We start from the raw sequence: 57,671 nt of genomic DNA, 5'->3' as shown, positions 1-57,671 counted from the left end.
CGGCCGCGGTGTCCGTGGGGATATCCCGTACGTTGTTGGCCATGAGCAAGGCGCAGGCGATGAGGCCGGTACCTATTGCGCCGATGACTGCGGCCAGGCTCACCTGGCCGGCCTGCGTGTAGGTGGTACCCAGGGTGGCCACCAGTCCGAAGAACACAAACACGAACACATCACCCAGGCCCATGTAGCCGTAGGGGTTCTTGCCACCCGTGTAACCCCACGCTGCCAGGACGCAACCGATGCCCACCAGGATGAGCCACCACGTTTGGGTAATGATCACCAGGATGAGGCCGCACAGCATGGCAGCGCCGAACAGGGCGAAGGCCGCCCACTTCACCTGTTCCGGCTTCGCTGCCCCGGAACCGACCAAGCGCAGCGGGCCGACCCGGTCCTCATCGGTTCCGCGGATGCCGTCGGAGTAGTCGTTGGCGTAGTTGACGCCGATCTGCAGCAGAAGCGCGACAAGCGCCGCGAGGATCGCGTTCGGCAGCCGGAAAGCATGGAGCTCGTACGCCGCTGCCGAACCGATCAGGACCGGCGCTATTGCCGCGGGCAGGGTGCGGAGCCGGGCTCCTTGGATCCATTGTGCAGCTGTCGCCACGTGTAGTACCTCGTGTGTTTCGCGTTTGATCTCAGTTGGGGGAAGAACTTGTCTATTGTCCCTGATGCAGATTGGAAAGCTGTTCAATCATGGCCAGCCTGTCCGGTTTTCCGTTCGGCAGCATCAGCAATTCCTTGTCGGCCAACACTGTTTTCGGGGCCAGGACGCCCAGGGCGGCTTCCCGCCGGGCCGTGAAACCCTTGATTCCTTCAGGGCTGGGATCCTCGACGGCCACGTAGGCCGCAACAGCCTGGCCCCATTCCCGCGAGGGGACGCCTGCGACGAAAGCCGCGGTGACGCCGTCGAGCTCTTCCAGCTTGCTCTGGATATACGTGGCGGAGGCCTTGACGCCCCCGGTGATGATGACGTCGTCGGCGCGTCCCAGCACGGTGAGTTTGCCTTCCGGGGACAGTTCACCAAGGTCGCCGGTGACGTACCAGCGCGTACCGTCCTCTTCGAAGAACGCAGCCTTTGACGCGCGGGCAGCATCCAGGTAACCCGCGGCCACCGTGTCGCCGCCCAGCAGGACCCGGCCTTCCAGGTCGCCGTCGCCGATCCGGATTTCGACGCCGTCCAGCGGCTCGCCGTCGTACACGCACCCGCCGCACGTTTCGGCGGAACCGTAGGTGGTGACCACCTTCAGGCCCGCGGCCTGGGCGGCTGCCAGGAGGCCGGGCGACGCCGGTGCGCCGCCCAGCAAGATGGCGTTGAAGCGGCGCAGTACGGCGAGGGTTTCGGGCGCGGGGGAGTCCAGGAGCCGTTGCAGCTGCGTGGGCACCAGGGAGGTGAACCGGATCTTGTCCGTCAGTTCCTCGGCTGCGGCAGTGAAGGCCTCCGGAGTGAAGCCGTTGGTCTGGTCCATCACCCACGGCCGGGTTCCCGCATAAAGGGAGCGGACCAGCACCTGCACGCCGGCCACGTACTGCAGGGGCAGCGCGAGCAGCCACTGGCCTTCGCCGCGCAGTGCCATGGCGGTCGCCACCGACGACGCCGCGAGGGCATCGACGGTCAGGATAGTTGCCTTGGGTGTTCCCGTGGAACCGGAGGTGCGGACCACCACTGCGGCATCCTCGACGCCGGTCTCCACCGGCACCGCCCGGGGTTCGCCGTTTTCATCCAAGACGATTTCGACGGCGGGACCCTCACCGTGGAGGGCAGCCATCAGGGCTTTGAGGACAGGATCGACGTTCACGGAGGAGTCCTAGAAGTAGTAGGGGAAGCTGGACCAGTCGGGATCCCGCTTTTGGAGGAACGCTTCCTTGCCTTCCACAGCCTCGTCCGTCATGTACGCCAGGCGGGTGGCTTCGCCCGCGAAGACCTGCTGCCCGGCCAGTCCGTCGTCGGCCAGGTTGAACGCGAATTTGAGCATGCGGATGGCCTGCGGGGATTGGCGGGCGATGTCGGCGGCGTACTCGAGGGCGACTTCTTCGAGGCGTTCGTGGTCCACGGCCTCGTTGACGGCACCCATCCGGACCATGTCCTCGGCGGAGTATTCGCGGGCGAGGAAGAAGATTTCCCGCGCGGCTTTCTGCCCGATCTGGCGCGCCAGCAGCGCAGAGCCGTATCCGGCGTCGAAACTTCCTACCGTGGCGTCCGTCTGCTTGAACTTGCCGTGTTGGCGGGAGGCGATGGTGAGGTCGCTGACCACGTGCAGGGAGTGCCCGCCGCCGGCCGCCCAGCCGTTGACGACGGCGATGACCACCTTGGGCATGGTCCGCATGAGCCGCTGGACTTCCAGGATGTGGAGGCGGCCTGCACGGGCGGGGTCTATGAATTCAGCAGAGTCTCCTGGGGCGTCTTCTACTGCGTACCTGTAACCGTCGCGGCCACGGATCCGCTGGTCGCCACCGGAACAGAACGAATGTCCGCCGTCCTTTTCGGACGGCCCGTTCCCGGTGAGCAGCACGGTGGCGACGTCCGGTGTCATCCGGGCGTGGTCCATGGCCCGGTAGAGCTCATCGACTGTGCCGGGACGGAACGCGTTGCGGACCTCGGGACGGTTGAACGCGATACGGACTGTGGGGAGATCCTTGACCGTGCCGTCCGCGGACCGTTCGACCTGCCGGTGGTACGTCATGTCCTTGAAGTCGTCGAAACCCGAAACCGTGCGCCAGCGCGAGGGGTCAAAGATGTCGGAAACCTTGGCAGGGAGATCGTTGTTCACAGTCCGAGTCTAGTAATGGCCTTAGCTGATGCAGAACTCGTTGCCTTCGGGGTCGGCCATGGTGTGCCATTCCTGGGGTCCCTGGCGGGCGGTCCAGAGGTGTTTGGCGCCGCGGGCTTCCAGCTCCTTGCGCACGACGTCCTTGTCCCGGCCGTCCAGGCGGACGTCCCAGTGCACCCGGTTCTTGACGGTCTTGGGGTTGGGATCGGTCTGGAAGAGGATACGGCGGCCTGTTTTGGGATCGGTGTCTTCGGCGGGCACGATCGCACACCCTTCGGCCCAGACGAGTTTGCCGTTGTGGGTGATGGTCTGGTCTTCGGTGGCGAATCCCTGCTCGATCATGGACCGGATGAACGCCTCGTCCTGGGGTTCGACGGTCCATTCGAGGGTCTCGGCCCACCAATCGGCGAGTTCGTGGGGCTTCCTGCAGTCGACGGCTACCTGGATGTTGAGTGTCATGCCCACCAAGCTATTCCGACGGCGGGTGGCTGGGTAGCGCAATGCGGTCAACTTCCGTCCGGGTTACCCGAGCGGGGGGACAGTGCGCGTAGAGATTTGCTGTCCCTTAGTTGGACAGGAGCTCGGGCGGGACCGCGTAGATCAGCACCACCGCCATGAGGTTCTTGGCCGCGTGCACGAAGTAGGAAAACATCAGGTTCTTGCCTGTCCAGACATAGACGGCCACCAGCACCGCGGCCATTCCCAGATAGGGCGCCAAGGCTGAAAGCACCAGTCCTTCGCGGCCCACCACATGGATGGACGCGAAAACCACCACGGAGATCACGCAGCAGATCCAGATGTTCACATGCTGCGACAACTTGCCGATCAGGAGATGGCGGAATAGGTACTCCTCAACAAACGGCCCCAGAACCACCAGCAGGGGCACCATCAACCAGGCCGGAACGTGCTGCAGCAATCCCTGGATACCCAGTTGGTTCTCGGAGCTTTGGGCAGTCCCGAACGCGGCGACGAGCAGAGCCGTCAGGATAAGCATCACCACGATCGCGAGGGGAATCATGCCCAAGGTGAACCACGGACGCGTCCCCAGGATCTTCAGGTCACGTCCCGCCACACGCCAGGCTGACGCCACGGCAAATATTCCGACGCCGGCATAGAAGACCGCGTTGACGGCATAGGACGCTGTGGCCGGGTCGGGAAACAGCTGAAGCATCAGCCGTTCGACTGCTTCCCCGCTGACCGTGAAGTAGACGGTGAACCCGAGATAGACGGCTACGGCCAAGGCATCCAGGGCAGTGAATCTGTACAAAGGTGCCTTGGTGTGAAGAGTGCCCATGGCTCCAGCCTAGCTTTGCTGCCTGATGCTCCGGATCAGGCCAGGCCGGATATCAGGACTGCCCTGTGAGGGTGAGCGTGATGAGGACACAGTTCAAACCGACGATCAGCACGGCACTTGTCCAACCCGCGATCTTCAGCGGCATGCCGTCGGTGTGGAGGCCCATGACATCCTTCTTGCCGGTGAGCCGGATCAGGGGAATCAAGGCGAAAGGAATACCGAAGCTGAGCAACACCTGGCTCAGCACCAGGGCGAGTGTCGGCTCAATCCCGGCACCCAGCACGATCAGTGCGGGAATCAGGGTGATGACGCGGCGGGTGAGCAGGGGAATACGGACTTTGAGGAGGCCGCCCATGATGGTCGCGCCGGCATAGCAACCAACCGAAGTGGACGCCAGTCCGGATGCCAGCAAGCCGATGGCAAAGATCACGCCGATGGCCGGGCCCAGGGCGGACGTCACCGCGGCGTGGGCTCCGGCGATAGTGTCCGTGCCTTCTATGCCGCGCAGGCTGGAGGCGGCAAGAAGGAGCATCGAGATGTTGACGACCCCGGCCAGGAGCAGGGCGCCGACGACGTCCGTGCGGGTGGCGCGGATCAGCTTTGTCCGGATGACGGGGTCCGGGGAGAAACCGTGCCGGTCGCGGGCAAGGGCCGAGTGGAGGTAGATCGCGTGGGGCATCACGGTGGCGCCCAGCATGCTCGCTGCCAGAAGGATGGTGTCCGTACCTTCAAAACGCGGAACCAGCCCGCCAAGGGCGCTCCCCGCATCCGGGGGATTGACGAACAGCCCGGACACGAAGCCCACGGCGATGATCCCCAGGAGAACCAGGATGGCGTACTCGAAGGAGCGCTGGCCCCGCCGCGACTGCAAGGCCAAAAGCAGCATGGAGGCGATGCCGACGATCACGCCACCGGCAAGCAGCGGAATTCCGAACAGCAGGTTCAAGGCCACGGCTCCACCGATGACTTCCGCCATATCCGTGGCTCCGGCAACAACTTCAGCTTGCAGCCAATAGAGGCGCCGGCGCTTGTTGCCGAGCCGCTTGCCAAGAATCTCAGGGAGGCTCATTCCTGTGGCGAGGCCGAGTTTGGCTGACTGGTACTGGACCAGGACTGCCATGGCGTTCGCTACAACCAGGACCCAGACCAGCAGGTAGCCGTAGTTGGCACCGGCCGTGAGGTTGGCTGCGACGTTTCCCGGATCCACGTAGGCGATCGCAGCAACGAAGGCAGGTCCCAGGAGCAGGAGCCGGGACCATACTTTGCCGGGGGTGGCACGTGTTTCCAGGGTGGGTGCAGCCATTGGGGTTCCTCATCGTTGGGGGTACTCACTACGAGGATAGCGAAATTTAGGCATACCGAAAAGTTTTATTTAGGCAATCCATTGGAGAACCGAAATCCGGGGTCGGAGATGGCCCATCCAGCGGATAAATATGGGCCATATCCGACCCCGCGTGGCTTCCGGAGAAAGGGGTGCTGTTGCCTGCGTCACGGGCATTCCGGTTAATCCCGTAAGATAGACGGGTTGCGCGAAGCTTCGGCGTTCTGCGTTCTTTGTCACACTTCGGGATCCTCAAAGCGGGAAAGCTCGAATTATGTGTGCCAAAGCCGCCCGTGTCCCGGCACTGGGCGAAACCCCTACAGCAATACCCCAACCCACAAGGAACAGCTGTGCCGCAAAGTACTCCCACAGATCTCCAGAGCCCCAAGGCCTCATCCACAGCCGCAGGCTCTACCCTCAGCGCCGAGGGATACAAAAAGACCCTGAGCCGCCGCCACGTCACCATGATCGCCATGGGTGGCGCCATCGGCGTCGGCCTCTTCATGGGTGCCGGTGGCCGCCTGGCCTCCACGGGCCCGGCCCTCATCTTCTCCTACGCCATCGCCGGCGTCATCGCCTACCTGCTGATGCGCGCACTCGGTGAGCTCATCATGTACCGCCAGACATCTGGCTCCTTTGTGAGCTACGCCGGCGAAATGTTCGGCAAGAAGGGCGCCTTCCTCTCCGGTTGGATGTACTTCATCAACTGGGCCATGACGGGCATTGCCGAACTCATCGCGATCGGACTGTACTTCCAGTTCTTCTTCCCCAACGTTCCGATTGAACTGTCCGCCATTGCCGCATTGGTGCTGTTGGTGGCTGTGAACCTGTTCAGCGTCAAGGCGTTCGGCGAGTTCGAATTCTGGGCGTCCTGCCTCAAGGTCGCAGCAATCGTGATCTTCCTGGCCGTTGGCACGTTCATGGTTGTCACCAACGCCAAGGTGGGCGACGGCCATGCGTCAGTTGCCAACCTCTTCCACGAAGACGGCGGCATGTTCCCCAAGGGCGGCCTGGTGATGATCCTGGTCCTCAACGCCGTGATCTTCGCTTACAACGCCATTGAACTCGTCGGCATCACCGCAGGTGAGATGGAGAACCCGGAACGCGAAGTTCCCAAGGCGATCCGCGCCGTCGTATTCCGCATCGTTGTCTTCTACGTCGGTTCGGTGACGCTGCTTGCCATGCTGCTGCCGTCCGACCAGTACGTCGCCGGCACCTCGCCGTTCGTTACCGTGTTCGGCCAGATGGGACTTGGCTGGATGGGCGATGTCATGAACATGATCGTCATCACCGCCGCGCTGTCCTCCTGCAACTCCGGTCTCTACTCGATCGGCCGTATCTTCCGCACCATGGCCAACAACGGCCACGCCCCGCAGTGGCTCACCAAGATGTCCACCCGCCATGTGCCGTACGCGGCCATCCTCGCGATCGGCGGCGTGTACCTCGTTGGCATCCTGCTCAACATCTGGCTGGGTGGCTCGCACGCCTTCGACCTCGCACTGAACACGGCCTCCATCGGCGTGATCTTCACGTGGGGTTCCATCTTCGCCAGCCAGATCGCGCTTCGTAAGAAGCATGGCAAGGTCTCCAGCCTCCCCATGCCCGGTTCGCCGTGGACCAGCTGGCTGGGTTTGGTCGCCCTGCTTGCCATCACTGTGCTGATCGGTTTCGACACCATGACCGACAAGGCAACAGGCGAGGTCTTCCTGCTGGGCCTGTGGACCCTTGCCACCATTCCGTTCTTCGCCCTGGTGCTGTGGCTCGGCTGGCAGAAGGTCAAGAACAACCAGCCGAAGAGCGAGCTTTTCAGCTGACGCTTATGAGCTGACAGAGGCTCGACGACGGGCGCCCCCTCCAGTGATTGGTTCACCGGAAGGGGCGCCCGCCGTCGTTTCGGCCCGCTTTTGCCCGAATCAGCTTTTGCCCGGGTCAGCCTGCCAAGTGCTTCGCGAAATGCTCTTCGATGCGCCGCCATGCTTCCGGGGCGGAGGCTGGATCGGGTTTGATGCCCATGACCCGCGTCAGGGGGCGGAGCAGCTTCGGTCCCACCGGGGCGTCGTTCATGAAGGCGTGGCCCGCCGTCGGAAATTCCTTGACGTCATGCTCAATGCCGAGGCTGTTGAGGGCCTGATCCAGCTTTGCGGCGGCTCCGGGCAGGGTGCGGTCCTTACCGCCGTAATTGGCAACCACCGGACACGCGCCTTGGAGGGCGTTATGCAGGTCCCGCGGGAGTTGGCCGTAGTTCACGGCCGCGGCGTCAAAACCATCGTTTGCGGCGAGTAACGCGAAAGCGCCGCCCATGCAGAAGCCGATGACGCCCACCTTGCCGGTGCACCTGTCATCGTTGCGCAACCACTCTTTGGCGGTGGCCACATCGGTGAAAGCCCGGCCCTCGCCCGAGAGCATAGAGCGCATGGTGGCGACGAGGCAGCGCCTTGCACCGCCGTCGCTGTACAGATCCACCGCGAGTGTCAGGTAGCCCGCCGTCGCCAGCCGGTCAGCCTGGCGACGCATCACATCATCCAATCCAAAGGCTTCGTGGATCATCACCACCCCGGGAAACGGACCCTCGCCCGGGGGCTCGGCCAGGTATCCCTTGAGGGACACTGAGCCTCCCGCTGCTTTGCTCTGTCCGCTCAAATCGATGGTGACCATGGGGTGGCCTTTCGGTGTGGTTTCCAGCGCCGGCGGTGGTTTGGCAGGGTTGCTGATCCCCGGGGACGGTTTTGTCGGCGCCCGGGGATAGGCTCGAAGCATGGAACCAGCCACCACTTTGACGCAGCATATCAACGCCGGACCGGAGCAGGCCCGGGCCGGCTTGCCGGATCTTCCGCCGGACATCGGGACCACCGCTCCAGCGGCGATTGCAAGAAAAGCGGAGGCGCTCTGATGGCGGCTGCGAAGGTGGCGGCCCCCAAGATCTCCCCGGTGCGGTTGGATGAACTGCGCGACGACGACGCCCCGGACTTCCAACGCGGCGAACGGTACGACGGCGTCCGGCTCACCCGGGTCTCGGCGGACGGGGAGGAACTGAGCGGCGCGGATTTCATTGAGTGTGAATTCAACGGTGTGTCCTTCAACGAGGCACAACTGCGGGGAGCGACGTTCCGTGAGTGCATCCTGGCTGAGCCGTACGCGCCCGTGTTCATGGCTGCGCGTACGTCCTGGCAGGATGTCGAGATCACCAATCCCCGATGGGGTTCGGCCGAACTTTATGAGGGCAACTGGCGCTCGGTCCGAATCGACGGCGGCAAGCTGGACTACGTGAATCTCCGTGGTTCCAAGCTCATGGATGTCCAGATCTCCGATTGCATCATCAACGAACTCGATCTCGGTGGATGCACGGGAACGCGGGTGGCGTTGAAGAACTGCACCATCGGAACCCTTGATGTGACGGGCGCCAAGCTCAAGGACGTGGATCTGCGGACATCGGAGTTTCGGGGAATCAATGGTTTGGCCGGGCTGGCGGGGGCGGTTATCGACGATTACCAGTTGAGCTTGATGGCGCCGTTGTTGGCCGGTCATCTCGGAATCCGGGTGGTCTGAGCGGGGTGGTAGGCGGTCCAGCGGGCAGCTTCATCTGTTGACCCTCCCGCTGGGCCGTGTAATCTTTATAGAACGAACGGTCGGTATATTATTCGAGGCCGGTCCCTTTCACTTTCGCGAAGGATGTTCTCATGGTCGAGGCTTTTCTTGTTGGCGGCGCACGGACGCCTGTGGGTCGCTATGGTGGGGCGCTGTCCTCAGTCCGCCCCGATGATCTCGCCGCATTGGTGGTCCGGGAAGCTGTGGCGCGTGCCGGCGTCGACCCTGACTCGATTGATGAGGTGATCCTCGGCAACGCCAACGGCGCCGGGGAGGAAAACCGCAATGTTGCCCGAATGGCAACCCTCCTTGCCGGGCTTCCCCTCCACATCCCGGGCATTACGGTCAACCGGCTCTGCGCTTCCGGATTGAGCGCCATCATCATGGCCAGTCAGATGATCAAATCCGGTGCCGCGGACATCGTGGTTGCCGGCGGCGTCGAGTCCATGAGCCGTGCGCCGTGGGTCCAGGAGAAGCCGACCACGGCCTTCGCCAAGCCTGGCCAGATTTTTGATACCTCCATCGGCTGGCGCTTCGCCAACCCGCTCTTCACCAAGGGCGAGCTGTCGCGCGACGGCAAGATGACCTACTCAATGCCGGAAACTGCCGAGGAAGTCGGCCGTGTGGACAATATCTCCCGCGAAGACGCCGACGCGTTTGCCGTTCGGTCGCACGAGCGTGCGCTGGCAGCCATCGCCGGCGGACGGTTCAAAGATGAGATCGTTCCCGTCACCGTGAAAACGCGGAAGTCCGTGGCCGTGGTGGACACGGACGAAGGCCCCCGGGAAGGAACCACCATGGACGTCCTTGCCGGATTGCGCCCCGTGGTTCCCGGTGGATCGGTGGTCACCGCCGGGAACTCCTCCACCCTCAACGACGGCGCTTCGGCCATCATCGTCGCCTCCGAAGCCGCCATCAAGAAGTTCGGCCTCACACCACGCGCCCGCATCATCGACGGCGCCTCAGCCGGCTGCGAGCCCGAGATCATGGGCATCGGTCCCGTCCCTGCCACCCAAAAGGTGCTGGCCCGCACCGGGCTCAGCGTCGACCAGCTCGGTGCCGTGGAACTCAACGAGGCTTTCGCCACCCAGTCCCTCGCCAGCATGCGTCGCCTAGGACTTGACCCTGAAATCGTCAACAACGACGGCGGTGCCATCAGTTTGGGACACCCCCTCGGTTCCAGCGGCTCAAGGATCGCCATCACACTGCTGGGCCGGATGGAACGCGAATTGGCCTCGGCGACGGGACCGAAACTCGGCCTGGCCACCATGTGCATCGGCGTGGGCCAAGGCACGGCAATGCTGCTGGAAGGCGTGTAATGGCACTGAATCCTAAAGACTTCACTACGCTCCTGCTCGAAGAACGCGACGACCGCCTGACCGTTCTGCTGAACCGCCCCGAGGTCCGCAACGCGATCGACCAGAAAATGGTGGACGAGCTTCATGCGGTGTGTGCCGAGCTGGAGCGGAACCCCAGAATACTGATCATTGCCGGTACCGACGGTGTGTTCGCCTCCGGTGCCGATATCGGCCAGTTGCGTGAGCGGCGCAGGGACGACGCTTTGCAGGGCATCAACTCCACGATCTTTGTCCGCATCGCCAAGCTGCCCATGCCCGTCATCGCTGCGTTGGATGGTTACTGCCTGGGCGGCGGCGCTGAGTTGGCATACGCTGCCGATTTCCGGATCGGCACCCCGAGCGTGCGTATCGGCAACCCGGAAACCGGATTGGGCATCATGGCCGCTGCCGGCGCCACCTGGCGTCTCAAGGAACTCGTCGGGGAACCGAAAGCCAAGGAGATCCTCCTGGCCGGGGCGGTACTGCGGGCTGAAGAGGCGCTGCGGATCAACCTCATTACCGGGATCTACGAAGCTCCCGAGCTGATGGATGCGGCCCATGCCCTGGCAGACCGGATCGCCCGCCAGGATCCGATGGCCGTGCGCATCACCAAGTCGGTGTTCCACGCGCCGGCGGAGGCCCATCCCGTGATCGACACCCTCGCCCAGGGGATCCTCTTTGAGTCCCAGGCGAAGTTCGACCGCATGCAGGCATTCCTCGACAAGAAGTCGGCCAAAGCTTCGCAAGACTCCGACGCTTCCACGCAGGACAGGACGCAGAAATGACCACAGTATCCGCAATCCCGCACGTCATAGGTGTCCTCGGCGGAGGCCGGATGGGCGCCGGCATCGCGCACGCCTTCCTCACCAAAGGTGCCACGGTCATTGTGGTGGAACGCGACCATGAGGCTGCAGCCGGTGCGCACTCCCGGGTAGCCGACGCCGTGGCCAAATCCGCAGCGCGTGGCACCCTCACTGAAACAACCGACGAGGCAATGTCGCGCTTCAGTACCTCCACGGACTATGAATCCTTCGTCCACTGCGGCCTGGTGGTGGAAGCCGTCCCAGAGGACTACGACCTCAAGGTCACGGCGCTCAAGGCCGTGGAGGACCACCTGTCTGCCGATGCTTTCCTGGCCTCCAACACGTCGTCGCTGTCTGTCACAGGACTCGCCAACGAACTTCGCCGGCCTGCAAACTTCGTCGGGCTGCACTTCTTCAACCCTGTTCCCGCATCCACCCTCATCGAGGTGGTGCTGGCCAAGGAGACGTCTCCCGAACTCGCTGAAGCGGCAAAAAGCTGGACGGAGGCACTCGGCAAGACCGCCGTCGTCGTCAATGACGCTCCGGGCTTTGCATCCTCACGGCTGGGGGTGGCCATAGCCCTGGAAGCGATGCGCATGGTGGAAGAGGGCGTGGCGTCCGCGGAGGACATCGATGCCGCGATGGTTCTCGGCTACAAGCACCCCACGGGCCCGTTGAAGACCACGGACATTGTCGGGTTGGACGTGCGGCTTGGCATTGCCGAGTACCTGCAGTCCACGCTGGGCGACCGTTTTGCTCCGCCACAGATCCTTCGGGACAAAGTGGCGCGGGGCGAGCTGGGCCGCAAAACGGGCAAGGGCTTCTTCGACTGGAACGACTAAGCGCTGGGTCCGGTTAGGCTATCCGGGTGACTTTCATTGAACCCATTACCCTGACCGGAAAGTTCGTGACCCTTGAGCCGTTGAGCCAGGAACACCACGATGGCCTGGTGGATGCGGCCCGCGACGGAGATCTGTGGAAGCTTTGGTACACCTCCGTTCCGACGCCGGAGGGCATGGCTGCGGACATCGAGCGTCGCCTTTCATTGCAGGAGGCCGGCTCCATGCTGCCGTTCGCCACGCGCTCCAAAGCCACGGGCAAACTGATCGGCATGACCACGTACATGAACATCGACGCCGCGACCCCTCGCGTGGAGATCGGTTCCACCTGGAACGCGGCGTCGGCGCACGGTACAGGAACCAACCCGGATTCCAAGCTGCTGCTGCTGCGGCACGCCTTTGAAGCCCTGGGCTGCCCGGCCGTGGAATTCCGCACGCACTGGCTGAACCACCAGTCCCGTGAAGCCATTGCCCGGCTCGGCGCCAAGCAGGACGGGGTTCTCCGGAACCACTCCCGCACCAAGGACGGCGTGCTTCGCGACACAGTGGTGTTCTCCATCCTTGAGCACGAGTGGCCGGCTGTGCGTAACGGTCTCGAGTACCGGCTGGCCAAGTACGGCGCCGAGGGGTGAGCTTTCGGCGGTAAGCGCCCGCGGTTGGTCCCGAGAGCTCACTCCTCGGCGCGCAGGCGGTCCCTTCCGGCCCGTCAATGTGCTTAGCTGGCTGCTATGGACGGGACTTCTTCAACGCACCAAAGTGTCCACTGGGATGGCGCTGTCAACGCCTGGAAGATCGCCGGCGACGTGTACCGGATGGGTCGCCACGAATGGGTCAGCGGGGACGGTTGGCAGCAAATGTACGACGACGGCGTCCGCACCGTGATCGACCTCCGCGCCTCGCGCGAGCGGCGGCAACGCGACACGGATCCTGAGGTGCCGGACGATGTGAAGGCGCGCATCGACGTCGTCCATTGCCCCACGGAAGACCCGGACCACAGCCAATTCAGTGAGCTGTTCGGCCCGTACCTGAGGGATCCAGCCCAGTACGGCGACTATCTGCAGCTGTTCGGGGAGAAGGTCGCCGCCGTCTTCAAAGCCATCGCTGCCTCACCGGGCAAAGTGGTGGTGCACTGTTCTGCCGGGAGGGACCGGAGCGGAATGATCGCCCTGATGCTGCAGCGGCTCGCGGGGATGGACGATCAGGAAATCCTTGCCGGGTATGAGCTTGCTGCCCGCGGGATCAATGAGCGGCACCGGACCCATGGGGCGCCCCACGCACATGATCCGTATCTTCCCGACGAGCAGCTCGAGGCCATGTTGGCTGAACGCTTGGCGGCTTTGCGGAGCTTCCTGGCTTCGCTTGATGTTGCCGGATTCCTCACGGACAACGGGCTTTCTCCGGAGGAGCTGGGCGCGGTCCGGGCCAAGGTGGGAGCCGGGGCGGGCTTCTCCGCTTGAAAAACAACTGCTGTACTCGCCGGGGGATTCATGTACCCTGTATATATTACCGAACGGCCGGTCAGTAATGTTGGCTTCAGTCATCTGACCGTGCCGATTTCCTGTGCCTTGGAAGGACCCGTCGACGATGACCACTACCGCAGTCGCCCCGGAAACCACAGCCGTTGCCACCGTCCCCAGCTACGTCCAGGATGCCTGGTGGACCCCGGCCCCCGATGCCAAGAAGGTTCCTGTTCGCGACGCCAGCACCGGAGAAGTCCTGGCGAACGTGAGCACCGACGGCCTGGACCTGGCCGCCGTCGTGCATTTCGCGCGGACCACCGGCCAGGCTGAACTCGGGAAGCTGACGTTCCACCAGCGCGCGCTCAAGCTCAAAGAGCTTGCCATGTACCTCAACGGGCGCCGTGAAGAGCTGTACGCGTCGTCCTCGCAGAGCGGCGCCACCAAGATCGACAACATGATCGACATCGACGGCGGCATCGGTGTCCTATTCACCTTCGGTTCCAAGGGCCGCCGCGAACTCCCGAACTCGCAGGTCATTGTCGACGGCCCGATGGAGGTGCTCTCCAAGGACGGCTCGTTCGCCGGTGAGCACATCTACACCCGCATTCCAGGCGTCGCTGTTCAGATCAACGCCTTCAACTTCCCCGTCTGGGGCATGCTGGAAAAGTTCGCCCCAGCGTTCCTGGCCGGCGTTCCCACCATCGTGAAGCCTGCCACGCCCACCGGCTATGTGGCCGCTGACGCCGTCAGGGCAATCGTCGAGTCCGGCATCCTCCCGGCCGGTTCCCTGCAGCTGATCTCAGGGTCTGCCCGGACCATCCTGGACGAACTCGACTACCGCGACCTCGTTTCCTTCACGGGCTCGGCATCCACCGCCAACTCCCTCAAATCCCATCGGAACGTGGTGCAGGGCGGTGTCCGCTTCACCTCCGAGACCGACTCGCTCAACGCAGCAATCCTTGGCCCCGACGCCGTTCCCGGGACCCCTGAATTCGATGCCTTCGTCAAAGCCGTCGTCACCGAGATGACCGTCAAGGCCGGCCAGAAGTGCACTGCCATCCGCCGCGTCATCGTTCCCCAGGAGTTGACCGCTGACGTCGCGGCCGCCGTCGGAGCCCGCATCAACGAACGCGTCGTACTCGGCGACCCGCGCGCCGAGGGCGTCACCATGGGCGCCCTGGCTTCCCTCGAACAGCTCGCCGACGTCCGCGCGGCCGTGCAGTCAATGCTCGACGCCGGAGGTGAGCTTGCGTACGGATCCCTCGATTCGCCGTCGGTCACCTCCGTTGGAGGCACCGTAGGAGTTGTGGAGGACGGCGCGTTCATGTCGCCCGTGCTCCTCAGCTGGGCAGACGCCGAAGCCGAAGAAGTCCACTCCCTGGAAGCCTTCGGGCCGGTTTCTTCCGTGCTCGGGTACTCCGACCTTGCCGACGCCATCCGCTTGGCAGCCCGCGGCTCAGGCTCGCTGGTGGCTTCCGTGTGCACCAACGATCCCGCTGTCGCCCGCGAACTGGTGACAGGAATCGCAGCCCACCACGGCCGCGTGCACATGCTCAACCGCGAAGACGCACGCTCCTCCACCGGACACGGCTCGCCGGTGCCCCACCTGGTCCACGGCGGTCCGGGCCGCGCCGGCGGTGGCGAGGAACTGGGTGGCATCCGTTCCGTCCTGCACCACATGCAGCGCACGGCCATCCAAGGTTCGCCGAACATGCTCACCGCGGTCACTGGCCAGTGGCACACCGGCGCCGACCGCAACTTCACTGTGGAAACAGAAGGTGAGCACCCGTTCCGGAAGCACCTTTCGACCCTCCGCATTGGTGACGCCGTCCGTTCGGAACTGCGGGAGGTCAGGCTTGAAGACATCACCGCCTTCGCGAACTCCACGGGCGACACCTTCTACGCGCACACCAACCAGGAAGCCGCCGAAGCCAACCCCTTCTTCCCGGGCATCGTGGCCCACGGCTACTTGCTGCTGAGCTGGGCCGCGGGGCTGTTCGTGGAGCCCGCGCCGGGTCCCGTGCTGGCCAACTACGGCCTGGAGAACCTGCGCTTCATCACCCCGGTCGCAGCCGGCGACTCCATCCGCGTCACACTGACGGCCAAGAAGATCACCCCGCGTGAGACCGACGAATACGGCGAGGTGGCGTGGGACGCCGTCCTGACCAACCAGAACGACGAGATCGTGGCCACCTACGACGTCCTGACCCTCGTGGAGAAGTAACCCTTCCTCACGTTCCTTGGGTTTGGTCGTGACGCTTGCTCACGTTCCGCGTGTTTGGTGGTGTTGCTTGCTCACATTCCTAGGGTTTGGTGGTAACCCTTCCTCACGTTCCTAGGGTTTGGTCGTGACGCTTGCTCACATCCCGCGTGTTTCGTCGTGACGCTTGCTCACGTTCCTAGGGTTTGGTGGTAACCCTTCCTCACGAACGAAACGCCTTCTCACATCGTGGGATGGCGTTTCGTTTTGTGCCTGCGCGTCTATGGGCATTGCACGACGACGGCACCTGGCGCGCATGCCACGCCCACCTTTGGGGAAGGTGGCAGCCTGGAGGGTGCCGGGTGTGATGGAGCGTTGGCATCAAACACGTGGGGTGTGATGGAGCGTTGGCATCAAACACGTGGGGTGTGATGGAGCGTTGGCAACGAAGGGCGTGGGGTGTGATGGAGCGTTGGCATCAAACACGGGGGGTGTGAGGGAGCGTCGGCATCAAACACGCGGGATGTGCGGGAGGGTCAGGCTGCGGTGTGGAGTCCGTCGAAGGCCATGGTGATGACGTCGTCCGCGAGCTTCTCAGGGGACAGGGAACCGCCGGGCTTGTACCATTCCACGATCGAGTTGATGGTGCCGAACAGGAGTCGTGTGACCGTCCGGGGATCGATGTCCTGGCGCAGGGAGCCGTCCTCGCGGGCGGCGGAAATCAACTCAGCCACCTTGTGGTCGAATGCGCGCCGGCGTTCCAGTGCGTCCCGTTCGATCTCCGTGTTTCCGCGCAAACGCAGCAGCAGGGTCACAAACGGCAAGCGGTCCACAAGCACCGCTATGGTCTGCCGCAGCACGAACTCGAGCCGCGCATCAGCAGGTCCGGACGTTGCTGAGGGCTCCTCCAGGATGGCCTCAAGACCACCCAGTGCGTGGTCCAGGGCGAGCTTCAGCAGATCGCCCTTGGACGGCACGTGGTGATAGATGGCTGACTTGGAGATCCCGAGGTTCTCGGCCAGGATGCCCATGGACGTGGCGTCGTACCCGTGGCGGTTGAAGACGTCGACGGCGATGCGGAGCACCGACTGCTGGTCATAACCGGGCCGTCCGCGCTTGGTGGTGGTCTCAGTAGGCATGCTGGCATTTTCTCACGATCTCAACCGGGGAAGGCGCTCAGCCCTTGGGCCGCATGTCGTAGATCCGGCGGAGCTTGCCGTTGGACCGCTCAAGCGAGCCCGGCTCCACAACGTCGACTACGCAGGATGACCCGACGTGAATCTTGATCTGCTCCCGCAAGGTGTGGGCCGCCGTCGTGCCGGCATCAACGGTGACGTTTTCGCGCCGCTCAATCTTCACGGTCAGCGAGTCCATGCGCTTGCCCTCTGGGCGCGTGATTTCAAGCTGGAAGTGGGGGCTGAGCTCGGGTATGCGGAGTGCGATTTCTTCGATCTGCGACGGGAAGAGGTTCACGCCACGGAGGATGATCATGTCGTCGCTGCGGCCGGTGATGCGGCCCATGCGGCGGTGCGCGGGACGTGCGGTGCCGGGCAGCAGGCGGGTGAGGTCCTTGGTGCGGTACCGGATGATCGGCAGCGCTTCCTTGGTCAACGAGGTGAAAACGAGTTCGCCCGGTTCGCCGTCGCCCAGGACCGTGGAGTGATCGAACGGGTCGATGATTTCGGGGCGGAAGTGGTCTTCCCAGATGTGGCAGCCGTCCTGCGTTTCAACCGCTTCACCCGCAACTCCCGGACCCATGACTTCGGAGAGCCCGTAAATGTCCGAGGCTTTGATGTTCATGGTGACTTCGAGTTCGTGCCGCATTTCCTCTGTCCACGGCTCTGCGCCGAGCACTGCGTATTTGAGGGAGGTGGACGTGGGATCGATTCCCATGTGCGCCATGGCGTCGGCGATGGTGAGCAGGTAGGTGGGTGTGGCCAGGATGGCGTCCGGCTTGAAGTCCTGGATGAGCTGGATCTGGCGTTCTGTCTGGCCGCCTGACATGGGGATGACGGTGCAGCCGAGCGCTTCGGCGCCGGCGTGCGCGCCCAGGCCGCCGGTGAAGAGGCCGTAGCCGTAGGCGTTGTGGACTTTCATGCCGGGGCGGACGCCGGAGGCGCGGAAGGACCGGGCCACCAGTGTTGCCCAGCTGGCGAGGTCGTTCTTGGTGTAGCCCACGACGGTTGGCCGTCCGGTGGTGCCGGAGCTGGCGTGGATGCGTGCCACCTGGTCCTGCGGGACGGCGAACATGCCGAACGGGTACTCCAGACGGAGGTCTTCCTTGGTGGTGTACGGGAACTTGCCAAGGTCGCTCAGTTCGCGGAGGTCCGACGGGTGCACGCCGGCTTCATCAAACTTGCGCTTGTACAGCGGTACGCGATCGTAGGCGTAGGCCACCGTGTGCTGGAGGCGGGTGAGCTGGAGTGCCTCGAGTTCGTCGCGGGAAATGGTCTCTTCACGGTCCAGCACGGGAGAACCGGCTTCGGACGTGTTGGCGGTGGGTGCGGCCACGGTGTTCTGCGTCATTGGAGTTCCTACTTCTTGGAGATGGTACGGCTGCGGCCACGGAACTCAGCAATGAGTTCGCCGGTCTCTGCATCGGATGCTGTGTCCGGTGCGGCGTCGGGGGAGGCCGCGAAGATCTGGATGTCGTACAGTCCGCTGCGTCCCGTGCTTGCGCGGCGGTTTGCGACGGCGGTAATCACCTGGCCCTGGTAGGCCGGCTTGATGAAGTTGATGTCGACGCCGGAGGCCACCGTGATGGAGGCCGCCTCCTCGGGTGTCGGGTTGGCCGGGTTGCAGGCCAGTGCGAAGGCGGTGTCGCCGAAGGCAAAGATCATTCCGCCGTGGGCCATGCCGAATCCGTTGAGCATCTCCTGCCGGAGGTGCATGCGGATTGTGGCGTGGCCGTCGTCGAGCTTGAGGACCTCGATACCCATCCATTCGGACGCGTAGTCGTTCGTAAGGATGTGGTGCGATGCACCGGAGAGGGTTGTTTCAACCATGCGTCATTGCCTCCAGCTTTATTTACCGAATGTTCATTAGGTAATCCCAGATCGCGCCACGTGTCAAGACTGGGCCACTATTCGTCCCGGCCTAGTAGCCTCATGTGCATGCCCGAAATTGAGCTCCCGATTGTCACCGACCGCCTGATCCTGCGCCGTTTCGGTGTGGAAGACCTTGAACGCTTCCACGAATACCAGGCCCTCCCGGAAACAGCCCGCTTCCTGTTCCGCCACGAACTCACCAAGACCAAGTCCATGGAGGTCCTGGGCCGCTACGCCAACTTCGAGTTCAACCAGGAAGGGGATTGGGTGTGCCTGGCCATTGAGCGCCAGGACCAGCCGGGCCTGGTAGGCGAGGTCGTGCTGAAATGGCTGGAAGGCACCGGGCAGGGCGAGCTTGGCTGGATCCTGCACCCGGATGCCCGTGGCCACGGATACGCCACGGAGGCTGCCGAAGCCGTCCTGCGCCTGGCGTTCGAGCAGTTGTCCTTCCACCGCGTGGACGCCAAGCTCGATGCCCTCAACGAAGGCTCGGCGGGGATCTGCCAGCGGCTCGGGATGCGTTTGGAGGCAACCTTGGTGGACAACTGGCACTACAAGGGCCAGTGGGCTACGGAGAACATCTACGCAATCCTGGACTCGGAGTGGCGCAACCGGCACCGCCCGTGGACCCGCAGCGTCAGCTGACCGGCCACGTGTTGTGGTGCTTCAGCTGCTCGGTCAGTTGTGCCTCGGCCAGCGGCCTGCTGAAGTAGTAGCCCTGTCCGCTGGTGCAGCCAATGCCCAACAAGTACTCGGCCTGCTCCGCGGTTTCGATGCCTTCCCAGACGGCATTCAGCCCGCATGCCCGGATCAGCTGCAATACCGCTGCCAGGAGGGCAGGCTGGGAAGGATCGCTGCCCAGTGCTGACAGGAGTGTCCGGTCCACTTTCACGGTGTCGACGGGCAACTGCCGCAGGTAGCTGATGGACGAATAGCCCGTGCCGAAGTCATCGATCTCCAGCCCTACCCCCAAACGGCGCAGGCTGTTGAGGGTGTATCGATCCAGGTCGTTTCCCTGGATGACGGCGCTCTCGGTCAGCTCCAGCACCAGGAGCGAGGGGTCCAGGTCTGCCTCAGAGAGCGCCTCCCGCACGTCTTCCACGAACTCCAGCCGCTGCAGATCCGCCGCCGAAACGTTGATGCGCATGCTGAAGCGGTGGCGTCGGGTCAGGGGGTCGGTTCGCCATTGCTTCAATTGTTCGACGGCGGTGCGGAGCACCCAGCCGCCCAGATCGGAGATCATTCCCGTTTCTTCGGCGATGGGGATGAACTCATCGGGCATGATGAGTCCACGGGTGGGGTGGTTCCAACGGACCAGGGCCTCCACGCCTTCGATTTCCCGGGTGTCCAGCCTGACGATGGGCTGGTAGTGGAGCACCAGCTGGGAACCGGCGATTGCCTCCTTGAGTTCGCCGATCAGTTGGTTGCGCATCTGCCGCGCGTGCAACATGGCCGGTTCGAAGATCTTCAGTCGTCCACGGCCGTCGGATTTGGACTCGTACATGGCGATGTCCGCCTCCATCATGAGTTCCTCCGCGCGCTGGCCGGGGTCGGCCATGCGCAGGCCCATGCTGGCACCGCACCGTAGGTGCTGGCCTTCGATCTCCATGACCTCTACGACGGCGGCGAGGATGCGGTTGCCGATGGCGGCGGCTTCGCTGGGGCTTACCCCAGGGATCAGAACCGCGAATTCGTCACCGCCCATCCGTGCCACCATGTCCTGTTCCCGGACCGCCCCGCTGATCCTCCCGGCTACGGTCTCCAGGACTTTGTCGCCGATGGTGTGGCCCAGGGAGTCGTTGATGGCTTTGAAACCGTCCATGTCCAGCAGCAGGATGGCCGCCCTCTTCTTGCCGTCTGCCTCCCCGGCCTGTGCTTCGTTGAGCGCGGCAGCAAAGGCCGAACGGTTGTGAAGGCCCGTCAAGGGATCGGTCATGGCCATGCGGCGCATTGCGAGGTGGGCTTCGTTGAGCTGCTGGGTACGGGCCTGCACCCGCTGTTCCAGCTCCTCGTAAACAATCTGCAGGTCTTCGGCAAGGAGGTTCGTGCCCATGATGACGGCGTCGATCTCATCGCGCGCTTCGGAGACCTCCACCCGGGTGCTCAGGTCTCCTGCAGCGAGCCGGACGATGCCTTCGAGGAGCAGCTCCAAGCGGGGATCGTTCCCGGAATACATGCTTGCCTCGGCCACAACTAAACCTTGCGTGGCCCGTCCTGCAGTTCAACAGTCTTCTGCAAGTAGTCGCGAACCGCCGCACTGCGCTCGGGCAGTGCTGCTTGGTCAAAAAGCTTTGCTGCGACTTCGCATGCTGCCAGGCCGTCGTCCGTCCGGCCGGAGTCCAACAGGGCCCGGGCCAGGAGGGAGTGCGCTTCGGCCGCGGTTTGGGTGGCCAAGATGGAGGAGCGGGCACTCAACGGCTCAAGGATGGCCAGGGCCTCCTTCATTTGGCCGTTGAGGAAATTCCAGTGGGCGCGGACCAGTGACATTTCCAGGTGGTCCCGCTCTGAGCCGCCCACAATATCGGTGGCGAGCTCGGCCCGTTCGATGCAGCGCAAGGTGGCGGCGTCGTCGAGCTTGGCCTGGAGCCGCATTTCCGCCGAGGCGCGGTTGAAGCGTGCCCACAGATCGACGTCTTTCGACGGCGAAAGCCGTTCCGCGGCAAGGTCGTGATATCTGCCGCCATCGGCCACCCGGTCGGCCAGGAACGCTACGTTTCCTATGACCCAATAGCCTTTGCCTGCGGTGTCTTCGTCAATGTCGTCGGTGATCAACGTTTCCAGGACAAGGCATTCGCGCCAGGCGTCATCCAGGAGCCGGCTTTCTGCCAGGGCTGCAATAAGCGCACGCTGGGCCAGGATCTGCACGTACAGCAAATCGGAGTCCAAGGACGCGAGTTTCGCGGCATCGGCTGCGGTGGTGGCAGCCTCCGCGAGCCGGCCCAGTCCTTGGTATGCCACGGCCACCATGGTTCCCGCTTTCGCGCCGAGCTCGGGGGAAGTGGCTGTGAAGCTGTGGTCCTTCAGCTCTGTGGCCAGTTGAAGGTATTCCTCGATCCGTCCCCGGTCACGGAGGCATTCGGCCTGCAAATAGCGCATGTCCCACCAGGAATGGTCGTCCCCGGCGTCCGAGGCCAGCTCCGCGGCTTCACCCGCAAGCCTGAAGGCCTCGTCGAAATCCCGTTCCTTCCATTTGGCACGGGCCGTGAGACCGGCCACGAGGTGCGAGGCGAGGTGGGGACTATTCATGTGCCCATTATCCATGTCATTGCCGGAGAAAAGCTCGTATAGTTTGCCCCGTGACTTTATTCAAGTCACAGTCAACAATTCGCATCAGTACGAAAGGGCATAGCGGATGAAAAAATTTGCGGCAACCCTGCTCATGGCGGCAGTTCTGGCAGTAACGGGATTCGCTGCTCCGGCTAATGCCGAGCCTTCGCAGGACAGCACGGCGATCGGCTGGTGGCCGAACAGCACCACCACAACCAAGACGAACACCACCAGCATCGGGTGGTGGCCGAACTAAACATTGGGGGAGCCTCTCAAGGCCACTTGACATAAAATTGATGCCCCGGGCCGCTGCCTGGGGCATCAATTTTTGTTTCAAATTATGTCGCGCATTAGTGACGGCCCGGGTGTGGTCCGGCTGAGCCATTGACAGGGCTGTCACAGGGCCTCGAAACCTAAGGTCCGCCGACGGGCAGCTCCACGGACACCGTGGTCCCGGAGCCGAGGGTGGAGTCAAACACCATGCGTCCCATGTGGCGGCTGATGATGTCATGTGCGATTGCCAGGCCCAGGCCGCTGCCGGGAACTGCTGCCGAGGTGGCATTGGAAGCGCGGTAGAAACGGGTCAGGATATGGGGGAGATCGTGTTCCGGGATACCAAGGCCGTTGTCTGCGATCTTTACCAACGCTGCCCGGCCGCCATCCTTGGAAGAGGACACGGCGCTGCTGATGCCCACCCGGCCGCCCTCGGGGGTGAACTTGATGGCGTTGGCCACGATGTTCGTGAAGACCTGTTCCAGCTTTGCCTCGTCCGCGGTGACTTCGATGTCCTCGGGGCCCTCCGTGACAGACACCGACACGTGGCGGGACTCTGCCAGCGGCCTCAGCGTCGCCACGACAACCTGGAGGAGCTTGGCGATGTCCACCGGTTTGAGGTCGAGGTTGCTGCCGTCCTGCATCGAAACCGTCAGCATGTCCTCAATGAGCTTCCGCAGGCGGCTGGAGTTCCGGGCTATGACGTCCAGCATCCTGTTGATGCCCTCGGGAACCGGGCCACCTGAACCGTCCTGGATCATGTCCAGGTAGGCCGTGATGGAGGTCAACGGGGTGCGAAGCTCGTGGTTCACGGTGGCCAGGAAGTCAGTCTTGGCCTTGTCCAGTTGCCGCAGCTGGTGCAGGACACGCTGCTGTGCGCTGATGAGGTTTCCCTGGATGAGTCCGTGCGCAACGTTTCCGGCCACGTGCTGCAGGAGTGCGATTTCGGGCCGGGTCCATTCGTGCCGGTCCTCCACTGTGGAGAGCAGGATGATGCCCATGGCCGATGCGCCCTCGCCCACAGGCAGCAGCACTGTAGAGACGGGGTTGAGTTCGTTGGACCAGGTTTTCAGGGCCTGGGCGATGGCCGAGTCGGGGTCCTCACGGTGGTCGGTAATGGCCAGCACATCTGCCGCAGCCCATAGTTTGTTGGCCACCTCCATGATGGCGCCCTCACTGCCGCCCAGCCTTGCCGGAAGCATCTGGCGTCCCGGGCGGCTCCATTGGGCGCGGATGCTGGGGACCCGTTCATCCTGGAACGTCGCGAACCAGACGTGGTCCACACCCAGGGCGTCGCCGAAACCCTGGACGACGTGGTCTGCGATCAGCTGGGGGTCGTTCGTTTCCCGGATCGCTGACGAAACTCCCCGCAGGCTCTCGCGCAAGGCCTCGACCTCGCCCCGGGAGCGCGCGCGTTCCTTGGAGCGGCCGATCAGGGTTTGCACCCGATGGACAATTTCGCCCCCGCGGACCGGGCTCATGACGTAGTCGGCAACCCGCCATGACTCCACGGCTTCCACATCCAGCGATTCGTCTTCACCGAGGAGGAGCAGGACCGGGACCCCGGGATTGCGGAGGGACTGCCCGAGCGTGCTTTCCGCTACCACTACCGCGGGGCGCTCGTGCTGGAGCAGCGAAGCGATTTCGCCGGCGTCCTTGGCAGGAAGAACGCGGAAGCCCGCGGCGGCGAGGGCCGCCGATGTCACGGCCGAGCGGTCCGCATCGGAATCTGCGACCACGGCGGAAAGGGAATGCTGTACTTCGGCATTGTCCTGGCCCACTGAGCCCCTTCCCTTCAACGCTTAACCACGTAAATTCCGGATGTGGCAACACCCTATCAGCGGCGTGGGGGCGTACGGACGCCACGCAGCAAACGGGCTGGATGAGTCGTGGGTCACGCCTTTACATTGTCCTTCGGATTCGACAGCCTTGAAGAAGCACCGAAGCCCACTGCCTGTGGCCCAGAATCGGATGAGGAGCATCGTGGACCAACCCGCCACACCGCCGGAACACCAGCAGGTGATGTTTGAGCTGGAGCTTGAAGAGTCCGGAATTCTGCGTCTTACCTGGCCTCGCGGCGCCAGGATCAAGGAAGGGGACGCACAGCGGGCCATGGATCGGGTCAACGAGCTGTGCGGCCAGGAACGCCACCCCATGATTGTGGACATGGCAACCACGGACGACGTCACGCGCGGCGCCCGCTCCGTCTTCGCCAAACCCTGCCAGGCCAACAGGATCGCCCTTTGGGGTTCGTCGCCGGTGGACCGGGTCATTGCCAATTTCTTCCTGGGCATCATGAAGCCGCCGTGTCCCACCAAATTCTTCACCTCCGAAACAGAAGCGCTGGAGTGGCTGGTGCAGGGATAAGGCACCCTATATTTGGAGCATGCTCTCTGCGCTGAGGAAGTACCTGCTGATCCCACGCCTCATCAGGCTCTCCTCTTCGGCGCCCAAGGATCCGCTGACCGCCTGGGACCAATACTGGGGCAACGTGCGATCGACGGGAGCCAGCGGCGATGTCCTCTGGGACTCGGGAAGCGACCATGAACTGAACGGCTACCTTCCCAAGCTGGCGAAACTTGACCCGGCCCTCCCTGTGGTGGACGTTGGATGCGGCAACGGCAGTTTCACCCGGCTCCTCGCAGGGCACTTCCCCCTGGCCCTGGGGCTCGACTACTCCGCCAACGCCATCGACCGCGCCCGGCAGGAGTCAGCCGGCATCACGACGGCGGCATTCGCCGTGTGCGACATGACGGCACCGGACGCTGCGCAGACTGTCGCAACGGCGCTGGAAAAGGCGGGCTGGACCGGCGACTCCAACGTCTTCATCCGAGGCGTGCTGCACGTGCTGGACCGCAAAGGACGTGCAGCCTTGGCGGCAAACCTGCTGCCCGTCGTCGGACGCCGTGGCGGCGTGTTCCTGGCAGAGACCAACTTTCCCGGCACCCCCGTGGACTACGTCAGCCACCTCGGCGCTACCCGCAAGTCGATCCCTGCACCGCTTGAATGGGCCATCCGCGGATTGCCAATGCCGGGCCGCTTCGGCGCGGCGCAGCGCGCCAAGGCCTTTCCGACGGCGGACTGGAACCTTGTGGAGGACGGCGCGACGAACATCGAAACCCGCCCGTTGAGCAACCCATCGGTTCCGGATGTGATCCCGGGGTATTACGCCATCCTCCGCTCAAGGGCTACTTGAGGCCGGCTCCCGGAAGCAGTTTCGTGGCGCCCAGGGAGTCGGCCACGAAGGCGTAGTCCCAGGCACGCTCGCGCCACTGCACGTAGCGGCCCGACGCACCACCGTGGCCGCCGTCCATCTCGATCTTCATGACGATCGGCTCCGTCCCCGTGGAGGTGGCGCGCAGAGCCTGGACCCACTTGGCCGGTTCAACGTAAAGCACACGGGTGTCATTGAAGGACGTCACAGCGGCGATCTTTGGATAGGCCGTGGCTCCCACATTCTCGTAGGGAGTGTAGGACTTCATGTACGCATACGCCTGGGGATCGGTAATCGGGTTTCCCCATTCCTCCCATTCGAGGGCGGACAAAGGCAGCTCGGGGTCCAGGATGGTGGTCAGGGCGTCCACGAACGGGACCTGCGCCACCACCGCAGCGTACTTTTCGGGGGCCATGTTGGCGACGGCGCCCATCAGCAGTCCGCCTGCGGAGCCGCCCATCGCGGCAATACGCGAGGGGTCGACCAATCCCGAGGATGCCAGCCAGTCCGTTGCGGCAATGAAGTCCGTGAAGGTGTTCTTCTTGTTGAGCTTCTTCCCGTCCTCGTACCAGTGGCGTCCCAGTTCGCCGCCGCCCCGGATGTGGGCGATGACCATGACGATGCCGCGGTCCAGGAGTGACAACCGCGCTACGCCGAATCCGGGGTCCATGCTGACCTCGTACGAGCCATATCCGTAGACGAGACCCGCCGCAGTGCCGTCAGGCTGTACCGAAGCGTGACGCAGTACCGACAACGGGACCCGGGTGCCGTCGTCGGCCGTTGCCCATTCGCGCGTCGCCACGTAGTCGGAAGAGGAGTAGCCGCCCAGGACGGGGCTTTCCTTGCGGAGCAGAAGCTGGCCATCGGGCAGCCCGGGAGTGGGGAGGACGAAGTCGTACACCCGTGACGGTGTGAAGTAGGAGGTGTAGCCCATCCGGATCACGGGGGCTTCATAATCCGAGCCCGAAACGCCTGCCGTGTAGAGCTCTTCGTCAAAGGCCGGCTCCACGGGTGCGCCCTGCGCCGGGGTGCCCAGCCCTGCCAACGGCAGCACCTGCACCCTTTCGATGGTGTCCTTGCGGATGGAAAGAACCAGATGGGTGGAGGTCACGCCTGCGCCGTTGACCCTGACATCGTCCGAATGCGCGACGACGGTACGCCAGTTCTGCGCGGCGATGGGCTTGGTGAGCTCCGCCGGGTCCACCAGGCTGACCATCGAGTTGATGGCGTCCTTGTTGTGGGTCAGGAGCAGGGTCTCCCGGCCGTCCAGGAGGAAGGGCTCGGCCTCGTAGAGAATGTGCTCTTCACGTGGAATGACGGTGCTGAGGCCGGATTCGTAGTCGTCGAAACGAAGCAGGCGGGTTTCGCTGAACTCCGAGCAGCCGATGCTGAGCACGAGGTGGCGACGGTCGGAGGCGAGGTCGAAGCCCAGCCACATGGCGACGTCGTCCTCCTGGTAGAGAACCTCATCCTCGGTGACGGGCGTGCCCAGGACGTGGGCCTTCACCTGGTAGGGCCGCCACGACTCGTCCACCACTGTGTAGAAGAGCCTGGTGCCGTCCGGGGAGAAGGCAACCCCGTAGAAAATGTCCTCAATGACATCCGGAAGGAGTTCGCCTGTGCGCAGGTCCTTGATCCGCAGAGTGAATCGTTCGTCCCCGGAGTTGTCCACTGCGTAGGCGTAGAGGTTGCCATCCACGGTCACGGCAGCGCCGCCGACGCTGAAGAACGGCTGGCCCTCGGCTTCGATGTTGCCGTCAAGGAGCACTTCCTCGCCGGGCAGTTCCACGCCGGCCTCCACGGCCGGGGGAGTCCAGTCCGCCACGGGATCGCCCGTGTTCCGGGCCAGGACGCGGCACTGGATGCTGTACTCCTTGCCCTCCACCGAGCGGCTGTAGTACCACCAGCCATCCTTGCGGCTGGGGACCGAAAGATCCGTTTCCTGGGTGCGGCCCTTGATCTCCTGGAACATCGCTTCGCGCAATGGCTCTTGGTGCGCAGTCACGGCCTCCTGGTAGGCGTTCTCCGCTTTCAGGTGCTCCACGACCTCCGGTGATTCCTTGTCCCGGAGCCACTCGTACTGGTCCACGAAAACATCGCCGTGGTGTTCCCGCCGGGTGGGAACCCGCTTGGCAACGGGCGGCTCCGGAACAGTTTCGCGGGTTACCTGGGATGCAGAAGAAATGTGGCTCATGGGGCCACTCTATAGACGCGCTCCGACACTGAACCAGCAATTTCGCTCAGAGCGCCGGGCACGTCCCGGGAAGCCGGGAGCGACCCCATCTCCCGGGAGATCCTCGCGGATCTGCGTCATGACTCGCGCAGCACCCCCACTGCTTATAGGCGAGCACGATTTCGTACGGTGCCCGGAAAGTTGGAGGTTCGGATGTTCACGCTTTACCCGCAAAGTTTTCACCCCGGCAAGAGAGGGAATCCTCATCCCCGGTGGCCCTCCGAATCCATGCGCCGGTCCGTCGTGGACCTTGAGGTCATCATTCCTGCCTACAACGAGGCCGCCAGGATTCCCCACACCCTGCACCAAACCATCGACTTTCTGGCCGGCCAGGCATGGTCGTCGCGCATCGTGGTGGTGGACAACGGCAGTGTGGATGAGACAGCCGCCGTGGTGCGCCGGATCTCCCGTGAACAGCGCGGCATCGTGCCGGTGTCCGTGGTGGGCTGCGCCCGCCGGGGCAAGGGGGCGGCAGTCCGCCGTGGCCTGCTGAGCGGAACATCGAAATTCACCGGCTTCTTCGATGCCGATCTCGCCACTCCGCTGGAAACACTCAGCAAGACCATGGCCCATCTCTCGCGCGGCGCAGCCGCTGTCATTGCCTCGCGCCATTCGCCCGGTTCCACCTTTGTGCGGCCCCAGCATTTGGGACGCCGGATGGGAGGCACAGCCTTCCGGGTATTGACGCGCTCCAAGGTCAAGGGGATCCAGGACACCCAGTGCGGTTTCAAGTTCTTCGAACGCGACGCGCTCACCGCGGCCATGGTGCAGTGCCGGAGCACGGGCTTCGCCTTCGATGTCGAACTCCTCCTGCGACTACAGAACAACGGCGCGAGGATCATCGAACTCCCCGTGGCCTGGACGGATGGTGCTGAGTCCACTTTCCGTCCCTTCCACGATGGCGTTGCCAGCTTCGCATCAGTGATCCAACTTCAGAAAGCAACATCATGACCTTTGCCCTGCCCGACATGAACTCTCCCGCGAGGCTTGCTGGAAAGCGGGTACTGGTGCTCAACTGGCGCGATATCCGGCACTCCCTTGCCGGCGGTGCCGAGCAATACATGCACCAGATATCCAAGAGGTGGGTGGACAGCGGCGTAAAGGTCACCTGGTTCACAGCGCGCGACGCCGGCCAGTTGCCGGAGGATGCAATCGACGGCATCCGGATACTCCGTGCCGGCGGACCGCTGTCCATCTACGGAAAGACCGCAGCCAGACTCCTGCGCAGCGCCGGACAGTTCGACGCCGTGGTGGATTGCCAGAACGGGATTCCGTTCTTTTCCCCGCTGTTCCTGCCCAAGGATGTTCCGATCATCCAGCTGGTGCACCACGTCCATCAGGAGCAGTTCCGCAGCAGGTTCTCTCCACCGTTGGCTGCCGTGGGCAGGTTCCTGGAGAGTGCAGGAGCCAAGAGGGTCTACGGGCGGCGCTCGATGGTTGCGGTGTCACCGTCAACGCGGCTGGAATTGCGGAAGCTTGGCTTTGGAAGCCCCATCCACGTGGTTCCGAACGGCACCATCGACATCCCCAAGGCAGTGGCCACACGGGCAACTGAGCCAACCGTCGCCGTCGTCAGCCGTTTGGTGCCGCATAAGCGGCTGGATCTGCTGCTGGGCCAGTTCGCCGTTGCCGCACGAAGCGTTCCGAACCTGAGGATGGACATCGTTGGGGACGGGCCGGAACGGGCACGTTTGCAGCAGATCGCGATGGATCTTGGCCTGGATCATGCAGTGACATTCCATGGTTATCAGCCCGACGGCGTCCGCGACGAACTGCTGGGCAGGGCCTGGCTGACAGCTTCCACCTCGGCCTCCGAAGGCTGGGGTTGTTCGGTGGTTGAGGCCGCGGCCTGGGGAGTTCCCTGCCTGGCGCTTCGCGTGCCCGGAATACGGGACTCGGTGGTTGATGGCAGGACAGGCTGGCTGGTGGACAACCCTGCCGATATTGGCCGCACCATGGTTCAAGTCATGGCCACGCTGTCCCAGCCGGGCAGTTTCACGGACATTGCGGATGAGTGCCGTGAGTGGGCCCGTTGTTTCACTTGGGAGCGCAGCACCAGGTTGCTCACGGGGGTGCTGCTGGAAGAGGAGAAGTTGCGGCGGGACGGTGGAGATCCCCGGGCCTGTCACTCGGATCTCTCCACCCTGGTTCGTTTCGAACTGCCGCACGGAGCATCCCTCAAGTCGATTCTGCGGCCTACCGATGAAGTAGCCCTGAGCAATGACGGGCGCGTGGCGATCCTGATGAAGGGACGCGACGAATTCGAGGCTTTCGCTGCAGCACAGAGCATTGGCGTTGCCAACCCGGAACTTCGCCAGGCGGGCCGCTACACGCTTCTTGCCGGACCCGAAAGCCTGTTTGCTCCGGCTGACGTAATCGATGGCCAATAGCTCCGTGGACGCGGACACCGCACCTTTCCCTTCCCGGGAGGCGGACACAGGAGGCCGCGCCAACCGAACGCCGGACCAAGGCACGAATATATCGCAGAACAGTGGCCTTCTTGCGGTCTCGGCCGGTGTAGTCGGGGTGGTCAGCTATGCCTGCACGTTGCTGATGGCGGCCCTGCTTCCAACCACTGATTACAGCCTGTTCGCAGCGGCCGCGATGCTGGTAGGCATTGTGGGCATCGTCGCCGCTGCGCTGGTTCCCCTTCCTCTTTCCCACACCGTGGCTGTTCACGCGGAGGGCTCGGAGGGTCGGCGGGATGGTTTGTCGTTCTCGGTCTTTGTGTCGTGTCTGGCGGGGCTGGTGGCAGCCATCGTGACAGGCTGCCTCACTCTCGTCATTGGTACCCCCTCCATGGCTCTTGCTGTCGGCTTGGCCTCCTTCACGATTTTTGTGGTGGCGGTGCCTGCCGGATGGCTCCAGGGCGAATTGCGCTTTACGTGGTACGCCTTGGGAACCGTGGCCGAGGTTGTGGTCAGGCTGCTTGTCAGCCTGGTGGTGGCCGTGCTGGCTTGGGGTGCCGGGGGCGCGGTGACGGGCTTCGCGGTGGGGGCCTTGGCGGGTTTGGTGGTACCGCCGGCTTTCTACCGTGACCTGCGCTGGCGTCCCAGGGTGCTGCGTGAGAAATGGCGTTGGGCGGAAACCAGCGACATCGCCTCAGTTCTCTGCGTCGTGTCTGTGCTGGTGGGCATGGACGTGGTGGTGGTTGGTTTCCTGGACCAGGGATCGGTGGCAGCGGCTGGGTTCCAGGCCCTCTCCACCTTGGCCAAGGGGCCCGTCTATGTGGCGGCCGGAACCGCGCTGGTGGCATTCCCCTTGTTGCGGAGCCCTGGCGCTGATGTTGGCCGGATTCTTGCCGGAGCCTTTTCCTCGTTCGGGCAGTTGGCCGTGGTGGCCTTTGCCATCATTGCCACGGCACCGCCTCTGCTGGCCGGCCTGGTGATTCCCCGGAAGTACCACGGTTCCATTGACCTCCTCCCGTGGCTGGCCGCATCAGGTCTCGGTTATGCCGTCCTGATGGTGCTTTCCACGATCCTTCTGGCTGTGCGCGCCTATCGCCGATGCCAACTGGGCCTCGCATGTGCATGCCTCTTGGTGGTTGGCGGCCTGTGGGTCGGCTGGGAGTTGAACAGGGTACCGGGCATGGCGGCAGGTGCCGCGGCCGGGGCAGTGTCGGCGGCCTTGGTCATGGCTGTTCTGGCCCGCCCTGTGCTGGCCAACGCCAACCCGGGAAAGGGAGCAGGCCGTTTTGCCATCCTGGCGGTCGCCCTGATCGTGGTCCTCGGCGTGGCCGCCCACCTGCAGCCACTGCTCTGGCTTCTGCCCGCCATGATCAGCGGGGTCGCTGTCTTGGCGCATCAGCGTGGGTTGCTGCCACACAGGAATGACTTCAAGTTTTTCCGCCGCCGCACTCATGGTGCCCGTAGAAGGAGTTCCGGCCGTCGGTCCAACCACACGGGATCCCGGCGCGCGGGGCGCCTGCCGGCCTGGATCAGAAGAGGAGCGTCCAATAAATCACTGGCAGTCGGCTCGGTTGTTGTCGCAGCGTTCGGTGTCCGGGCGCTGGGGCTGGAGCGCGGCTTCGAGTTGTGGGTGGATGAAATGTTGTATGTGCGGCTGGGGGAGTCGGTCAGCAACGGCATGTTTCCCACGCTGCCGGACGGGCCGTTCTTCCTGCATCCGCCCGGATATTTCCTGCTTGAAGCAGGAGTCATCAAGGTGTTCGGCATTTTCGGGGACATCATCGATGTGACGCTGCAGCTACGGTGGCTCAACGGCGTTCTGGGGGCTGTCACCGTGGGGCTCGGATTCTTGTTGGTCGACCATCTGGCCACGAAGACCGCTGCATGGCTTACCGTCGTGCTCCTGGCCTTTGAACCGTTCATCCTGCGCAACAACAGCCACGCCTTCCTTGAGACATCTGCCATGGTTCCCGCGCTGGCCGGGATGTTGTTGCTTGTGGGCGCCCGCGAGCCTGGGAGCAGGGCGCGATGGTTCCTCAGATTGATGGCTGCCGGATTGTTGTTCGGGTACTCCATCCTGTGCAAGGACTTCTTCTTCATTTGCACGCTGGCTCCCGTGCTGGCCGCCGTTGTGTGGAAGAAGACCCTTCCGTGGCGGGAAGCGCTGGTGCTGATAGTCTTCGGCGCACTGCCTTATGCAAGCTACTTGCTGGTGGTTGCCGCCGGCGGTCATTTTTCCGATTGGGTGTGGGCAAAGACCCACGGGCTGGTGCGCATGTCCGGTGTGGAGAAGACCACCGGCTTCACTTCTGAAGGATCACCGAGCTTGGTGTCGCGCCTTATTGAGCAAAGCGGGCATTTCGGCACGAGCTATCTTCTGCTGGGCCTGTGCCCGCTGGTGGGACTCATCCTGTGCTTCAGCCATCATGCCGGGAGGCGACTGATCGGACTCGGCGGCTTGGCCCTGGGAGCCGCCGGCGTCTACAGCGCCGCGTTTGGCACCTTTGAGGAACAGTACGGGTACGGCGTCATGGTGGCCGGCGCGTTGTGTTCGGTCATTGTGGTGGTGGAGCTCAAAGAGAAATACCACCGCGCAGGCAGAGCCCTGGGCGTCGTCAGCGTCTGTTTCGTGGCGTTGACCGTGGTGCTGGGTCTTCGGACTGAATTGACGGTGGACAACGGCTTCGTCCGGTCCAACGACTGGGTGCAGGCGAACCTGCCAGCGGACGCACGGATCAGCGTCACCAACAGCACAGGCCACTTCGCCTATCTGGATGACCCGCGGTTTGGTATCTGGCCTTCGGCGCCCCTGATGAAGCAGAACGGGGCCAGCTACATCCTGACCCAATCCAAACCCACCAGCCAAGGCTACGGCTATGCCAATCCCACCATGCTCGCCTGGTTGAAGGAGCATGCGAGGCCCTTGGTCTCGACGCCGGGCCCGACCAACGGCGAAACGACCATCTGGTTTGTCGAACCGGCTGATCTCGAACAGGCGGCGATGACCAACATCGGTGAGCCCTCCAAAAGCTACGGAACGGAAAAATAGATGAGAGTACTGCATCTGGGCTTCGAAGATCCACGCATGCCAGGAGCCGGCGGAGGATCCGTGAGGACCCACGAGATAAACCAACGGCTGGCGGCGAGGGGTTTCGACGTAACGGTCCTCACCACCCGGTATCCAGGATGGGAAGAGCGTGTCCAGGACGGGGTCCACTACGTCCCCATTGGCCTCGGGGAAGGCCGCAACCGGCTGTCCAGGCTCCTGGCGTATGTTCTGTGTTTGCCGTTTGAAACCCTCAGGAGGCACGGGAAGACAGACCTGGTGGTGGAGGACTTTTTTGCCCCCTTCTCAACGATGGCCGCACCGCTCTGGACCCGGCGCCCCACCATCGGGGTTGTCCAGTGGCTCCATGCCAGGGAGAAGGCGCGGCAGTACAAACTCCCCTTGCACTGGCTCGAGCGGCTGGGGGTGCGCTCGCACCGGAGGCTCATCTCTGTTTCGCAGGGAATCGCGGAGCGGTTGACGCAGCTGAATCCGCGCCTCCACGTGGACGTGATCGGAAATGGCGTGGACCCGGCCGCGTGGAAACCCATTCCACATCTGGGGAAGGACGTCATGTTCATTGGCCGCCTGGAGTACGGCCACAAAGGCCTGGACCTCCTCCTGGAAGCCTGGGCGCAATGCTGTGACCGGGTGGATGGCGACCTGCTGGTGGCCGGCACGGGTCCGGATGAAGCCAGGTTCCGCGAAGGCATCCGGGAGACGGGACTGTGTGGACGCGTGCGGATGCTCGGATGGTTGTCAGGTGACGAAAAGTTCCAGGCGCTGAGCGATGCGCGGCTCGTGGTGGTGCCGTCCCGGCACGAAACCTTCGGATTGGTTGCCATCGACGCCTTGGCGGTGGGGACCCCCGTGGTTGCCTTCGACATCCCCTGCCTCCGTGAGATCGTCCCGACGGGTGTCGGCTGGCTGGTCGAAGCGCTGAACGTCGCCAAGCTGGCTGATGAGATCGCCCTCCGATACACGGAGCCGGCGCTTGACGGGGTGGCAGCAGAGGGACGCCGGTTCGCCGCTGCGTATGACTGGGACGTGTTGGCCGAGCGCCAGGCTGCAGCGTACAAGGACGCGGTGGCAACCCTGAAACCGACCGCATCCGGGGAAGGGGCTTGACGTGCAACTCCTTAACAGGATCGAACGGTCCATGGCCGGGGATGCGCCCTGGCTGGTCCTTTCCCCTCACCTCGACGATGCCGTGTTGTCCTGCGGAGCGCTGATTGAAGCCCAGGCCCGTGGCCGCCAAATAGTGGTGGCCACGCTGTTCTCCGACGCAGATCCCGGCCCGCACACCAGGGCTGCGGGGTCGTTCCTGCGCCAATGCGTGGTGGGGGACGCCGGTGGCCTTTACAGGGCCCGGCAAAGTGAGGACCGGGAGGTCCTGACGGACATGGGCGTTCAGTCCCTTCACCTCGGGGCCGTGGATGCCCTCTTCCGGCGTCGACGGCGGCCGGCGCGGTGGGGGAGCAGCGCATGGGACCGGCTCCTTCCGGAGTTCACCCACCGTTACCCCACCTACCGCTTCGACATCGCCCAGGGCAGGATTTCGCGTGGGGACAAGGGGCTCATCCGCTCGCTCGCAGCCACCGTCGCCACGCTGCTGGCGGAGACTCAGGCGGAGCTGCTCTTCTGCCCGGCCGGCGTGGGGAAACACGTGGACCATCTGATTACCCGCCAACTGGGGACGGACCATCGGGACAGGCTGGTGATGTACTCGGATTTCCCCTACGACCTCCAGGCCGGACACGATTCACGGTTCATGAACCAGCTGGGATACGAGCCCTGGTCCTGGGACGACGGGCTTGCCGGGAAACAGCGTCGGATCAGGCAGTACGCCTCCCAGGTAGAGGCGCTCTTTCCCGACGGCGGGATTCCACGGAAACCGGAAAGCTACTTTGTTCCCGGGGCCGATGCCGGATGGTGACTTCACTGACGTTATCCACGGGACGAGGTTCATCGTTTTGCCCGGTGAGTGTGTCCATACGCAGAGTCCGACGAACGGCGCCGGCGGAGCGTCTTGACACTTTGGGGGATCGCAGTGGGAACTGCTGACATTGAATTGGGACTGCCGATGCGCCGTACCGGGGCGCAACCACGACGGCGGTGGACCGCTTTGGCGGTAGCGGCCACAGTTGCCTCACTCGCCATGGCCGGGGCGCCTGTTGCTACGGCGACGGCGACGTCGACAGCAACAGCCGGTCGGGGATTTTCGCTGTCAGCAGCTCCCACGGCCACAACTGCGGATGCGGCATGCACCAAGAGCGGCGCGACAGGCAGCACCGCCACCAGGGCCTACACAGTCACTACTACCGTCAACGATGCCGGGGACGACACAAGCGCCATCCAAAACCGCATCAACGCCGCAGGAGCAGCCGGGGGCGGCGTCGTCAAACTTGTAGCAGGCACCTACATCATCAACGGCAAGCTAAGAATGGCGAACAATGTGAAACTGGAGGGCGCAGGCCCGGCCACGATCCTCAAAGCAGGCCCGGATTTCCTGTCGGCAAAAGGACCGTACGGTGGTTACCCCATTGTCACCACCAACTACGCCACGAATACCACGATCACGAACCTCACGGCGGACCATTCAGGCAACACCCTCCCAGCCAGTAACAGTTTGGACGGGCGCTTGAGCGAGTACGTCGTGGACATCCGGGGCGGCTCCAACAACCTCGTGGATGGGGTGCATGTAAAGAACCCGTTCACATACTCCATCGCCGCCGCCGGGACCACGAAGTTCTGTGTTAAGAACAGCAGCACCGTTGTGGTCACGAGCGGCAAATATGACCAGCTTGACGGCATTCACGTCCTGGACTCATCCTTCGGCGATGTCATCAGCAATGCCATCGACCAGCGCGTTGGAACCGACGGTGACGACGGCCTTGTAGCCCACACCATCGATGGAACCACTCACGACATCAACTACATCGGGAACACGGTCCGGGGCGGACACCGGGGCAGCAGCATGCAACTAGCGGTCGGCAACCACTCGATCTATAACCTGAAAGTCGCCGATAACGAGTTCTACGGGGCGCCGTACGGTATCCGTACCGGCTATTATGACAACCGCACCGGGGCAGTCACTGGGGTGATCCTGAGCGGCAACTACATCCACGATCTGGAATTCGGTCACGTGCTCCCCGAAGGCAGCTACGACGCCATCCACATAGGCGACTTCGGCGCTCAAGGCCCGATCACCAACGTGGTCGCCACCGACAACAGGGCGTGTGCAGCAGGTGATATCCACTTGGCACCCGGCACCAGCAACGTCAAACGAAACAACACCATACAAACAGGAACATGCTGACCCTGCGCCAGGACCGGATCCTGGCCGGCGGATTTAGCCGGCAGCTGCAGCCACGCACAGATCATTCCGCATAGAAGTTATGGGCAAAGGCCACCCTGTTCCTGCCTGCAGCTTTGGCCGCGTACAGGGCGAGGTCGGCCTCCCGCAGGAGCTGTTCGGTTCCGGCGGGGTGGCCCCCCGAGGAAGCGGCGATTCCCGCGCTGATGGTCAGGACGCCGTCGGGGTCGCCAGAGTGCTCGATCCGCAGGTCATGAACGGCTGACCGGACCCGTTCCATGACCTTTTCCGCAGAAGCCGCCGACTGTTCCCGGAGCAGTAACAGGAACTCTTCCCCGCCGAACCGATACACGGCGTCCGTGGCCCGGATTTCGCCGGAAAGGGTGGCGGCGATGGCCACCAGCGCGGCATCCCCGGCTTGGTGGCCGTAGATGTCGTTGTAGCTTTTGAAGTTGTCAACATCCACCATGGCCAGGCAGTAGCCGTGGCTTCCGTCGTGCAGGTCTCCCAGATCCTCGGAAAGTTTGAGCCGGTTGTGCACCTTGGTGAGGGGGTCCGTGCGTGCCTGCTCGGTCAGGGCCGAACGGTACCGGGCGAGGTCCGCGTGCAGCGACGTAATACGCTGGGCGGCCAGGAGCCGGATGTGCAGGCTGAACGGGTCCAGGGGTTTGGTGACGTAGTCGTCGGCTCCTGCTTCCATTCCCGCAAGGACGTCCTTCCGCGAGCCATGGGAGGTCACCAGGATGACGTAGGTGTACCTGTCCTTCTCCGCTGCCCGGATGGCACGGCAGAGGTCCAGCCCGTTGAGCCCGGGCATCATCAGGTCCGTCACCACGGCTTCCGGTCTGTGCTCCTGGAAGAGTTGCCAGGCCGAGTCGCCGTCCACGGCCACGATGCAGTCATGCCCGGATTGTTCTACGGCCGCTTTGGTGATCATGCGGGAGATCTGGTCGTCGTCCGCTATAAGGATCTTCATAGGGCTCCCAATAAGATGCGCTCAAGGGCATGGTCAACCCTTGCCAGTTCTGCGGTCAGCCGCTCCAGCAGCCGCGTTCCATCAGCGACCAGCTCCGGCCTGCTCTCCCGGCCAAGGGTTTCCAGTTCCCGGCACAAGGCTGCGGCGCCCACGGCTCCGATGTTGGCTGCTGCGCCTGCAAGTTTGTGTGCGGCCGCTTCGACGGCGGACGGTTGCCCGGCGTCGATGGCTGACCGCAGTGCCTCTACGGTTCCGCCGGCATCTTGCCGGAAGGCCTCGATGGCCGCCGGGAGCAGGCCCACGCCGTCGTCGGGTCCCAGTTCGCGGAGGATCTGGAGGCGCCCGGTGTCGAGAACAACCGCGTCCGACGGCGGTGCTTCCGCCGGCTGCGGCACCCCGGCGGCGGGCGGTGTGGGAGCAGCGGCGGCTTCCGCCGTCGTCGGTTCTTCCAACTGCGGCACCCAACGCGCCAGTACGGTTCCCAGAGTAGCGAGGTCGACGGGTTTGCTGATGTAGTCGTCCATGCCGGCAGCGAAGCAGCGCTCGCGGTCCTCGTTGAGGGCTCCGGCCGTCATGGCGATGATGGGGATCCGGGCCGAATGCCCGTTGCGGGCGCGGATGGCGCGGGTGGCATCGAAGCCGTCCATGACCGGCATGTGGCAGTCCATGAGTACCGCCGCGTAGTTCCCGGTGAGGGCCGCCGTCACGGCTTGTGCGCCGTCTTCGACTATGTCCACGCCGTAACCGAGGCGGTTCGCCATGCCGCGTGCCACCAGCTGGTTGACCTCGTTGTCCTCTGCCACGAGCAGTTTTCCCAGCCGTGCTACCGGCTCGGCGGACGGAGCGGCCGCTGAGGGTGCCGGTGCTGCGGGGGCACGCATGGTTCTGGTGGCCATGAGGCGAAGGAGCCGGTTGTAGAACTCGGAACTGCGGACGGGTTTGGTGAGGTACTCGCGGATCCCGGCTGCTGCCAGATCGACTTTGTCCACCAACATGGTGGAGGTCAGCAGGATGATCCCGGGTGTTCCGGGGTTGGTGCTTTCATGGTTGATGAGGCGTGCCAGCTCCAGACCGTCGGTGTCCGGCATGCACATGTCCACCACGGCGATGTCGTAGGGGTGGCCTTCCAGGACGGCGTTGCGGTATTCGGTCATCGCGGAGGACGCATCGGCCACAGCCACCGGCGTCATGCCCCAGCTGTCCAGCTGAGTCTCCAGCACGAGGCGGTTGGTGGCGTTGTCGTCCACCACCAGCACCCTCTTGCCCGCCAAAGAAGCAGGCAGGGTGAGAGTTTCCGAGGCCGGCGGTCCGATGGGCAGTTCCAGTTCGAACCAGAATTTGCTGCCGTTGCCCAGCTCACTGTCCACACCGATGCGGCCGCCCATGGCCTCCGTGAGCCGCCGGGATATGGCCAGCCCCAACCCGGTTCCACCGTAGCGGCGCGTAGTTGAAGCATCTGCCTGGGCGAAGGAATCGAACAGGCGGTGGTGGTCGGTGGCACTGATGCCGATTCCCGTGTCACGGACTTCAAAGCGCAGCGAGGCGTTACCGGCATCTGTCCCCAGCACGGAGACTTTGATTTCGACTTCTCCGGACGGGGTGAATTTCACGGCGTTGGAGGAGAGGTTCACCAGGATCTGCCTGATGCGGCCGGAGTCGCCCATGAGCCGTCCCGGAACATCGGGATGGCAGTAGGAGATGAGTTCCAGATTTTTGCCTTGTGCGGCCTCGGCCACGAGTCCGGCGACTTCTTCCACGAGTGCCCGGGGGTCGAAGGCAGTGACTTCCAGATCCACTTTCCCGGCTTCGAGTTTGGAGAAATCCAGGATGTCGTTGATCAGCGTGAGGAGGACTTCGCCGGCTCCCTTCACACCTTGGGCGTACTGCCGTTGGCCTTCGCTGAGCGGCGTGTCCATCATCAATGAGGTCAGCCCGATCACGGCGTTCAGTGGTGTCCGGATCTCGTGGCTCATGGTGGCCAGGAATTCGGATTTGAGTCTGCTTGCTTCCAACGCGGCTTCCCGCGCGGCCATAAGTTCGGATTCGGCGGCTTTGCGTGCAGTGATGTCACGCGAAATGAAGGCCACTCCGCGTATCCCGGACGCGTTCCGGACAGGGGAGAGAGTGACGGAAACAGGGATGGTGGCCCCATCACCGCGAACGCGTTGCGTTTCGTAGTTCTGCACGTCCCCGGTCCGGGCTGTGACGTCCATTGCCCGGCGCTCTTCCTCCTGCGCAGCTGCCGGAATGAAGAAGTCGCCCTTCCTGCCGATCACCTCCGAGGCCGGATACCCGAAGATTTTTTCGGCCCCGGGGTTCCAACTGGTGATGACACCGTCCAGGCTTTCGCCGACAATGGCGTCGCCGGAGGAATTGACGATCGCCCCCAGCCCCTCAAGTTCGGCCGTGCGTTCGGCCACTTTCGACTCGAGGTCGCGTGTGAGCGTCACATTTTCGACGACGATCAGCACCTGGCGCACGATGACGAACCCCAGGACCACCAGGCCGGTGACCAGCAGGACGGGGTCGGCGCCGATGGGGCCGGTCCGGGAGAAGAACACGGCACTAAAAACGGGGAGGTAGGGGAGCAGCTCAAGGGCGGCGGCATAACCGCGGCCGTCCTTGCGATTGCTGCCGGTTTCCGGCACCAGCGGGCTTATGCCCACCAGCAGGAAGGCTACTACCCACCCCAGCGCCAAGGGCGATCCTGTGACACCTGAAATGCCTTCCAGGGTGAGCCGCATGTAGGCGAGGTCCGTGAGGGCAAGGATCCAGAAACCGATGCCAAGGCTTAGCCACGGCAGTCTGCGCCCCCGGGCCGCACGCATGGTGAGGACGATGACCACGGAGACCATGAGGACGTCTGCGATGGGGTAGGCCATCTGTGTTATCCGGGCAAAGGCGTCACTGTCCTTGGCACCGGCCAGCGGACCCAGGACCGAACTCCACGCGATGAAGAACGTGGAGCTCGCCACTACCCCCGTGTCGAGGATGGCCCGGCGCAAAGGCAGCCGCAAACCCTGTCCGCGCAAAAGCAGGACCAAGCCAATGGAGGCCGGTACCGCGTACCAAACAAAACCGACGTCGGCGAACGACGGAAAAGGGTAGTCGTGGTCGAGGGTGATGCCGTTGAACGTCCAGATGCCTTGGCCGACAGACCAGAGCGCCAGTCCCGCCACAACGAACCAGCGGCCCGTAGCGTTGACCGGCTGTTTGAGGGCTGCGCGTGTATGGGTCGTCAGTGCCGTCAGGACGGCTGTGAGGATCGCCAGGTCACCTGCGAGCTGGGCTGTATTGGTGCCGGTTCCGCTTGCCAGGCCAACGGCCAGCAGTACTGCGCAGAAGGCAACCGCAATCAGGAAGAACGGCATTCCGCGTCCCGACCACGAGCGCTTCGAAAGAACCTCGTGCTTCACTCCCGCCACTGAACCCCTGCCTTCAAAAGTGGCCCCACCAAAAGCGAACGACGCCGTCTTAGCTGCGCTGAGGAGAGCATACGCTGAAAACACCCGTTCAGGGCACAATAAATGTCCTGTGAAGCGCGCAAGGCTGCAGCTGTTCCCGCCAACGTCCCATCAACCGGGACCTGAGTACTGCCAAGTAGTCCGTTCCCGGAAACTGCGTAATACCTGACAGCGCCGCGCTTCCCTTGCAGGGAAAGTCGAGTATCTCCTACTCGTGCAGCCGGCAGTGGCCAATTCCTATATTTGAATTCGCAGGGGTTTATTGCAATTCCGTTCCTCCGGCTCAGCGGTGGACCGCACCCCGCCGTAGTGCGGCGGTGCTCCTCCCTATATATAGCTGCGCTTTCTGCACCTGGGCCACAACGGCTCCCACGCGCGGTCCAAGCCATGGAGTCCCGGAGTTCCCATGAACATGAATGATGTAGATCTTCAAACTTCCCTTAGTAAGAACAATGGCGTTGTCCGGCATACGCCGTTCAGTAAATCCAAGCTCATGATTGCCGGCGCCGTTCTTGCATTACTGGCATTGATTCCGCTGCTTTTCGGGGTGGTCAATTGGGCCACGCAACCGGCCAGTGTCGAACAATCAGTGTCGAATGAACAAGCGGCGGCGCCGTCGTCCGACGCAGCTTCGACACCATCCGCGGACGCCGCACCGGCCGCCCAGGCAGCTCCCGCAGCGGCGGCACCAGCGGCGGCACCGGCCGCAGAGGTACCGGCTGCGGCACCTCCCGCAGAGGCCGCACCGGCCGCCGTCCCCGCGGTAGTTGCCGAGCCCGCGCCGGCCGCCGAAGCTGCACCCGCCCCTCCGGCCGGTGACCCCAACCTCTACACGGTGGCATCCGGTGACACGGTGGGCTCCATTGCCGCAAGGTTCGGTGTGGACGTCAACGCCATGCTGGCTGCGAACGGCCTGGGTGCTTATTCGGTAATCGTGCCGGGCCAGGTCCTGAAGCTCACTGGACCGCCTGTTGCGCCCGTCGCCCCGCCGGCGGCAGTGCAGGCCCCGGTTGCGCAGGCCCCGGTTGCGCAGGCCCAGGCCGCAGCCGCCCCTGCCGTCGTGGCAGCGCCGGCACCGGCACCTGCTCCTGCCCCCGCTGTGCGTACCATCTACGTGGCCGGTGCCGGTGGACAATCACTGGTGGATGCGTGCATCGGCCCGATCAACTACACGCCAACCAACGCCTACGCCGTGTTCATCACCGAGCACGACTTCTGCGGAGGATGGGCCCGGTTCTCGGGGATCGGTGTTGGTGAGACGGTTTCCATTCCGGGGTACGGGACCTTCACGGCCACGGGCAGGGGCCAAGTGCCCAACCCCGGCACCACCAATGATGTGGCAGCAGTGTTCGGCGGATTCCCAGCGGTGGTCCTGCAGACCTGCATCCCCGGAACCAACCAGATGCTGGTGATCGCCCTGAACTAGCAGCTGATAACTAGGCCGGCGCCGTAAGGCGCGCGAACCGGAGGATACCCAGGATGGCCGGGGCCAACTGATCCTCCATCTGGTGGTAGACCTCTTCCGCTCGTCGGTAGGGGTCTACCACGTCGTTGTCGGCAGGATCGGATGGGAGCGCGAGGTGCCGGACAGATGCTGCGCGGGCGGGGAGGTCGCGCCAGAAGTCCACGATATTCCCGGTGGAGGGAGCGCCGTCGCGGGTCTCCAGGACGGACAACATGCGCGCAAATTCGCGGACGGTAAACGTGCGTTTCAGCAGCGATGCGTCCAACTGGAGAACTTCGCCGCGGTGTTTGGACGTCATGGCCAGCACCAGATCCGTTTCCCGGAGGATCTTCTGGGTGAGCTGCCGGGCCGCAAAATCGTCCGGAGTTCCGCGGAAGGTGCTGATGATCTGTGCCGAAAGGGGCTGGATGGGTTCGCCCACCATGGCCCGGGTGCCGGCGCTGCGGACCTCGAATGATCCGGGACTTACCTGGTTGAGCCCAGCCTGGAGCAACCTCTCGGCCACGGGGGAGCGGCAGATGTTTCCGGTGCAGACGGTGAGGATTCGGAAGGGCTGGGGCGATTGCACGTAGGGCTCTTTTCTTGCGTTGGCATGGGGCGGTTGAGGCCCCACCCCAAGTTAACACGGGGAATCTCAGGAGCCTTGTCAACAACGCCAGGCCACGGGAACAGTCATAAACCGCTGACGCGGCCTTCCGGTGAACGCTTGACTGACATCATCCGCTCCGCATATTCTGAACGAACGGTCGGTAATTTATTAGGAGCAACCATGGCATCGCAGAATCTGCAGTCAGTGCCCGCTGAGCTGTCCCCGGAAGAGCAGGAGCGGGAGGCAGCCGGACAGGCGTATTTTGAGCGCATCATTTCGGAGGACTCGCGCATCGAACCGCGCGACTGGATGCCGGCGGCTTACCGCAAGACTTTGCTGCGCCAGATCTCGCAGCACGCACACTCGGAAATCATCGGCATGCAGCCGGAAGCCAACTGGATCACGCGCGCGCCCAGCCTGAAGCGCAAGTCCATCCTCATGGCCAAGGTCCAGGATGAGGCAGGCCACGGCCTGTACCTGTACTCCGCAGCAGAGACGCTGGGGCAGAGCAGGGACCAGATGATGGAAGACCTGATTGCCGGCAAGGCCCGGTACTCCTCCATCTTCAACTACCCCACGGTTTCCTGGGCGGACATGGGGGCCATCGGATGGCTCGTCGATGGCGCCGCCATCTGCAACCAGGTGCCCCTGTGCCGGGCTTCGTACGGTCCTTACGGACGCGCAATGGTGCGCATCTGCAAGGAAGAGTCATTCCACCAGCGCCAGGGTTTTGAGATCCTGCTTGAGCTCTCCAACGGCACGCCTGCGCAGAAGCAGATGGCCCAGGACGCCGTGAACCGCTGGTACGCGCCGTCTCTGATGATGTTCGGCCCGCCGGATGATGATTCACCGAACTCCAAGCAGTCCATGGCATGGAACATCAAGCGCTTCAGCAACGACGAGCTTCGCAGCCGCTTCGTCGGCATGATGGTGGAGCAGGTCAAGGTCCTGGGCCTGACCCTCCCGGACAAAGACATCCGTTTCAACGAAGAAACCAAGAAGTGGGAGCACGGACCCCTGGACTGGAACGAGTTCAAGGAAGTCCTGGCCGGCCGCGGTCCCTGCAACTCGCAGCGCATCGAGCGCCGCCGCGAGGCACACGAAAATGGTGCCTGGGTTCGGGAAGCAGCAGTGGCGTACGCCCGCAAGCAAGCAGAGAAAGTGAACGCAGCATAATGGCTCCCCACGGTAACCCGGAAGAACCGGCAAGCGCCGCCAGCGAGATCAAGCGCGAAGCCCCCAAGGTGGCGGCTACGAACGCAGAAAGCACGACGACGGCCCCCGCCGCCCGCCCGGCCGGCACCCCCGGCGGCGCCAAGGAAGAGCACCCGTGGTCCTTGTGGGAGGTCTTCGTGCGTTCAAGCCGCGGCCTGTCCCACGTGCACGCAGGTTCCCTGCACGCTCCGGATGCGGCGATGGCCCTCCGGAACGCCCGCGACCTCTACACCCGCCGGAACGAGGGCGTCTCCATTTGGGTTGTCCCGGCCGAGGCGATTTCCTCCAGTGATCCCGATGCCAAGGGTGCCTTCTTCGAGTCCCCGCAGGGCAAGGATTACCGCCACGCCACCTACTACACCAAGAGCGAAGGCGTGAAGCACCTGTGACCACTGAAGACGTGACCACCAAAGACGTGACCACCAAAGACACTGACTTCGCAATCGAAGGCCACGGCGATATCTCCGTCGGCGTTCACGGAGCCGGAGCTTCCGGTGACGGTTCGGCCAGCGCAACGCGCATCACGCCGGGCAACGCCCTGCGCCCTGAGGACATCGCGCTGGAAATCAGCCGCGGCCAGATCAAGCCCGACGAGGATGTGGCTGAGTTTGCCCTTCGCCTGGGCGACGACGGCCTGATCCTCGCCCAGCGACTGGGCCATTGGATTTCCCGTGCCCCGGAGCTCGAGGAAGACATCGCCCTGGGCAACATCGCCTTGGACCAGTTGGGGCACGCACGCTCTTTCCTGACCTACGCCGGAGCCGCATGGGGCAACTCGGAGGACGACCTCGCCTACTTCCGCCGCGAGCACGAGTTCCGTTCGGCGCACCTGTTTGAGCAGCCCAACGGTGACTTCGCTGTCACCATCGCCCGCCAGTTCATCGTGAGCTTCTACCAGTACGGGCTGTACAGCCGGCTGATGGAGTCCACGGACGCCACGATCGCCGCCATCTCTGCCAAGGCTGTCAAGGAAGTGGATTACCACCGCGACCACAGTGCCCAGTGGGTGCTGCGTCTTGCCGGCGGCACGGATGAGTCCCGCGCCCGCATCATCCAGGGCTTCAAGCTCGTGTGGCCGTACGTGGACGAACTCTTCGAGGACGATGAACTCACCACCCGCCTGTCCGAAGCCGGTGTGACAGTCCAGCCTTCCTCCCTCCGTGCCGAATTCGATCGCCTCACGGGGCAGATCATGACGGAGGCTGAACTGGACATTCCAGCTGTCCCGCAGGCACCCGGCGGAGGACGGCGCGGAAAGCACTCCGAGTTCATGGGCTACATCCTTGCCGAAATGCAGGTCCTGGCCCGCGAGCACCCCGGCGCGAGCTGGTGACCAGCGTGGCAACCCCCTCGCAAACGCAGCCGCTCAGCAAGGCTGAGCAGCAGGTCTGGAACATCGCGTCCACGGTCTGCGATCCGGAGATCCCGGTCCTTACCATCGAGGACCTGGGGATCCTGCGCGGCGTCCGCGTTACGGAGGCACCCCACCATGAGGGCGCTCCCGACGACGGCCCGGCAAGTACCGCCGTCGAGGTCACCATCACGCCCACGTACTCGGGTTGCCCGGCGATGGACGCCATTGGCGACGATCTCCGCAAGGCTTTTGAGAACGAAGGCTATGCGGGCGTCCACATCAACCTGGTGTTGTCGCCGGCGTGGACCACTGACTGGATGACCGAATCCGGCAAGGCCAAGCTGGAGGAGTACGGGATTGCTCCGCCCAGCGGCAGGGCTGCCGCCGGCGGCCATTCCGGTCCCGTCCGCCTGAGCCTGGCCGTGAAATGCCCCCAGTGTTCCTCGCTCAACACCAAGGAACTCACCCGCTTTGGTTCCACCTCCTGCAAGGCGCTGTTTGTCTGCCAGGACTGCAAGGAACCGTTCGACTACTTCAAAGTCCTCTAAGGAAGCAGCCATGACCACCGAAACACAGACGGCCAGCCGCCGTCGTGCGTCTTTCCACAACCTGACCGTCGCGGAAATCCGGCGCCTCACGGACGATGCCATTGAGGTCACGTTCGGTGTCCCGGCGGAACTTGCCGGCCAGTATGACTACCTCCCGGGCCAGTACGTCGCCCTGCGCACGACGCTTCCGGACGAGAACGGTGAGCCGCACGAGGTCCGCCGCAGTTACTCGATTTGCGCAGAGCCGCGCAGCTTCGAGGACGGCAGCAGCGAGATCCGGGTGGCCATCAAGAAGGACCTGGGCGGCCTGTTCTCCACGTGGGCTAATGCCGAACTGAAGGCCGGGGACGTACTGGATGTGATGAGCCCGCAGGGTGCGTTCATTTCGCGGCACGGCAAGGACGGTTCACCGATCCAGCACAACGTCATGAACTCCATGAACCACCCGGAGGAGCTGGCGGGGGAGCCGGGCAACTTCGTGGCGATCGCCGCGGGGTCGGGCATCACGCCGGTCATCGCGATTGCGCGCACGCTGCTGGCGGCCAACCCGGAAACCACCTTCGACCTCGTGTACGCCAACAAGGCCGCCATGGATGTCATGTTCCTGGAGGAACTGGCGGACCTGAAAGACAAGTACCCCACCCGCCTGGCCCTGCACCATGTGCTGTCCCGGGAGCAGCGGATCGCGCCGCTGATGACCGGCCGCATCGACTCGGAGAAGCTGCAGGCCCTGTTGTCTTCGGCGATTCACGCCGAGGACGTTGATGAATGGTTCCTGTGCGGGCCGTTCGAGCTGGTCCAGTTGTGCCGGGATACCCTCGCCGCCCGCGGCGTGGAGCCGGAACACGTCCGTTTTGAGCTGTTCACCACCGGCCGACCGGACCGCCCTGAAGGCAACGCCGGCCGTCCTGTTGTGGAGGACGAGTCGCAGGACACCTACAAGATCACGTTCACCCTTGATGGTCTGACCGGCGACGTCGCCAGCCCGACGCATGCCCGCGAATCCATCCTCAACGCAGCGCTGCGCGTCCGCCCTGACGTTCCGTTCGCGTGTGCCGGCGGCGTGTGCGGCACCTGCCGCGCCAAACTGATCACCGGTACCGTGACCATGGATGAGAACTACGCCCTTGAACAGGACGAGCTGGACAAGGGCTACGTCCTCACTTGCCAGTCCCACCCCACCAGCGAAGAAGTTACCGTCGACTTCGACGTCTAAGGAGTCCCATGATCGAGCTCTCCATTGCCAACGGCATTGCCGAAATTGTCCTCAATGCCCCCGAAAAGCTGAACTCCCTCAACGAGGACGCCCTGGCGGAACTGGATAAGGCGTACGACGACGCTGCTGCCGCCGCCTCGCGCGGCGAAGTGCGGGCGCTGCTGCTTCGCGGCGAGGGCCGTGCCTTCTGCGCCGGCCGGGACATCGCGGCCGTGACTCCTGAAACCGATGATGCACAGGCGTATCTCGGCGGACTCGTGGAGCCGCTGTTGAAGAAGATGGCTGCGTTCCCGGCGCCCACGTTTGCCGCCGCGCATGGTGCTTGCCTGGGAGTCGGGCTGGGGCTGCTCCTGGCCACCGACGTGGTGTATGTGGCGGAGAACGCCAAGTTCGGATCGCCCTTTGCCAAGCTCGGGGCGACCCTGGACTCCGGTGGGCACTGGTACTTTGCCGAACGCCTGGGCATGCACCGCACCCTGGACCTGATCTACACCGCTGATCTGATCTCCGGGGCCGAAGCCGTGGCCCAGGGGATGTTCAGCCGGGCAATGCCTGCTGATGTCCTGCTCGATGAGACCCGGGCGATTGTTGCGCGGGTCGCCGCGGGCGCGACCCAGGCGTTTGTTGCGTCCAAGGAACTCGTGGCACACATCCGCGACCAGCGCCTGGGCCTGTGGGATTCCATGGTGGAGGAGAACGCAGAGCAGGCACGCCTGTGCAAGACCGACGACTACGCCGAGGGTTTCCGGGCTTTCCAGGAGAAGCGGGCGCCCGTTTTCAAGGGCTAGACGAACTCCTTGAGGAGCTTGTAGCCGGCCACTTTCCCTTCCAGGGAGATGACGGCCATGTCCTGATCCGTGGTGGTCACATCTGTCAGGGCGCCGTAGGTAAAGGCCAGGGTGGCCGAGCCACCCTTCAGGCACGGGAACGCCGTTTGAGTGCCGGCACCTATGTCGCCTCCCGGCCGGTCCTTGTAGGGACCGTTCGGTGGAGCGGTATATGTTGCCTGCTTCCAACAGATGAAGCCGTCGTCGAAACTTGCCCCGCGGGGCTTTCCGGTGCGGGTGTCTACCAGATTTGAGTCCCAGAACGTGCCTGCAATCAGGAACTCACCGTGGCTTGCTGAAGGGATGAGGCCGTACTCGTCCCAGCTGTACACATAGACAGGTTCGCTCTCCCAGGATGCTTCGCCGGTCAGGGGATCGTAGCCCACTATTTTGGATCGGGCGCCCCGGTATTTGCCCGCGGGAAACTCGATGTAGCCGTCCACGTATTCGCACCGTATGGGCAATGCGGTTCCAGTGCCCATCTTGGTGTCACCGGCACTCATTGTCTTTGAGCATTCGAGTGTGGAGGCATCCGCTGTCCATAAAACCCGCCCGCTCGAGGCTCGGAAACCGACGGTCTTAGTGCTTTCGCGAAGATTCAGCGATAAGGATTTTTCCGGGAATTTCTCGGGGTCGACACCCGTCGGATTGATTCCGACCGAGCCCACATAGAGGTCAAGCTTCTCAGAGTAAGTGAAATGCCACCCCAAATCGGTGGAAGCACCTTTTCCAAAAACCTTCTCTACTTCGATCTGCCACTTAACCTCGCCGTAGGAGACGTGAGCCAGTTTTTCGACACCGTCTTTTTCCACCGCATACAGTTCTTTGCCCACCGGCTGGAAGAATCCGGTGAGCTCGTTGATGTCGGCGCCTCCGGACTCATCTCCGGTTTCCAAGTCCACCCAGTGTTCAACTGACTGCGCTGAGTCGTCAAAGGCGATAAAGCACATGTCGAAGAGTTCGTCACAGGCGAAGGGGCGCGTACTGACCAGTTCAGGCCTTCCCCGGTAGAGCTCTTTGCCTGTGCCCAGATCAAAGGCGACAGGCGAAGTCCACCAGACGCCGTCACTGTCGATGCCCGCCGGAGCGGCAGCGGCCTGCAGGAAGATTGCGGCGCTTTTCCCCGAAGCAGTCCTTGTCAGCGCAGGCTTCAACGGGTTCCCCGGAGCGTCGTATCCCGGATGAACCGGCTGCTTCCACAACTCCTTGCCCGTAGCCACGGAAAGGGCGTGGGCTTCCACACCGGCACTGCCCCGGGTGTAGACCAGTGCCACCCCGTCGGCGACCACCGGCTGACCGATGGGATCGAGCGCAACTTCCCAGGCCGCCGTCGCGGTTTCCTTGTTGCGCGGGGGTGCCTCCGCTGACGCGGGAGATTTGCTCGGCGAGGGTTCGGCCGAACGTGGCAGCGGGAGCATGGTGCACGCCGAAAGCAGGACGGCGGTCCCGATTGCCAGCGCACCGAGCCCCCAGGACATGAGGTGGGCGCGCAGCATCGCGGGTCGAGAATGAGTCAAAATTCCCCCAGAAAAAAGGCCATCCAGACGTGGCTCAAATAGAGAATACAGCCACCGGAGTCAAGTCAACATCCCATGGCAAAGGTTGTGTGGCCGGACCTGAGGGCGTTAATAGTCAGGCCGGCCACACTGGCTGCTGCCGGGGAAGGGGGGAAAGCAGCCAAAGGCGCCGCCGGCTTCGTCGTCCAAAGGCCAGTCGGTGCTCGGTGATTGGTCAGCAAGGGCGTTGCCCTCCGACTACGGCTGTCTCTCGTCCCCCATTGGACAGCCTCACATCAATTGAGTGGGAAGAACTGCCGGAACGTGTCGTGATTCCGGGGTCCTATTCGTAACGGATTGGGCACCTTCGAGGATGCCTGCAATCCAGTGCTCTATTCCGCCGTTGGCCGGGCGGCTGATATAGGTGCCGGTGCCGGGCAGATCCAGGATGGCCATAGGGCTGCGGCCGGTGTGATGGGGGCCTGCGTAAAGGGTCAGCTTTCCCCGGTGGATCCCCGCCACGGAGAGGCAAAGCTCGGTCCGGGCAGCCAACGCGGACTCCCACGCGGCAAGCGAGGCGGGTGTATGGGTGGTGATGGCCATCTTTTCCTCGTTCGAAGTTGATGCACAAAAGCGACGGCCGGGAGTCGGGGGGACGTGATCCGGCCGTCGCTTCGTGTTCCCGGCGGGCACCCGGGAAGTGTTCGGCTTCAGCTCATTGAGCGAGCATCAGCTTTCTGTCATGCACGACGCCGGCGGGTCATCAAAGCCAGCCCGACGCCTGCGGCCAGGAGTACTGCGCCGATGCCGGCCACCAGGAACGGAACTCCTCCGGTGACGGCCAGCGGTGCCGGCTGGGCCTTGGGACCCACCGGGGTTTCAGCCGAGTCCGTGGGTGAGGAAACGTCGCCATCGGGGCTGACTGCTTTGGCCCCGGCCACGTTCCGGATCGGCTGACCGGACTCCACATCCTTGGTCTGCACCTTGTAGGCAGCGGTGCAGGTTACCGTTTCTCCCGGGGCGAGGCTCGTCGTCGGGCATTCGATGGTGACGCCGGCGTTGCCAAGCATCGGATCATCAACCACGACGTCGTTCAGCGTGACGGTCCCGGTGTTGGTCACCGCGAACGTGTAGTTGACCGTTTCCCCGGCGTCGGCGAGGTTGTCGCCGTCGGCATCAACCAGTGCAGCAGACTTGTCGATCACCAGTGCAGCAGCGTGCGGCACGTTGGTGGTGGTCGAGTCTTCATTCGAGGTGGTGGGCTGGTTGTCGGGGTCGGTTCCAGTGGCCGTGGCCACGTTGTGGACCTTGCCCGCATCCACATCAGCCTGGGTGAGCACATAGGGTGCAGTTGCCCTGCAGTGAGTGGATGCACCCACGGCGAGATCGGCGGCTTCGCAGGTCACTGCACCGGCCAGGGGATCGTTGACCGTGATCCGGCGAACCGGCACATTGCCATCGTTGGTGACCACGAAGGTGTAGTCGATGGTGTCTCCGGCGTCGATGATGCCCGAGGCGTTGGTGTCCTTGATGGCCCCTGCTGATTTCTCAAGGGTCAGGGCCGGGGCCTGCTCGGTGACTGGAGTGTTGGTGGTATCCGGGTCGGAGGCAACCTTTTCAGTGTCGGGGTCCATGCCCTCGGCGTGGGCGGTGTTACGCACTACGTGTGCTGCTTCATCGGCTGACGTCACAACGTATGGTGCATCGGCGGCACAGTTGGTTGTTGCGCCGGGAGCAAGCTCCGTGACTTTGCACGTGACGGCGCCCGCAAGCGGATCCACCACTTTAACGGCGGTTACCGGGACGTTGCCGGTGTTGGTGACCGTGAACGTGTACGCGATGGTGTCTCCGGCGTCAGTGATCCCGGAATTGTTCACATCCACCGGAGCGGCGGCGAACTTCTCCAAGGACAGGGACGGGGCGGGAACCGTGACCTTGGTGGTGGTGGTGTCCGGAGGGGACGTGACGGGGTCGCCGTCGGGATCCGTGCCGGTAGACGTGGCGGTGTTGTCCACCGAACCGTGAAGCTCATCCATGTCGGTTACAACGTACGGGGCATCGCCCGTGCAGCTGATGCTCTCGCCAGGTGAAAGAGCGTTCTTTTCGCAGGTGACGGAACCGATTTTTGGATCGTTGACCTTGACGTCATGCAAGGGGATATTGCCGGTGTTGGTGACCACAAAGGTGTAGGCAATGGTGTCTCCGGCGTCCGTGATACCCGAGTTGTTCTTGTCCACCGGCGTGCCGGCAGTCTTCTCGATGGACAGCGACGGCGCGGGAGCGCTGACCGGGGTTTCGGTGCTGTCTTCGTTGGAAACTACAGGCTGGTTGCGGGGATCGGTGCCCTGGGCCGTGGCAGTATTGAGCACCTTGCCGGCTGTCTCGTCTGCTTCGGTGATGGTGTAGGGCTGATCAGCTTTGCAGTTCGTGGAGGCGCCAGGGGCAAGTGATGTGGCCTCGCAGCTTACTGCGATTGCCGGGTTCTGGCCGCTCAGCAGCTTGTCATTGATGACGACGCCGGAGACCGGCAAGTTGCCGCTGTTGGTCACCAGGAACGTGTACGCGATGGTGTCCCCGGCGTCGGTCAGACCCGAATTGTTGACATCAACCGGCGTTCCGGCGCTCTTCTTCAGGGTCAGCGCCGGTGAGGACGCAATCGGCGTCGTGGTGGAATCGTCGTCCGTAGCGTCAGGCAATCCGGCTACTGTCCCGGTGGCTGTGGCCTTGTTGATCACTTGGCCCGCAGTGACATCGTCCTGGGTGAGTTTGTAGGGCGGAGCCGTGCAGGTGACGGTCGCTCCGACGGCCAGGGGACCGGGAGGGCATGTGACTGCTCCCACCAGGGGATCGTTTACGCTGACTGTTTCCAGCGGGACGGTTCCGGTGTTGGTGACGTCAAAGGTGTAAGGGACAGTTGAGCCGGCTGTGTTCCCGCTGGGGGCACCGGCCTTCTTGTCGAGGACCAGATCCGTGATTCGTGCGGCGTTAGTGAACGTGCAGAGCACAGCAATTCCATCGGATCCAGCTGCCGGCATGGTGAAGCTCCCGCTGGTTCCTGTGCCGCTGGAGATCGGAGCACCGTTGTTTTCATTGATGCACGACCAGCTCGAGGCGTATCCCACGCCCGTGCTGCCGGACTCGGAAATGGCATACGTGGTGCCTGTGCGGCCGAAGACCGGGCCTACTACCTCGCCGGGCTGGTCCTGGAGTCCGTTCTCAGTGCCGGCGGTGGTGGCTTGAACGCCGGTTACCGGAAGACCGTCACCCTTCAGGGTGAGCGTGGCCTGGTCGGCAGGGGTGACGCGGCCGTGCGGGAAGTCCTTCTTGACCGTGATGGTGTTGGGGGTCGCACAGGAGCCCAGGTCCACGGACCCGGCCTGGGAGAAGGGCTTGGAACTCAGGACTTCGCCGGAGATGGGGTCCACTTGGCGGAGCGTGTCCGAGCTGCCCAGGTAGACCAGGCCGTCACCACCAAACGCGATGCCGTTGATGGGCTGCGGGGTGGCGATTGAGACCAGCTGGTTGGCCGTCACGGCAACGGGTGCGCCGGCTGCCGCGGGTATCTCCTGCTGGATGACAGAGAGGATGCTGTGGGTTGACCCACCGCCCATCACGTACAAGCGGCCCTGTTTGTCGAAAGCCCAGTCGCCGTTGGCTCCGGCGTTGGGGATGTCACCGCTGGCCACCAGGCCGATTGAGACGTTGTTGACGGTGTCGAACCCGTAAACGCGGATCGTATTTCCGGTGAATCCGCCGTAGTAATAGAAGCCGTTTTCAGGATTGATGGCGCCGTGGGTGACGGGAGTTCCTGCTTCGCCCGCGCCCAGTACCGAGGTGGTGTTGGACGCCCGGTCGTGGCGGTAGATGGTCCGGCCGGTGTCGTTGCTGTTGGGCAGGACGCCGATGGCAGCACTGCCATCGGCTGCGATGCCCAGACCATTGAGGTTTTGGTTGGACCCGGCAATGGTGAAGTTCCCGACGCTGGTCTGCGTCCCTGTCGCGGTGTTGACGAGCCACAAGTTGCGGTTGCCGCTGCCCTGGACCGAGTACACGGCCCCACAGCTCAAAGCATCTGCCGCTGTGGCCGGGCCTGCCGACAATGTCAGCGCACCTCCGGTAAACAAACCGGCGACGACGGCGCTGCTCGCCAGGAGTGCCAAAGCCTGCCTGCCGCCGCGCCTGCCTTTACCGGTCCGGGGCCGGCGACGGGCGGGAAGCCCGGCTGGCCTGTGTATATGTCGTTGATCTGCACCGACGGCGGGACCTGTCGTCCCGCCGCTGAGTCGGTTAGTGCCGTCAGCCAATTACTGCACCCCTTTTAAGGTGTCCGGTGGGAGCAGAGCCTTCCGCTCCCAGAGATTCGGGCGCTCCGTAGCCGTTAGATCCTGCACGCAAGAGCCACCCCCCATGACCCGGCGATGGGCATCACCGGGCCGTAAACTTCTACTTCCGTAGCCCGCGTCTGGGCGCGCGCCATCAACAATTCGGTCTGGTTTGCCTCCCAAAGCCTCTTTGATGCCGTTTCGGCACAACTGTGATGCGTCCGGCTAACCGGCAGGCACACAGGAGTCAGCGCCGTTACGATGAACGGTTCGCCGATGAAACGGAGTCAGGGCACAAGCCCTTCAAGATGTATACGGCTGTCACTTAAAAACGTGACGCGGGAATTCGAAAGTTTTTTATTCAGTCCTTGTCCGGGGACCGCGGGCAGCCTCGGAGTGGAAGCTACGGAGTGCAGAACCACCACCACCAGGGGCAGGGTTCCCCTGGTGTGACGGTAGGAGTGGGCGTGGGTGTTGGCACACTTGTGCTGGTCGGCGTGGGGGTTGGTGCCACAGTGGGTGTTTGCGTTGGCGTTGCCGTGGGGCTTGGCTGGTGCGTTTCGCTGGGGCTCGGCGCAGGAGTGGCGTTTGTAGGCAGGGGTGTGCTCGTCGGCAGGGATGTCGGGGAGAAGCCCGGCGTGGGACCGGCGATGGTCGGCGCTGCCGTGGTGCCTTGTTGTGGGAACCTGGGTTCCTCCCTGCGGGTGGTCTCCGGCGTCGAACCGGCGGGGGAGTCCGTTGGAATCGGGCGGATGGATACAGGCAGCGGGACTTGGAGTGCTTCGGCACGTGGCTGGTCCAGTGAGATCACGGCGTAATCCGGACTGACACCTGCCGGCGGCACCCCGGCGCTGCCCGGCCCCGGGCCGCCGTCCGCGGGGGTGCCTCCTGCCGGAGGTGCTCCAAGGGGTCCCGCTTCGGCCGGAGAATTCGCCGCATCCGTAGCTGACGGGGTTGAACCCAAGCCTGTTGCGACGGCGATAGCGCCTGTTGCCACGCAGGCAACCACGGCGATGGCGGCGGCCCACGCCCCGATTCCCATTCCAGCGGAGTGCGCTGCGGAACCGGTGGTGGCTTGGGCTCCGGGAAGTTGTGTGCCTGTCGTGGCGGGCAAGGCTACGGCTCCGGAACCAATCATCACGGGCACGGCGGCCGGTCCCACCAGCCAGGGCGCGACAGCCCGCCGCATCGTGGACCGAACATCCATCAGGGCCGTGGCAGCTGAGGTGCAGGCGAGGCATTTTGCGAGGTGCTTCTGCAGCCGCACGTCTTCAAACGGAGACAATCCGTCGACTACCGACTTGGCCAGCAGCGGCACATACGGCTTGCACGTCTCATCGAGGGAGGAATCCACGTAGGCCTCCAGATAAGCCAACCGGAGTCCCTTTCGGGCCCGGGCTGCAATGGCTGAAACGGCGTTGGGTTCGAGGCCCAGCAGCGGCCCTACCTGGCGGGGCCGTTCGCCTTCGACGTCCACATGCCACAACACGGTCTGCCAACGGGCCGGCAAGGACGCGAAAGCAGCGCCGGCCAGTTCCCGGTCCTTCTCGTGCAGGATGTCCTCGTAGCCGTCCTCGTCGTGGGGCAACTCCATCGGCTCCTCCACGAGTTCGTGGCGTGAGCGTGCTGTCCAATGATCCGCAGCTGAGGTCTTGATGGCCCGCAGGAGATAGGGACGGAAGGGGCCATCCGGTCCGTTTCCCCGCTGGATGGCATGAATGACCTTGAGGAAGGCCTCGGAGCTGACGTCATCGGCGTCGAAGCCGTTGCCCAATAGCTTCTTGGCGTAGGAAAGCCCGGCAGCGGCATGGCGTCGGTAAAGCTCTTCGATGGCTGCGGCGTCCTGGCCCTGGACGGAAGAGATCAGTTCTTCGTCCGATGGGTTCTCCGGAGTTTTCCCGGTATGCCCGGTCATGGCTTTTTACCGGTGAAAGCGTGGCTGGGCCTGCCCGAAGGCATTAAAAGGTGCTTGCGTGTGTTCTTCATCGTTCTGTATCGCCCCCATAGCGTTTTCAAAACCGGCCTTAGCGGAAACGGCAATTTCGCCTGTTTCCGGACACGACAGCGCGTTTCCCATCAATGGGATTCCTGGCATGGATATTGGCGAGCCGTTTGGACCCCTCCAGGCTCTTCTGCCCGCTGACGCGTAGCCGTTCTTCCTGCATCCTATACGAGAAGCATGAATGCGAAATTGGGCCGAATTACGCAACGGACCGGACTCCGGAGACATGGTGGTGTCCGGGCGGTCGGCTTGGTGACCCGCACCACATCCGGGGCTTGCCCGGTCTACACTGGGAAGGCGGCGCACGCTCCTGGAACGTGGTCCGGGCAATTCGATGGTGAATTGGAGGAAACTGCATGCCAAGTGTCACTGCCGCTGCAGCGCGCATGGATGGTTTGAGGCTTTCCGCGCCGTCGGAGTACGCCCGCATCCTTCGCAAAGCCCACGAAGCCACGATTTCCGGGCGTCCTGATCCCCGCATCCCGCAGTCCCTCCTGGAGTCCTGGCAGCGCTCCTTGGCGTTGGGGATCAATCCTGAGCGGCACAGTCCGCTCCGTCGCCACGAGGTGGAGGATGCCCGCAAGCTCGGCGCCGGCCATCCCTTGGCCCCTGTCATGCCGGCGCTCACGCAACTTCTTGCGGACGAATCCGCAGACGGCCGGCACCTCCTGATCGTCACGGACCAGCTGGGTGAGGTGCTGTGGCGGGTGGGCAGCAGCCATGCGCTTCGACAGGCCGATTCATTGGAGTTCGTTGAAGGGGCGGACTGGTCAGAGTCCGGGATCGGCACCAATGCCATCAGTGAGGCCCTGATTACGGGGGCACCGGCCCAGCTCCTTTCAGCCGAGCACCTCGTGCGTTCCCATCACGAGTGGGCCTGCACCGCATCTCCCATCCGTGACCCGCACAGCAACCGGATCCTGGGAATCCTGGATGTATCCGGGCCCATCGACTCGGTAACTCCGGACAGCCTGCGCATGGTGCGTTGCGCCGTCCGGCTGGCCGAGGAGCTTTTGCGTACCGCCGGTCCGCGCACACCTCATGCGGCTCCCACCCGTGCAGACAAAAGAACACCCGCAACGCTGAAACTGAACTTGTTGGGGGACGCCCCGACAGCAGAGGTCGACGGCGGTGTGCGGCTGCCGCTGACGCTCCGGCGTGCTGAAATCCTGGCTTTGCTTGCCTCACGTTCGGGTGGTTGGAGCGCTGACGAGTTGGCCTACCAGGTGCATGGCGAGGATGGTGCCGCAGCTTCCGTCCGCACCGAGATGCACCGGATCCGCGCCGTCCTGGGGAAGGTCCTGGAGGCCAACCCCTATCGCTTTGCGGCCGGACTGACGGTGATCACCGACGTCTCCACCGTGACCGAACACCTGCGGAAGGCCCGCATCGCCGAAGCTCTCCAGGCTTACAGGGCTCCGCTCCTTGCCCGCTCAGGAAACCTTGCCATCGAGCTCCTCCGCGACGAACTCAACGCAGCGATCAGCGCATCGGTGCGCGCCACCGGCGACCAGGACCTCATCCTGCAATGGGGCTCCAGCGACATGGGGGCCGACGATTTCGAAGCGTTGGCTGCCGCGCAGGCAGCGGCCGGCAATGATCCCCGCCTTGGAATGCTGCAGGCGAGGATGGCCAGGCGCGACCGCGAATTCCGGGCGTAGCGGGACCCGGAAAATGCACGACGACGCCGCCCGCCGGGTGAGGCGGGCAGCGCCGTCGTCGACGTGTTCCTGTCAGCGGCGCCTGCGCGCCCCGGGTGTGAGTTCGTGCGCGCCGTAGCTGTTGTCGT

At 63.7% G+C, this 57,671-nt stretch carries 49 protein-coding genes (2 of these 49 cut by a window edge); 27 read left to right on the top strand and 22 right to left on the bottom strand.

Translation table 11 applies throughout. The features are described 5' to 3' along the window. From ACNAOU_RS17640 to ACNAOU_RS17615, 6 genes are all read right to left on the bottom strand, one after another. Nucleotides 1–601, bottom strand: the 5' portion of a protein-coding gene (locus tag ACNAOU_RS17640) for a 1,4-dihydroxy-2-naphthoate polyprenyltransferase (RefSeq protein WP_018776962.1). Its footprint begins 281 nt before the window's first position; only the first 601 of its 882 coding nucleotides appear in the window; it begins with the start codon at nt 599–601; its stop codon lies off the left edge, out of view. Between the two features lie 52 nt (nt 602–653). Further along, nucleotides 654–1,793 carry an AMP-binding protein gene (locus ACNAOU_RS17635; RefSeq protein WP_422757376.1) on the bottom strand — a complete coding sequence of 380 codons (1,140 nt, stop codon included), beginning with the start codon at nt 1,791–1,793 and terminating at the stop codon, nt 654–656. A 9-nt stretch (nt 1,794–1,802) separates the two neighbouring features. Beyond that, on the bottom strand, nt 1,803–2,765 hold the full coding sequence (locus ACNAOU_RS17630; RefSeq protein ID WP_018776960.1) for a 1,4-dihydroxy-2-naphthoyl-CoA synthase: 963 nt from the start codon (nt 2,763–2,765) through the stop codon (nt 1,803–1,805). A 21-nt stretch (nt 2,766–2,786) separates the two neighbouring features. Further along, nucleotides 2,787–3,224 carry a VOC family protein gene (locus tag ACNAOU_RS17625; RefSeq protein ID WP_026267050.1) on the bottom strand — a complete coding sequence of 146 codons (438 nt, stop codon included), beginning with the start codon at nt 3,222–3,224 and terminating at the stop codon, nt 2,787–2,789. A 106-nt stretch (nt 3,225–3,330) separates the two neighbouring features. Beyond that, a complete protein-coding gene (locus ACNAOU_RS17620) occupies nt 3,331–4,059 on the bottom strand; it encodes a lysostaphin resistance A-like protein (RefSeq protein ID WP_422757375.1) in 729 nt (242 codons plus the stop codon). Nucleotides 4,060–4,111: 52 nt separating this feature from the next. After that, nucleotides 4,112–5,362, bottom strand: coding sequence for an Nramp family divalent metal transporter (locus ACNAOU_RS17615; protein ID WP_055971229.1), 1,251 nt, complete (start codon nt 5,360–5,362; stop codon nt 4,112–4,114). 368 nt (nt 5,363–5,730) lie between these two features. Here ACNAOU_RS17615 and ACNAOU_RS17610 point away from each other — a divergent pair, with 368 nt between their 5' ends. Further along, entirely contained in the window at nt 5,731–7,194 is a 1,464-nt protein-coding gene (locus ACNAOU_RS17610) for an amino acid permease (protein WP_275776032.1), read from the top strand. A 115-nt stretch (nt 7,195–7,309) separates the two neighbouring features. Here ACNAOU_RS17610 and ACNAOU_RS17605 read toward each other — a convergent pair whose 3' ends face one another. Next, complete coding sequence (locus tag ACNAOU_RS17605; RefSeq protein WP_275776030.1) at nt 7,310–8,035, bottom strand: dienelactone hydrolase family protein; 726 nt, start codon at nt 8,033–8,035, stop codon at nt 7,310–7,312. 100 nt (nt 8,036–8,135) lie between these two features. Between ACNAOU_RS17605 and ACNAOU_RS17600 the strand changes: the two genes are divergently transcribed. From ACNAOU_RS17600 to paaZ, 8 genes are all read left to right on the top strand, one after another. Further along, complete coding sequence (locus tag ACNAOU_RS17600; protein WP_422757374.1) at nt 8,136–8,270, top strand: hypothetical protein; 135 nt, start codon at nt 8,136–8,138, stop codon at nt 8,268–8,270. After that, nucleotides 8,270–8,926 carry a pentapeptide repeat-containing protein gene (locus ACNAOU_RS17595; protein ID WP_018776953.1) on the top strand — a complete coding sequence of 219 codons (657 nt, stop codon included), beginning with the start codon at nt 8,270–8,272 and terminating at the stop codon, nt 8,924–8,926. The genes ACNAOU_RS17600 and ACNAOU_RS17595 overlap by 1 nt, the downstream gene beginning before the upstream one ends. Before the next feature lie 131 nt (nt 8,927–9,057). Further along, a complete protein-coding gene (locus ACNAOU_RS17590) occupies nt 9,058–10,284 on the top strand; it encodes a thiolase family protein (protein WP_422757373.1) in 1,227 nt (408 codons plus the stop codon). After that, nucleotides 10,284–11,087: an enoyl-CoA hydratase/isomerase family protein gene (locus ACNAOU_RS17585; protein WP_422757372.1), complete on the top strand. Its 804-nt coding sequence runs from the start codon at nt 10,284–10,286 to the stop codon at nt 11,085–11,087. Before ACNAOU_RS17590 ends, ACNAOU_RS17585 begins: the two co-directional genes overlap by 1 nt. Further along, nucleotides 11,084–11,947 carry a 3-hydroxyacyl-CoA dehydrogenase family protein gene (locus ACNAOU_RS17580; protein ID WP_422757371.1) on the top strand — a complete coding sequence of 288 codons (864 nt, stop codon included), beginning with the start codon at nt 11,084–11,086 and terminating at the stop codon, nt 11,945–11,947. The genes ACNAOU_RS17585 and ACNAOU_RS17580 overlap by 4 nt, the downstream gene beginning before the upstream one ends. Nucleotides 11,948–11,973: 26 nt before the next feature. Further along, nucleotides 11,974–12,576 (top strand): GNAT family N-acetyltransferase, encoded by a 603-nt coding sequence (locus ACNAOU_RS17575; protein ID WP_055971248.1) that lies wholly within the window; start codon nt 11,974–11,976, stop codon nt 12,574–12,576. Between the two features lie 96 nt (nt 12,577–12,672). After that, a complete protein-coding gene (locus ACNAOU_RS17570; protein WP_422757370.1) occupies nt 12,673–13,401 on the top strand; it encodes a tyrosine-protein phosphatase in 729 nt (242 codons plus the stop codon). 127 nt (nt 13,402–13,528) lie between these two features. After that, nucleotides 13,529–15,628 (top strand): phenylacetic acid degradation bifunctional protein PaaZ, encoded by a 2,100-nt coding sequence (gene paaZ, locus ACNAOU_RS17565; RefSeq protein ID WP_039242757.1) that lies wholly within the window; start codon nt 13,529–13,531, stop codon nt 15,626–15,628. 512 nt (nt 15,629–16,140) lie between these two features. On the opposite strand, the gene ACNAOU_RS17560 is transcribed toward paaZ, so the two are convergent. The 3 genes from ACNAOU_RS17560 to ACNAOU_RS17550 are packed head-to-tail and all read right to left on the bottom strand — an operon-like array spanning nt 16,141 to nt 18,609. Continuing rightward, nucleotides 16,141–16,743 (bottom strand): TetR/AcrR family transcriptional regulator, encoded by a 603-nt coding sequence (locus tag ACNAOU_RS17560; protein WP_018776946.1) that lies wholly within the window; start codon nt 16,741–16,743, stop codon nt 16,141–16,143. 37 nt (nt 16,744–16,780) lie between these two features. After that, nucleotides 16,781–18,130, bottom strand: a complete 1,350-nt coding sequence (gene paaK, locus ACNAOU_RS17555; protein WP_422757369.1) for a phenylacetate--CoA ligase PaaK — start codon at nt 18,128–18,130, stop codon at nt 16,781–16,783. An 8-nt stretch (nt 18,131–18,138) separates the two neighbouring features. After that, nucleotides 18,139–18,609, bottom strand: a complete 471-nt coding sequence (locus ACNAOU_RS17550) for a hotdog fold thioesterase (RefSeq protein ID WP_018776944.1) — start codon at nt 18,607–18,609, stop codon at nt 18,139–18,141. A gap of 108 nt (nt 18,610–18,717) precedes the next feature. Here ACNAOU_RS17550 and ACNAOU_RS17545 point away from each other — a divergent pair, with 108 nt between their 5' ends. Further along, a complete protein-coding gene (locus ACNAOU_RS17545; protein ID WP_018776943.1) occupies nt 18,718–19,296 on the top strand; it encodes a GNAT family N-acetyltransferase in 579 nt (192 codons plus the stop codon). On the opposite strand, the gene ACNAOU_RS17540 is transcribed toward ACNAOU_RS17545, so the two are convergent. After that, entirely contained in the window at nt 19,289–20,827 is a 1,539-nt protein-coding gene (locus ACNAOU_RS17540) for a putative bifunctional diguanylate cyclase/phosphodiesterase (RefSeq protein ID WP_370584107.1), read from the bottom strand. The two genes, ACNAOU_RS17545 and ACNAOU_RS17540, sit on opposite strands and share 8 nt — an antisense overlap. Before the next feature lie 17 nt (nt 20,828–20,844). Then, complete coding sequence (locus tag ACNAOU_RS17535) at nt 20,845–21,897, bottom strand: hypothetical protein (protein WP_422757368.1); 1,053 nt, start codon at nt 21,895–21,897, stop codon at nt 20,845–20,847. Between the two features lie 106 nt (nt 21,898–22,003). Here ACNAOU_RS17535 and ACNAOU_RS17530 point away from each other — a divergent pair, with 106 nt between their 5' ends. Beyond that, nucleotides 22,004–22,174: a hypothetical protein gene (locus ACNAOU_RS17530; RefSeq protein WP_162239598.1), complete on the top strand. Its 171-nt coding sequence runs from the start codon at nt 22,004–22,006 to the stop codon at nt 22,172–22,174. Nucleotides 22,175–22,331: 157 nt separating this feature from the next. Here the strand turns inward: ACNAOU_RS17530 and ACNAOU_RS17525 are convergent, their stop codons facing one another. Beyond that, entirely contained in the window at nt 22,332–23,972 is a 1,641-nt protein-coding gene (locus ACNAOU_RS17525) for an ATP-binding protein (RefSeq protein ID WP_064721450.1), read from the bottom strand. Between the two features lie 202 nt (nt 23,973–24,174). Between ACNAOU_RS17525 and ACNAOU_RS17520 the strand changes: the two genes are divergently transcribed. Both ACNAOU_RS17520 and ACNAOU_RS17515 read left to right on the top strand, forming a co-directional pair. Further along, nucleotides 24,175–24,558, top strand: coding sequence for an STAS/SEC14 domain-containing protein (locus ACNAOU_RS17520; RefSeq protein ID WP_039242755.1), 384 nt, complete (start codon nt 24,175–24,177; stop codon nt 24,556–24,558). Between the two features lie 19 nt (nt 24,559–24,577). Then, entirely contained in the window at nt 24,578–25,387 is an 810-nt protein-coding gene (locus ACNAOU_RS17515) for a class I SAM-dependent methyltransferase (RefSeq protein WP_422757367.1), read from the top strand. Here the strand turns inward: ACNAOU_RS17515 and ACNAOU_RS17510 are convergent. After that, nucleotides 25,380–27,599 (bottom strand): S9 family peptidase, encoded by a 2,220-nt coding sequence (locus ACNAOU_RS17510; protein WP_422757366.1) that lies wholly within the window; start codon nt 27,597–27,599, stop codon nt 25,380–25,382. The genes ACNAOU_RS17515 and ACNAOU_RS17510 overlap by 8 nt on opposite strands. A 267-nt stretch (nt 27,600–27,866) precedes the next feature. Between ACNAOU_RS17510 and ACNAOU_RS17505 the strand changes: the two genes are divergently transcribed. The 6 genes from ACNAOU_RS17505 to ACNAOU_RS17480 all read left to right on the top strand — a co-directional run bounded on the left by ACNAOU_RS17505 (nt 27,867) and on the right by ACNAOU_RS17480 (nt 36,411). Next, the gene (locus ACNAOU_RS17505) at nt 27,867–28,589 is read left to right on the top strand and encodes a glycosyltransferase (RefSeq protein WP_018776935.1); all 723 of its coding nucleotides are present in this window, start codon (nt 27,867–27,869) and stop codon (nt 28,587–28,589) included. Then, on the top strand, nt 28,586–30,028 hold the full coding sequence (locus tag ACNAOU_RS17500) for a glycosyltransferase family 4 protein (protein ID WP_422757365.1): 1,443 nt from the start codon (nt 28,586–28,588) through the stop codon (nt 30,026–30,028). Before ACNAOU_RS17505 ends, ACNAOU_RS17500 begins: the two co-directional genes overlap by 4 nt. Next, nucleotides 30,018–33,095, top strand: coding sequence for a hypothetical protein (locus tag ACNAOU_RS17495; RefSeq protein ID WP_422757364.1), 3,078 nt, complete (start codon nt 30,018–30,020; stop codon nt 33,093–33,095). The genes ACNAOU_RS17500 and ACNAOU_RS17495 overlap by 11 nt, the downstream gene beginning before the upstream one ends. Beyond that, nucleotides 33,096–34,220, top strand: a complete 1,125-nt coding sequence (locus tag ACNAOU_RS17490) for a glycosyltransferase family 4 protein (RefSeq protein WP_039242718.1) — start codon at nt 33,096–33,098, stop codon at nt 34,218–34,220. Nucleotide 34,221: 1 nt separating this feature from the next. Continuing rightward, nucleotides 34,222–35,028, top strand: coding sequence for a PIG-L deacetylase family protein (locus ACNAOU_RS17485; protein WP_082010230.1), 807 nt, complete (start codon nt 34,222–34,224; stop codon nt 35,026–35,028). 114 nt (nt 35,029–35,142) lie between these two features. Continuing rightward, complete coding sequence (locus ACNAOU_RS17480; RefSeq protein ID WP_156369753.1) at nt 35,143–36,411, top strand: glycosyl hydrolase family 28-related protein; 1,269 nt, start codon at nt 35,143–35,145, stop codon at nt 36,409–36,411. Between the two features lie 61 nt (nt 36,412–36,472). Here ACNAOU_RS17480 and ACNAOU_RS17475 read toward each other — a convergent pair whose 3' ends face one another. Together ACNAOU_RS17475 and ACNAOU_RS17470 are read right to left on the bottom strand one after the other, a co-directional pair. Further along, complete coding sequence (locus ACNAOU_RS17475) at nt 36,473–37,384, bottom strand: GGDEF domain-containing protein (protein ID WP_422757363.1); 912 nt, start codon at nt 37,382–37,384, stop codon at nt 36,473–36,475. Then, a complete protein-coding gene (locus ACNAOU_RS17470; RefSeq protein ID WP_422757362.1) occupies nt 37,381–40,893 on the bottom strand; it encodes a response regulator in 3,513 nt (1,170 codons plus the stop codon). Before ACNAOU_RS17470 ends, ACNAOU_RS17475 begins: the two co-directional genes overlap by 4 nt. A gap of 361 nt (nt 40,894–41,254) precedes the next feature. Here ACNAOU_RS17470 and ACNAOU_RS17465 point away from each other — a divergent pair, with 361 nt between their 5' ends. After that, complete coding sequence (locus ACNAOU_RS17465; protein WP_422757360.1) at nt 41,255–42,274, top strand: LysM peptidoglycan-binding domain-containing protein; 1,020 nt, start codon at nt 41,255–41,257, stop codon at nt 42,272–42,274. 10 nt (nt 42,275–42,284) lie between these two features. Here ACNAOU_RS17465 and ACNAOU_RS17460 read toward each other — a convergent pair whose 3' ends face one another. Next, nucleotides 42,285–42,881, bottom strand: a complete 597-nt coding sequence (locus tag ACNAOU_RS17460; RefSeq protein ID WP_064721460.1) for a protein tyrosine phosphatase — start codon at nt 42,879–42,881, stop codon at nt 42,285–42,287. Between the two features lie 201 nt (nt 42,882–43,082). Here ACNAOU_RS17460 and paaA point away from each other — a divergent pair, with 201 nt between their 5' ends. The 6 genes from paaA to ACNAOU_RS17430 are packed head-to-tail and all read left to right on the top strand — an operon-like array spanning nt 43,083 to nt 48,023. Further along, nucleotides 43,083–44,078: a 1,2-phenylacetyl-CoA epoxidase subunit PaaA gene (gene paaA, locus ACNAOU_RS17455; protein WP_018776925.1), complete on the top strand. Its 996-nt coding sequence runs from the start codon at nt 43,083–43,085 to the stop codon at nt 44,076–44,078. Continuing rightward, complete coding sequence (gene paaB, locus ACNAOU_RS17450) at nt 44,078–44,506, top strand: 1,2-phenylacetyl-CoA epoxidase subunit PaaB (protein ID WP_039242708.1); 429 nt, start codon at nt 44,078–44,080, stop codon at nt 44,504–44,506. The genes paaA and paaB overlap by 1 nt, the downstream gene beginning before the upstream one ends. A 26-nt stretch (nt 44,507–44,532) precedes the next feature. Beyond that, on the top strand, nt 44,533–45,450 hold the full coding sequence (gene paaC, locus ACNAOU_RS17445) for a 1,2-phenylacetyl-CoA epoxidase subunit PaaC (protein ID WP_422758692.1): 918 nt from the start codon (nt 44,533–44,535) through the stop codon (nt 45,448–45,450). Continuing rightward, the gene (gene paaD, locus ACNAOU_RS17440; protein WP_422757359.1) at nt 45,447–46,019 is read left to right on the top strand and encodes a 1,2-phenylacetyl-CoA epoxidase subunit PaaD; all 573 of its coding nucleotides are present in this window, start codon (nt 45,447–45,449) and stop codon (nt 46,017–46,019) included. Before paaC ends, paaD begins: the two co-directional genes overlap by 4 nt. A 10-nt stretch (nt 46,020–46,029) precedes the next feature. After that, a complete protein-coding gene (paaE, locus tag ACNAOU_RS17435) occupies nt 46,030–47,235 on the top strand; it encodes a 1,2-phenylacetyl-CoA epoxidase subunit PaaE (protein ID WP_422757358.1) in 1,206 nt (401 codons plus the stop codon). Between the two features lie 8 nt (nt 47,236–47,243). Then, complete coding sequence (locus ACNAOU_RS17430; RefSeq protein ID WP_422757357.1) at nt 47,244–48,023, top strand: enoyl-CoA hydratase/isomerase family protein; 780 nt, start codon at nt 47,244–47,246, stop codon at nt 48,021–48,023. On the opposite strand, the gene ACNAOU_RS17425 is transcribed toward ACNAOU_RS17430, so the two are convergent. From ACNAOU_RS17425 to ACNAOU_RS17410, 4 genes are all read right to left on the bottom strand, one after another. Continuing rightward, a complete protein-coding gene (locus tag ACNAOU_RS17425) occupies nt 48,020–49,579 on the bottom strand; it encodes a hypothetical protein (protein ID WP_422757356.1) in 1,560 nt (519 codons plus the stop codon). The genes ACNAOU_RS17430 and ACNAOU_RS17425 overlap by 4 nt on opposite strands. 270 nt (nt 49,580–49,849) lie before the next feature. Continuing rightward, the gene (locus ACNAOU_RS17420) at nt 49,850–50,161 is read right to left on the bottom strand and encodes a hypothetical protein (RefSeq protein ID WP_422757355.1); all 312 of its coding nucleotides are present in this window, start codon (nt 50,159–50,161) and stop codon (nt 49,850–49,852) included. 137 nt (nt 50,162–50,298) lie between these two features. Continuing rightward, nucleotides 50,299–53,862, bottom strand: coding sequence for a DUF7507 domain-containing protein (locus tag ACNAOU_RS17415; protein WP_422757354.1), 3,564 nt, complete (start codon nt 53,860–53,862; stop codon nt 50,299–50,301). A 421-nt stretch (nt 53,863–54,283) separates the two neighbouring features. Further along, nucleotides 54,284–55,795, bottom strand: a complete 1,512-nt coding sequence (locus tag ACNAOU_RS17410) for a sigma-70 family RNA polymerase sigma factor (RefSeq protein WP_422757353.1) — start codon at nt 55,793–55,795, stop codon at nt 54,284–54,286. A 443-nt stretch (nt 55,796–56,238) separates the two neighbouring features. Here ACNAOU_RS17410 and ACNAOU_RS17405 point away from each other — a divergent pair, with 443 nt between their 5' ends. Further along, complete coding sequence (locus ACNAOU_RS17405) at nt 56,239–57,543, top strand: GAF domain-containing protein (RefSeq protein ID WP_064721467.1); 1,305 nt, start codon at nt 56,239–56,241, stop codon at nt 57,541–57,543. A gap of 72 nt (nt 57,544–57,615) precedes the next feature. Here the strand turns inward: ACNAOU_RS17405 and ACNAOU_RS17400 are convergent, their stop codons facing one another. Continuing rightward, nucleotides 57,616–57,671, bottom strand: partial view of an aldo/keto reductase gene (locus ACNAOU_RS17400; RefSeq protein ID WP_422757352.1) — the 3' portion only. 967 nt of this gene lie beyond the right edge of the window; 56 of the gene's 1,023 nt are visible here — the last part of the coding sequence; its start codon lies beyond the right edge, outside the window; its stop codon occupies nt 57,616–57,618.

The sequence above is a fragment of the Paenarthrobacter sp. C1 genome (genome assembly GCF_049315185.1).
GTDB classification, from domain to species: Bacteria; Actinomycetota; Actinomycetes; order Actinomycetales; family Micrococcaceae; genus Arthrobacter; species Arthrobacter nicotinovorans.
Note: the sequence above shows the minus strand (reverse complement) of the source record. Positions and strands in the feature narration are given on the sequence as shown.

Coding starts and splice junctions, on each gene's coding strand:
- ACNAOU_RS17580 (WP_422757371.1), top strand. CDS start 11,084: ATGACCACAGTATCCGCAATCCCGCACGTCATAGGTGTCCTCGGCGGA.
- ACNAOU_RS17545 (WP_018776943.1), top strand. CDS start 18,718: ATGCCCGAAATTGAGCTCCCGATTGTCACCGACCGCCTGATCCTGCGC.
- ACNAOU_RS17465 (WP_422757360.1), top strand. CDS start 41,255: ATGAACATGAATGATGTAGATCTTCAAACTTCCCTTAGTAAGAACAAT.
- ACNAOU_RS17550 (WP_018776944.1), bottom strand. CDS start 18,609: ATGGTTGAAACAACCCTCTCCGGTGCATCGCACCACATCCTTACGAAC.
- ACNAOU_RS17605 (WP_275776030.1), bottom strand. CDS start 8,035: ATGGTCACCATCGATTTGAGCGGACAGAGCAAAGCAGCGGGAGGCTCA.
- paaK (WP_422757369.1), bottom strand. CDS start 18,130: ATGACGCAGAACACCGTGGCCGCACCCACCGCCAACACGTCCGAAGCC.
- ACNAOU_RS17495 (WP_422757364.1), top strand. CDS start 30,018: ATGGCCAATAGCTCCGTGGACGCGGACACCGCACCTTTCCCTTCCCGG.
- ACNAOU_RS17475 (WP_422757363.1), bottom strand. CDS start 37,384: ATGAAGATCCTTATAGCGGACGACGACCAGATCTCCCGCATGATCACC.
- ACNAOU_RS17420 (WP_422757355.1), bottom strand. CDS start 50,161: ATGGCCATCACCACCCATACACCCGCCTCGCTTGCCGCGTGGGAGTCC.
- ACNAOU_RS17585 (WP_422757372.1), top strand. CDS start 10,284: ATGGCACTGAATCCTAAAGACTTCACTACGCTCCTGCTCGAAGAACGC.
- ACNAOU_RS17535 (WP_422757368.1), bottom strand. CDS start 21,897: ATGAATAGTCCCCACCTCGCCTCGCACCTCGTGGCCGGTCTCACGGCC.
- ACNAOU_RS17615 (WP_055971229.1), bottom strand. CDS start 5,362: ATGGCTGCACCCACCCTGGAAACACGTGCCACCCCCGGCAAAGTATGG.
- ACNAOU_RS17540 (WP_370584107.1), bottom strand. CDS start 20,827: ATGTATTCCGGGAACGATCCCCGCTTGGAGCTGCTCCTCGAAGGCATC.
- ACNAOU_RS17430 (WP_422757357.1), top strand. CDS start 47,244: ATGATCGAGCTCTCCATTGCCAACGGCATTGCCGAAATTGTCCTCAAT.
- ACNAOU_RS17405 (WP_064721467.1), top strand. CDS start 56,239: ATGCCAAGTGTCACTGCCGCTGCAGCGCGCATGGATGGTTTGAGGCTT.
- ACNAOU_RS17505 (WP_018776935.1), top strand. CDS start 27,867: ATGCGCCGGTCCGTCGTGGACCTTGAGGTCATCATTCCTGCCTACAAC.
- ACNAOU_RS17530 (WP_162239598.1), top strand. CDS start 22,004: ATGAAAAAATTTGCGGCAACCCTGCTCATGGCGGCAGTTCTGGCAGTA.
- ACNAOU_RS17570 (WP_422757370.1), top strand. CDS start 12,673: ATGGACGGGACTTCTTCAACGCACCAAAGTGTCCACTGGGATGGCGCT.
- ACNAOU_RS17510 (WP_422757366.1), bottom strand. CDS start 27,599: ATGAGCCACATTTCTTCTGCATCCCAGGTAACCCGCGAAACTGTTCCG.
- paaE (WP_422757358.1), top strand. CDS start 46,030: ATGACCACCGAAACACAGACGGCCAGCCGCCGTCGTGCGTCTTTCCAC.
- ACNAOU_RS17515 (WP_422757367.1), top strand. CDS start 24,578: ATGCTCTCTGCGCTGAGGAAGTACCTGCTGATCCCACGCCTCATCAGG.
- ACNAOU_RS17590 (WP_422757373.1), top strand. CDS start 9,058: ATGGTCGAGGCTTTTCTTGTTGGCGGCGCACGGACGCCTGTGGGTCGC.
- ACNAOU_RS17500 (WP_422757365.1), top strand. CDS start 28,586: ATGACCTTTGCCCTGCCCGACATGAACTCTCCCGCGAGGCTTGCTGGA.
- paaB (WP_039242708.1), top strand. CDS start 44,078: ATGGCTCCCCACGGTAACCCGGAAGAACCGGCAAGCGCCGCCAGCGAG.
- ACNAOU_RS17595 (WP_018776953.1), top strand. CDS start 8,270: ATGGCGGCTGCGAAGGTGGCGGCCCCCAAGATCTCCCCGGTGCGGTTG.
- ACNAOU_RS17625 (WP_026267050.1), bottom strand. CDS start 3,224: ATGACACTCAACATCCAGGTAGCCGTCGACTGCAGGAAGCCCCACGAA.
- paaZ (WP_039242757.1), top strand. CDS start 13,529: ATGACCACTACCGCAGTCGCCCCGGAAACCACAGCCGTTGCCACCGTC.
- paaA (WP_018776925.1), top strand. CDS start 43,083: ATGGCATCGCAGAATCTGCAGTCAGTGCCCGCTGAGCTGTCCCCGGAA.
- ACNAOU_RS17560 (WP_018776946.1), bottom strand. CDS start 16,743: ATGCCTACTGAGACCACCACCAAGCGCGGACGGCCCGGTTATGACCAG.
- ACNAOU_RS17410 (WP_422757353.1), bottom strand. CDS start 55,795: ATGACCGGGCATACCGGGAAAACTCCGGAGAACCCATCGGACGAAGAA.
- ACNAOU_RS17600 (WP_422757374.1), top strand. CDS start 8,136: ATGGAACCAGCCACCACTTTGACGCAGCATATCAACGCCGGACCGGAG.
- ACNAOU_RS17620 (WP_422757375.1), bottom strand. CDS start 4,059: ATGGGCACTCTTCACACCAAGGCACCTTTGTACAGATTCACTGCCCTG.
- ACNAOU_RS17490 (WP_039242718.1), top strand. CDS start 33,096: ATGAGAGTACTGCATCTGGGCTTCGAAGATCCACGCATGCCAGGAGCC.